At 59.2% G+C, this 57263-nt stretch carries 49 protein-coding genes and 5 tRNA genes; 34 read left to right on the forward strand and 20 right to left on the reverse strand.

All coding sequences use genetic code 11. The features are described 5' to 3' along the window. The first annotated feature begins 257 nt into the window (after positions 1-257). Positions 258-2150, forward strand: a complete 1893-nt coding sequence (mrdA, locus tag NTD87_RS25900; RefSeq protein WP_262117037.1) for a penicillin-binding protein 2 — start codon at positions 258-260, stop codon at positions 2148-2150. Positions 2151-2161: 11 nt separating this feature from the next. On the opposite strand, the gene NTD87_RS25905 is transcribed toward mrdA, so the two are convergent. Continuing rightward, entirely contained in the window at positions 2162-3118 is a 957-nt protein-coding gene (locus NTD87_RS25905) for a LysR family transcriptional regulator (RefSeq protein WP_262117038.1), read from the reverse strand. A 159-nt stretch (positions 3119-3277) separates the two neighbouring features. Between NTD87_RS25905 and NTD87_RS25910 the strand changes: the two genes are divergently transcribed. The 5 genes from NTD87_RS25910 to NTD87_RS25930 all read left to right on the forward strand — a co-directional run bounded on the left by NTD87_RS25910 (position 3278) and on the right by NTD87_RS25930 (position 9854). Further along, positions 3278-4033, forward strand: a complete 756-nt coding sequence (locus tag NTD87_RS25910) for a class II aldolase/adducin family protein (RefSeq protein ID WP_262117039.1) — start codon at positions 3278-3280, stop codon at positions 4031-4033. 239 nt (positions 4034-4272) lie between these two features. Continuing rightward, positions 4273-6177, forward strand: a complete 1905-nt coding sequence (locus NTD87_RS25915) for a sigma-54-dependent Fis family transcriptional regulator (protein WP_262117040.1) — start codon at positions 4273-4275, stop codon at positions 6175-6177. Next, the gene (locus tag NTD87_RS25920) at positions 6177-7895 is read left to right on the forward strand and encodes an ABC transporter ATP-binding protein (RefSeq protein WP_262117041.1); all 1719 of its coding nucleotides are present in this window, start codon (positions 6177-6179) and stop codon (positions 7893-7895) included. Before NTD87_RS25915 ends, NTD87_RS25920 begins: the two co-directional genes overlap by 1 nt. Continuing rightward, positions 7885-8562 carry a S8 family serine peptidase gene (locus NTD87_RS25925; RefSeq protein WP_262117042.1) on the forward strand — a complete coding sequence of 226 codons (678 nt, stop codon included), beginning with the start codon at positions 7885-7887 and terminating at the stop codon, positions 8560-8562. The genes NTD87_RS25920 and NTD87_RS25925 overlap by 11 nt, the downstream gene beginning before the upstream one ends. Further along, positions 8559-9854 (forward strand): NAD(P)/FAD-dependent oxidoreductase, encoded by a 1296-nt coding sequence (locus NTD87_RS25930; protein ID WP_262117043.1) that lies wholly within the window; start codon positions 8559-8561, stop codon positions 9852-9854. Before NTD87_RS25925 ends, NTD87_RS25930 begins: the two co-directional genes overlap by 4 nt. Before the next feature lie 123 nt (positions 9855-9977). Here NTD87_RS25930 and NTD87_RS25935 read toward each other — a convergent pair whose 3' ends face one another. Together NTD87_RS25935 and NTD87_RS25940 are read right to left on the reverse strand one after the other, a co-directional pair. Then, the gene (locus NTD87_RS25935; protein ID WP_262117044.1) at positions 9978-11468 is read right to left on the reverse strand and encodes an aldehyde dehydrogenase family protein; all 1491 of its coding nucleotides are present in this window, start codon (positions 11466-11468) and stop codon (positions 9978-9980) included. A gap of 154 nt (positions 11469-11622) precedes the next feature. Next, a complete protein-coding gene (locus NTD87_RS25940; RefSeq protein ID WP_262117045.1) occupies positions 11623-12285 on the reverse strand; it encodes an HAD family hydrolase in 663 nt (220 codons plus the stop codon). 314 nt (positions 12286-12599) lie between these two features. Here NTD87_RS25940 and peaA point away from each other — a divergent pair, with 314 nt between their 5' ends. The 4 genes from peaA to peaD all read left to right on the forward strand — a co-directional run bounded on the left by peaA (position 12600) and on the right by peaD (position 17158). After that, positions 12600-14180 (forward strand): quinohemoprotein amine dehydrogenase subunit alpha, encoded by a 1581-nt coding sequence (peaA, locus tag NTD87_RS25945; protein WP_262117046.1) that lies wholly within the window; start codon positions 12600-12602, stop codon positions 14178-14180. 80 nt (positions 14181-14260) lie between these two features. Further along, positions 14261-15691, forward strand: a complete 1431-nt coding sequence (gene peaB / locus NTD87_RS25950) for a quinohemoprotein amine dehydrogenase maturation protein (RefSeq protein ID WP_262117047.1) — start codon at positions 14261-14263, stop codon at positions 15689-15691. 1 nt (position 15692) lies between these two features. Then, on the forward strand, positions 15693-16016 hold the full coding sequence (qhpC, locus tag NTD87_RS25955) for a quinohemoprotein amine dehydrogenase subunit gamma (RefSeq protein WP_054596428.1): 324 nt from the start codon (positions 15693-15695) through the stop codon (positions 16014-16016). Positions 16017-16039: 23 nt separating this feature from the next. Next, a complete protein-coding gene (gene peaD / locus NTD87_RS25960) occupies positions 16040-17158 on the forward strand; it encodes a quinohemoprotein amine dehydrogenase subunit beta (RefSeq protein ID WP_262117048.1) in 1119 nt (372 codons plus the stop codon). A gap of 139 nt (positions 17159-17297) precedes the next feature. Here the strand turns inward: peaD and NTD87_RS25965 are convergent, their stop codons facing one another. The 3 genes from NTD87_RS25965 to NTD87_RS25975 are packed head-to-tail and all read right to left on the reverse strand — an operon-like array spanning position 17298 to position 19117. Then, entirely contained in the window at positions 17298-17699 is a 402-nt protein-coding gene (locus tag NTD87_RS25965) for a lysozyme inhibitor LprI family protein (RefSeq protein ID WP_262117049.1), read from the reverse strand. A 53-nt stretch (positions 17700-17752) separates the two neighbouring features. Further along, positions 17753-18172, reverse strand: coding sequence for a GFA family protein (locus NTD87_RS25970; RefSeq protein WP_262117050.1), 420 nt, complete (start codon positions 18170-18172; stop codon positions 17753-17755). A gap of 24 nt (positions 18173-18196) precedes the next feature. Further along, positions 18197-19117: an ADP-ribosylglycohydrolase family protein gene (locus NTD87_RS25975; protein WP_262117051.1), complete on the reverse strand. Its 921-nt coding sequence runs from the start codon at positions 19115-19117 to the stop codon at positions 18197-18199. A 150-nt stretch (positions 19118-19267) separates the two neighbouring features. Between NTD87_RS25975 and NTD87_RS25980 the strand changes: the two genes are divergently transcribed. Both NTD87_RS25980 and NTD87_RS25985 read left to right on the forward strand, forming a co-directional pair. Further along, positions 19268-19726, forward strand: coding sequence for an SRPBCC family protein (locus tag NTD87_RS25980; protein WP_262117052.1), 459 nt, complete (start codon positions 19268-19270; stop codon positions 19724-19726). Next, positions 19713-20075, forward strand: a complete 363-nt coding sequence (locus tag NTD87_RS25985) for an ArsR/SmtB family transcription factor (RefSeq protein ID WP_262117053.1) — start codon at positions 19713-19715, stop codon at positions 20073-20075. The genes NTD87_RS25980 and NTD87_RS25985 overlap by 14 nt, the downstream gene beginning before the upstream one ends. Before the next feature lie 332 nt (positions 20076-20407). Here the strand turns inward: NTD87_RS25985 and inhA are convergent, their stop codons facing one another. Next, a complete protein-coding gene (gene inhA, locus NTD87_RS25990) occupies positions 20408-21106 on the reverse strand; it encodes an isonitrile hydratase (RefSeq protein ID WP_262117054.1) in 699 nt (232 codons plus the stop codon). A 109-nt stretch (positions 21107-21215) separates the two neighbouring features. Here inhA and NTD87_RS25995 point away from each other — a divergent pair, with 109 nt between their 5' ends. After that, complete coding sequence (locus NTD87_RS25995) at positions 21216-22202, forward strand: GlxA family transcriptional regulator (RefSeq protein ID WP_262117055.1); 987 nt, start codon at positions 21216-21218, stop codon at positions 22200-22202. 1 nt (position 22203) lies between these two features. Here NTD87_RS25995 and NTD87_RS26000 read toward each other — a convergent pair whose 3' ends face one another. After that, positions 22204-22611 carry a hypothetical protein gene (locus NTD87_RS26000; protein ID WP_262117056.1) on the reverse strand — a complete coding sequence of 136 codons (408 nt, stop codon included), beginning with the start codon at positions 22609-22611 and terminating at the stop codon, positions 22204-22206. 572 nt (positions 22612-23183) lie between these two features. Between NTD87_RS26000 and NTD87_RS26005 the strand changes: the two genes are divergently transcribed. Both NTD87_RS26005 and NTD87_RS26010 read left to right on the forward strand, forming a co-directional pair. Next, positions 23184-23555, forward strand: coding sequence for a DUF6124 family protein (locus tag NTD87_RS26005; RefSeq protein WP_123426625.1), 372 nt, complete (start codon positions 23184-23186; stop codon positions 23553-23555). Between the two features lie 172 nt (positions 23556-23727). Further along, positions 23728-24900: an MFS transporter gene (locus NTD87_RS26010; protein WP_262117057.1), complete on the forward strand. Its 1173-nt coding sequence runs from the start codon at positions 23728-23730 to the stop codon at positions 24898-24900. A gap of 43 nt (positions 24901-24943) precedes the next feature. Here the strand turns inward: NTD87_RS26010 and NTD87_RS26015 are convergent, their stop codons facing one another. Beyond that, positions 24944-25432: a hypothetical protein gene (locus tag NTD87_RS26015; RefSeq protein ID WP_262117058.1), complete on the reverse strand. Its 489-nt coding sequence runs from the start codon at positions 25430-25432 to the stop codon at positions 24944-24946. Positions 25433-25577: 145 nt separating this feature from the next. Here NTD87_RS26015 and NTD87_RS26020 point away from each other — a divergent pair, with 145 nt between their 5' ends. Beyond that, positions 25578-26243 (forward strand): ribonuclease T2, encoded by a 666-nt coding sequence (locus NTD87_RS26020; protein WP_262117059.1) that lies wholly within the window; start codon positions 25578-25580, stop codon positions 26241-26243. Positions 26244-26339: 96 nt separating this feature from the next. Here the strand turns inward: NTD87_RS26020 and NTD87_RS26025 are convergent, their stop codons facing one another. Together NTD87_RS26025 and NTD87_RS26030 are read right to left on the reverse strand one after the other, a co-directional pair. Continuing rightward, positions 26340-26993, reverse strand: a complete 654-nt coding sequence (locus NTD87_RS26025) for an HAD family hydrolase (RefSeq protein ID WP_262117060.1) — start codon at positions 26991-26993, stop codon at positions 26340-26342. Positions 26994-27045: 52 nt separating this feature from the next. After that, positions 27046-27582 (reverse strand): demethoxyubiquinone hydroxylase family protein, encoded by a 537-nt coding sequence (locus NTD87_RS26030; protein ID WP_262117061.1) that lies wholly within the window; start codon positions 27580-27582, stop codon positions 27046-27048. A 206-nt stretch (positions 27583-27788) separates the two neighbouring features. Here NTD87_RS26030 and NTD87_RS26035 point away from each other — a divergent pair, with 206 nt between their 5' ends. The 3 genes from NTD87_RS26035 to NTD87_RS26045 all read left to right on the forward strand — a co-directional run bounded on the left by NTD87_RS26035 (position 27789) and on the right by NTD87_RS26045 (position 31380). Beyond that, complete coding sequence (locus NTD87_RS26035) at positions 27789-29363, forward strand: GGDEF domain-containing protein (RefSeq protein ID WP_262117062.1); 1575 nt, start codon at positions 27789-27791, stop codon at positions 29361-29363. A gap of 62 nt (positions 29364-29425) precedes the next feature. Next, the gene (gene bla, locus NTD87_RS26040; protein ID WP_262117063.1) at positions 29426-30325 is read left to right on the forward strand and encodes a class A beta-lactamase; all 900 of its coding nucleotides are present in this window, start codon (positions 29426-29428) and stop codon (positions 30323-30325) included. Between the two features lie 215 nt (positions 30326-30540). Then, positions 30541-31380: an arylamine N-acetyltransferase family protein gene (locus NTD87_RS26045; protein WP_262117064.1), complete on the forward strand. Its 840-nt coding sequence runs from the start codon at positions 30541-30543 to the stop codon at positions 31378-31380. Between the two features lie 15 nt (positions 31381-31395). On the opposite strand, the gene NTD87_RS26050 is transcribed toward NTD87_RS26045, so the two are convergent. Together NTD87_RS26050 and NTD87_RS26055 are read right to left on the reverse strand one after the other, a co-directional pair. Next, complete coding sequence (locus NTD87_RS26050) at positions 31396-31776, reverse strand: BrnA antitoxin family protein (protein ID WP_262117065.1); 381 nt, start codon at positions 31774-31776, stop codon at positions 31396-31398. Between the two features lie 3 nt (positions 31777-31779). Beyond that, positions 31780-32061, reverse strand: coding sequence for a BrnT family toxin (locus tag NTD87_RS26055; protein ID WP_262117066.1), 282 nt, complete (start codon positions 32059-32061; stop codon positions 31780-31782). 224 nt (positions 32062-32285) lie between these two features. Between NTD87_RS26055 and NTD87_RS26060 the strand changes: the two genes are divergently transcribed. From NTD87_RS26060 to NTD87_RS26075, 4 genes are all read left to right on the forward strand, one after another. Beyond that, entirely contained in the window at positions 32286-33806 is a 1521-nt protein-coding gene (locus NTD87_RS26060) for a nucleobase:cation symporter-2 family protein (protein ID WP_262117067.1), read from the forward strand. Positions 33807-34206: 400 nt separating this feature from the next. After that, positions 34207-35376, forward strand: coding sequence for an efflux RND transporter periplasmic adaptor subunit (locus NTD87_RS26065; protein WP_262117068.1), 1170 nt, complete (start codon positions 34207-34209; stop codon positions 35374-35376). Further along, positions 35373-38609: an efflux RND transporter permease subunit gene (locus tag NTD87_RS26070; RefSeq protein ID WP_262117069.1), complete on the forward strand. Its 3237-nt coding sequence runs from the start codon at positions 35373-35375 to the stop codon at positions 38607-38609. The genes NTD87_RS26065 and NTD87_RS26070 overlap by 4 nt, the downstream gene beginning before the upstream one ends. A gap of 1 nt (position 38610) precedes the next feature. Further along, a complete protein-coding gene (locus NTD87_RS26075) occupies positions 38611-40062 on the forward strand; it encodes an efflux transporter outer membrane subunit (protein WP_262117070.1) in 1452 nt (483 codons plus the stop codon). A 107-nt stretch (positions 40063-40169) separates the two neighbouring features. On the opposite strand, the gene NTD87_RS26080 is transcribed toward NTD87_RS26075, so the two are convergent. Continuing rightward, positions 40170-40245, reverse strand: a tRNA-Asn gene (locus NTD87_RS26080). Positions 40246-40497: 252 nt separating this feature from the next. Here NTD87_RS26080 and NTD87_RS26085 point away from each other — a divergent pair. After that, entirely contained in the window at positions 40498-40731 is a 234-nt protein-coding gene (locus NTD87_RS26085) for a hypothetical protein (RefSeq protein WP_262117071.1), read from the forward strand. 6 nt (positions 40732-40737) lie between these two features. On the opposite strand, the gene NTD87_RS26090 is transcribed toward NTD87_RS26085, so the two are convergent. Beyond that, positions 40738-40941, reverse strand: a complete 204-nt coding sequence (locus NTD87_RS26090) for a hypothetical protein (protein WP_262117072.1) — start codon at positions 40939-40941, stop codon at positions 40738-40740. A gap of 134 nt (positions 40942-41075) precedes the next feature. Then, positions 41076-42272, reverse strand: a complete 1197-nt coding sequence (locus NTD87_RS26095) for an amino acid aminotransferase (protein ID WP_262117073.1) — start codon at positions 42270-42272, stop codon at positions 41076-41078. Between the two features lie 363 nt (positions 42273-42635). Here NTD87_RS26095 and uvrB point away from each other — a divergent pair, with 363 nt between their 5' ends. Then, positions 42636-44651, forward strand: coding sequence for an excinuclease ABC subunit UvrB (uvrB, locus tag NTD87_RS26100; protein WP_262117074.1), 2016 nt, complete (start codon positions 42636-42638; stop codon positions 44649-44651). Positions 44652-44685: 34 nt separating this feature from the next. Here uvrB and NTD87_RS26105 read toward each other — a convergent pair whose 3' ends face one another. Both NTD87_RS26105 and NTD87_RS26110 read right to left on the reverse strand, forming a co-directional pair. After that, entirely contained in the window at positions 44686-46236 is a 1551-nt protein-coding gene (locus NTD87_RS26105; RefSeq protein ID WP_262117075.1) for an MDR family MFS transporter, read from the reverse strand. Further along, positions 46226-47272: an HlyD family secretion protein gene (locus tag NTD87_RS26110; protein WP_262117076.1), complete on the reverse strand. Its 1047-nt coding sequence runs from the start codon at positions 47270-47272 to the stop codon at positions 46226-46228. Before NTD87_RS26110 ends, NTD87_RS26105 begins: the two co-directional genes overlap by 11 nt. A 231-nt stretch (positions 47273-47503) precedes the next feature. On the opposite strand from NTD87_RS26110, the gene gltX reads away from it, so the two are divergent. The 9 genes from gltX (at position 47504) to NTD87_RS26155 (ending at position 52906) form a co-directional block, all read left to right on the forward strand. Further along, complete coding sequence (gltX, locus tag NTD87_RS26115) at positions 47504-48985, forward strand: glutamate--tRNA ligase (protein WP_262117077.1); 1482 nt, start codon at positions 47504-47506, stop codon at positions 48983-48985. A 169-nt stretch (positions 48986-49154) separates the two neighbouring features. Further along, positions 49155-49230, forward strand: a tRNA-Ala gene (locus tag NTD87_RS26120). A 78-nt stretch (positions 49231-49308) separates the two neighbouring features. Further along, positions 49309-49384: transfer RNA gene (locus NTD87_RS26125), tRNA-Glu, on the forward strand. Positions 49385-49437: 53 nt separating this feature from the next. After that, a tRNA-Ala gene (locus NTD87_RS26130) sits at positions 49438-49513 on the forward strand. Between the two features lie 80 nt (positions 49514-49593). Beyond that, positions 49594-49669, forward strand: a tRNA-Glu gene (locus NTD87_RS26135). 182 nt (positions 49670-49851) lie between these two features. Then, entirely contained in the window at positions 49852-50391 is a 540-nt protein-coding gene (locus tag NTD87_RS26140) for a TetR/AcrR family transcriptional regulator (protein ID WP_262117078.1), read from the forward strand. Between the two features lie 29 nt (positions 50392-50420). Then, positions 50421-51254 (forward strand): alpha/beta fold hydrolase, encoded by an 834-nt coding sequence (locus NTD87_RS26145; RefSeq protein WP_262117079.1) that lies wholly within the window; start codon positions 50421-50423, stop codon positions 51252-51254. A gap of 47 nt (positions 51255-51301) precedes the next feature. Continuing rightward, positions 51302-51739, forward strand: a complete 438-nt coding sequence (locus tag NTD87_RS26150; RefSeq protein ID WP_262117080.1) for an acyl-CoA thioesterase — start codon at positions 51302-51304, stop codon at positions 51737-51739. Between the two features lie 207 nt (positions 51740-51946). Next, a complete protein-coding gene (locus tag NTD87_RS26155; RefSeq protein WP_262117081.1) occupies positions 51947-52906 on the forward strand; it encodes a tRNA dihydrouridine synthase in 960 nt (319 codons plus the stop codon). A 70-nt stretch (positions 52907-52976) separates the two neighbouring features. Here the strand turns inward: NTD87_RS26155 and NTD87_RS26160 are convergent, their stop codons facing one another. Together NTD87_RS26160 and NTD87_RS26165 are read right to left on the reverse strand one after the other, a co-directional pair. Next, positions 52977-56267 carry an EAL domain-containing protein gene (locus NTD87_RS26160; RefSeq protein ID WP_262117082.1) on the reverse strand — a complete coding sequence of 1097 codons (3291 nt, stop codon included), beginning with the start codon at positions 56265-56267 and terminating at the stop codon, positions 52977-52979. Between the two features lie 69 nt (positions 56268-56336). Next, complete coding sequence (locus tag NTD87_RS26165) at positions 56337-57227, reverse strand: LysR family transcriptional regulator (RefSeq protein ID WP_262117083.1); 891 nt, start codon at positions 57225-57227, stop codon at positions 56337-56339. Positions 57228-57263 lie beyond the last annotated feature (36 nt).

Consider the following 57263-nt stretch of genomic DNA (forward strand, 5'->3'; position numbering starts at 1 on the left):
AAATTCCGAAACCCCTATCTGCGCATGCAGGTAGGGGTTTTGTTTTGCCTGCGAAAAAGTGGCCTTCGATCATGGCCGTGCTTTTTTCAGTGGGCCCGAAGCCGTCCGACCGTCGTTTTGGCCGTCAAGGACAGCCACTCAGGAAATTAGTCCTAAAGTGGCCGTGCAGTTTTTGGTATGGTGCAGCTCGTTTTTTTGATGGACTGATGTCACGCGCAAGGAATGGCGTTTAACCCAGTCAAAGAGTTGCTGCACAAATGCCCGAACCGATCCCGATCAAAGACCACGAAACAGAAACGCGTCTGGTCAACAAGCGGTTGTTGGCTTGCGCACTGTTCGTGATTGCCATCACCTGTGCGCTGGTTGTGCGCATGTACGTTCTGCAAGTGGTCGAGTTTGACTATCACTCGACGATCTCCGAAAACAACCGGGTGCACGTGTTGCCCATTACCCCGACTCGCGGCCTGATCTATGACCGTAACGGCGTGCTGCTGGCTGACAATCGGCCTAGCTACAACCTGACCATCACTCGCGAGCGCGCAACCGATGTGAAGGGCGAGCTGGACTCGGTGGTCAGCCTGCTGCATTTGCCCGCTGAAGATCGCACGCTGTTCGACAAGGCGATGAAACAGGCGCGCCACCCCTTTGTCCCGGTCACTTTGTTCTATGAACTGACCGAAGAACAGATCGCCGTGCTCGCAGTGAACGAGTTCCGTTTGCCGGGAATTGACGTCGAGCCGCAGTTCGTTCGCAACTACCCGCTGGGCGCACATTTCGCCCACTCTATCGGTTATGTCGGGCGCATCAACGAGAAAGAATCCAAGGCGCTGGATACAGTGGAGTACCGCGGTACCCAGTCGATCGGCAAGACTGGCATCGAAAAATTCTACGAATCCGAGCTGCATGGCCATGTTGGCTATGAAGAGGTTGAAACCAACGCCCAGGGGCGCGTGCTGCGTGTGCTCAAGCACACGGACCCGATTCCAGGGAAGAACATCGTCCTCAGCCTCGATGTGAGGCTTCAGGAGGCGGCAGAAGACGCGCTGGGCGACCGTCGTGGTTCAGTGGTTGCTCTCGATCCGGCAACGGGTGAAGTGCTGGCAATGGTCAGCAAACCGAGCTTCGACCCGAACCTGTTCGTCACGGGTATCAGCTTCAAGGAATACGCGGCGCTGCATGACTCCATTGACCGTCCGCTGTTCAACCGGGTATTGCGTGGGTTGTACGCGCCGGGCTCGACGATCAAGCCGGAAGTAGCGATTGCCGGGCTCGACACGGGCGTGGTCACGGCGTCCACTCGGGTCTTCGATCCGGGTTACTACCAACTGCCGGATTTCGACCACAAATACCGTAACTGGAATCACAGCGGCGATGGTTGGGTCGACATGGACGCAGCGATCATGCGTTCCAACGACACCTACTTCTACGACCTGGCACACAAGCTCGGCATCGATCGTCTGCACGATTACATGGCGATGTTCGGTCTCGGCGAGAAGGTCTCGCTGGACATGTTTGAAGAATCCGCCGGGTTGATGCCATCCCAGGCCTGGAAGCGCGCTACTCACCGCCAGCCGTGGTTCCCGGGTGAAACGGTGATCCTCGGGATCGGTCAGGGCTATATGCAAGTGACGCCGTTGCAACTGGCCCAGGCCACTGCACTGATCGCCAACAAAGGCGTGTGGAACCGACCGCACCTGGCCAAGACGATCGCTGGCGTGGCGCCGGTGGATGAGCATCCGATGCCCAACATCCTGTTGAAGAATCCCCATGATTGGGACCAGGTCAATCACGGCATGCAAATGGTCATGCACGATCCACGCGGTATCGCCCGAGCAGCCGCGGTGGGGGCGCAATACCGGATCGCCGGCAAGAGCGGTACCGCACAAGTGGTGGCGATCAAACAGGGCGAACGCTACGACCGTTTGAAGACCCGCGAACGTAACCGCGACAACGCCTTGTTCGTCGGATTCGCCCCGGCCGAACATCCGCAGATCGTGATTTCAGTGATGATCGAGAACGGCGAGGCCGGTGGTCGCGTTGCCGGACCCGTGGTGCGCCAAATCATGGATGCGTGGCTGCTGGACCATGACGGTCACTTGAAGCCGCAATACGCGAGCCCGAGCAAACCGCCAGCCGATCCTCACGTTTGAAGCACTGAAAGTTACAGCACCTGCTCATGCCTGCTGAGCAGGTGCTGGATGCTTTCCAGGAACACCGTTTCGGCCTGAGTCATTTTCTGCTCACGATTCCAGAGCAGCCGAATATCCAGATCCGCTACTCCTTCCTCAGGCGGCAGACGCCATAGCAGCCCCTGTTCGACATCTCGTCGTACCAGATGAACGGGCAAACAGCCGATACCAAACCCTGCGCAGATCAGCCGGTGAATCTCTTGGAAACTGGTCGATGAGGCGACTATCTTGCCGGTAAAGCCCTGCTGGTCGCGAAACAGCGTCAGCGGTGAAAGATTGCCGCCCAACTGGTCGCTGGTGAAGCTGACAAAGTGCTCGGTAGCGAGCTGTTCCAGCGTCAGATTCTCCTGCCCAAACAACCGATGTCGCGGCCCACAGAAGTACCCGTAACGCTCGCGAAACAACACGCGTTGCTCCAGCCGAGGCTGGCGCAGTCGGCATAAACCAACGCCTGCCGTCGCCGTTTTTTGCAGCAGGGAACTGATGATATCCGAGCTCCCCATCACCTCAACTTCCAGCTCGACGTTCGGATGACTTTCATGGAAGTCCGCCAGAAACTCATCGTAGTGCGCCGACTGGATGCCGCTGATGGTGAGGATGCGCACCTTGCCCACCATGTCATCGTGACGACTCTCCAGCACCGTCCCCAAACGTGAAATATCACCATAAATATCGGCCGCGATACGCAGCACTTCTTCACCGCTTTCGGTGAGATCGAAGCGCCGACCGCTGCGGGCAATCAGCACACAATCGAGCTGTTCCTCGAGACGTTTGAGCGCCTGGCTCACCGCCGATTGCGTGATGTGCAGGCGCGCGGCCGCGCGGCTCATGCTGCCTTCCTGGCCGATTACCAGATAAGTGCGCAGCAGGTTCCAGTCGAGCCGGTCATTGAGAAAGCGTCGACTGGCGTGCGAGAGCGCTGAGGGCATAGAGATTCCTGCTATTAGCAAGGCTAATAGTAAGCTTAAGAATTTGAAAATTGACTAATCCTAGCCCGGCCGCGATAAAGCCCACAAGCACACCGTGCTGTCGATAATCGGCGCCTGCGCTCTGTCCGGTCGCCATCACGTACAAGAAGAGGTGGATTTGTGAGTAAGCCTGAAGAGATGAACGCCGTTGAATGGCAGGCCCGTTGCGAACTGGCGGCCTTGTATCGGCTGGTCGCGCATTTTCGCATGACCGACCTGATCGACACTCACATCACGTTGCGAATTCCGGGGCCCGAGCATCATTTCCTGATCAACCGTTATGGGGTGATCTTTGATCGCATGCGCGCCTCTGATCTGGTGCGGATCGACCAGCAGGGCCGAATTGTCGACCCGGCGTACGCGGATCATCGGGTCAATACCGCAGGCTTCGTGATCCATTCGGCTATCCACATGGCGCGCGCCGACCTTAACTGCGTGATTCACACGCACACGGCGGCGGGCATGGCGGTGGCTGCGCAGAAGCAAGGCCTGCTACCGATCACTCAGCACGCGCTGAAGTTCTACGGCAAGCTGGCCTATCACATCTATGAAGGTATCGCTTTGTCGCTGGACGAGCGCGAGCGGTTGATTGCCGACCTGGGGCCACACAAGGCGATGATCCTGCGCAATCACGGGTTGTTGGTAGGCGGTGCCAGTGTGGCCCATGCGTTCCAGGAAATTTATTTCCTTGAACGCGCCTGCCAGGCGCAGGTCCAGGCGCTGGCGGGTGGTTGTGAGCTGAACTTCCCGTCGTCAGCGGTTTGCGCTCATACGGCTGAACAGTTCGAGCAGGACGATGCCGAGAACATCGTCGATCTGGCCTGGGCTGCGGCTTTGACACTGATCGAATCACAGCGCGAGTCCTATTGCTCATGAGCACCGAATCAGGCGCTCTGTGGCACTTGCCAGTCTCTTGACGTTAACGTAAACATAAGCGCTGGCGCCGATTTCCCATGGCGCAGGTTTTGCTTGAGGGAAGGGCTGTCCGAGGTATCGGGCAAACTTCCCTTTACTGCCATCTGAACCGGGTAGATATTTCCCCATGGCATGCGTGCTTCGTCACATGTCTGGGAGTGACCCGGCCAGAGACTGGGCGGACCGATCCGGAGCGCTTGATGACTCTTATAAAAACAATAACGCCAGAGCTGCAACATGAAGCCCGGTTGGCCCGGGAAAAACTTCACCTTGAAGGCGAAGTCCCCAACGGGGTGTTGCGCGCTGAAATCGATGCCTCATGGCGACGCAGCTTGAGCCATGGTGTGCACTTCAATGGCAAGCATGAGCTGGCGTTGGAATCGAGCGCCAGCCTTGAGGTGTTGCTGGCGAGCAATCGCTTGCTGATCGACGCCGCGATGCCGGCCATCGATTACCTGGCCGAGCGCCAGGGCAAGGAAGGGCTGATCATCCTCGCCAACTCCGACGCGACCATACTCTCGGTCGAAGGCCGCGCCGACCGGCTCAAGGGCAGTGGCCTGCAAGACATCACCCTGGGCGCCTGCTGGAGCGAAGCTGCACGCGGCACCAATGCCCTTGGCACGGCGCTGGTGGAAGCGCGGCCGACGCTGATCGACTGTGGCGAACATTACCTCGATCGTCTCAGTGATTTTTCCTGCTCCTCGGTGCCGATTCACTGCCCTCAGGGCGAGATCCTTGGCGTGCTCGACCTGACCCGCGAAGGCCCGTTAGGACGGGTGCATGACAGCACCGCGTTGCTGACGATGGCGGTCAGTCAGATTGAAAGCCGGGTGTTCAACGCAAGTTATCCCGAACAGATTGTGCTCGCCTTCCACAGTCGTCGACAGTACCTCGAATCGCCTTGGCAAGGGCTATTGGCGGTAAGCCTCGGCGGGCAGATTCTGGCCGTCAGCGCTCAGGCCTGTCAGTTGCTCAATGCCGAACGCTCAGCCCTGGTTGGCCGGCCGTGTGAAGACTTTCTCGGGGTCGATGGCCTGCAACTGCTGGCACGCCTGCAACAAGGCGGGATCGGCAGTCTGCAAACCGCCAAAGGCGAATTCTTTTACAAAACCCTGCGTGCACCGCAGCGCTCGATCAACGTCAGCAGCACCCCGCGCAGCGTTGCAAAGAGCACCAAACCCCAACCCGATCTCGAGTCCCTGGCCGGTAGCAATGTGCGTTATGCGCGTGCGTTGCGCATGGCCCGGCAAGGCCTGGCCAATGATTTGCCGGTATTACTGCTGGGAGAAACCGGCACCGGCAAGGAAGTCATCGCCCGGGCGCTGCACATGGCTGGCAGCCGTTGCGACAAACCCTTCGTCGCGGTCAATTGTGCGGCAATCCCCGAGGGCCTGATCGAGTCGGAACTGTTCGGCTACCGCGAAGGGGCGTTCACCGGCTCACGGCGGGGCGGGATGATCGGCCGACTGCAACAGGCCCATGGCGGCACGCTGTTCCTCGATGAAATAGGCGACATGCCGCTGGCGTTGCAAGCGCGCCTCTTGCGGGTGTTGCAGGACCGCAAGGTCGCACCGCTGGGGGCGGGCGAAGAGCAAGACATCGACGTCGCACTGATCTGTGCCACTCACCGCGACCTCAAACGTCTGGTGGAGGACCAGCACTTTCGCGAAGATCTGTTCTATCGTGTCAACGGCATCAGCGTGATGCTGCCGGCCTTGCGTGAGCGCGAAGACTTCAGTGAATTGGTGAACCGCTTGCTCGGCAAACTGGATGCACCAACGGTCAAACTGAAAGAGGAGCTGAGCAGCTTGCTCGCCGGTTACCACTGGCCGGGCAACATTCGCCAACTGGAGATGGTGCTGCGTACCGCACTGGCCATGCGCGAACCGGGTGAAAGCGTGCTGAGCCTGGATCATCTGCCCGACAGCATGCTCGACGAGTTGAATGCCAGCGAGCGCTTGCCCACCGGCAGCATTCGCGAGAATGAACTGGAGCTGATCCGCCAGTCCCTCGACAGTCATCATGGCAACGTTTCGGCCACCGCCGATGCATTGGGCATCAGCCGCGCGACGCTGTACCGCAAGCTCAAACAGTTGCGCAACTGATGCGCCGCTTGATCGTCAGGCTGGTCGACAGCCACAACCCTCAAGCGCTGGACGCCGCCTTGCAGTGGTTGTACGGCTTCGTGCGCCCGCATCGGCTGGCGATTGCCGGGCTGCTCGGGTTGTCGGTGTGCGCCTCGTTGCTGGTGCTGGTGCAGCCCTGGCTGACCAAGTTGCTGATTGACGATGGACTGCTGGCGCACAATTTTCCCATGCTGGTACTGATCGCCGGGTTGATGATTGTCGCCGGGCTGCTCGGCACTGCATTGTCGGGGATCAATCGCTACCTGCACACGCGGTTGTCGGGGCGCATTCTGTTTGCCCTGCGCGATGATCTGTATCGACACTTGCAGACCTTGTCGCCAGGCTTCTACGGGCAACGGCGGATCGGCGACCTGATGTCGCGCCTCGATGGTGATGTCGCAGAGATCCAGCGCTTTGCCGTCGACTCGCTGTTCTCGGCGGTTTCCAGCATTATTGGTCTGGTCTGCGCGCTGGCGATGTTGCTGACCCTGTCGTGGAAACTCTCGCTGTTGGCGTTGGTATTGATCCCGCTGGACGTGCTCTGGCTGCGCTGGATGCGGCGCAAGGTCGAGCGTGATGTGCGGCAGTTACGCGAGCGTTCGGCGGATATGTCCTCGTTCATGGTCGAAACCCTGCCGGTGATGAAATTCATCCAGTCCGCCGGCCAGCAACAACGCGAAGCACGGCGCCTCGAAACTTTGGGGCAGGGCTACATGAGCCAGCTGCTGCGCTTGCAAGTCACCGAGTTTTTTACCCAGGCAGTGCCTGGCACACTGACCTCGTTGTCGCGGGCCTGTGCATTTTTGATCGGCGGTTACTGGGTGGTGCAGGGTACCTGGCAGCTCGGCGCGCTGATCGCGTTTTCGACGTATTTGGGGATGGCGGTCGGGCCGGTGCAGAGTCTGCTCGGGTTGTACGTGGCGATTCAACGGATGACCGTCAGCCTTGGCCGGGTCATGGAGCTGCGCGGTGAACAGCCGAGCGTCGTCACGTCGCAAGCGCCGCTGCCAATGCCGAGCTCTGGCGAACTGTGTTTTGAGGCGGTGCACTTCAGCCACCCTGGGCGCCCGACGACCTTGCGCGGGATCGATGCGCGTATTCCTTACGGTTTGAAAGTCGCCTTGAGCGGCGGCTCCGGGGTGGGTAAATCGACGCTGATTGACCTGCTGCAACGGCACCACGACCCGCAGTCTGGCCGGGTGCTGCTGGACGGAATCGACCTGCGCGAGCTTGCGCTGTTCGAGTTGCGTCGGCGGATCGCCGTAGTCAGTCAGGACATCGTGCTGTTTCGCGGTAGCCTGGCGGATAACCTTGCCTACGCGGTGCCGGACGCCAGCCGCGAGGCGGTGGCCGAAGTGGCGCGACTGGCGCAGCTCGACAGCCTGATCGCGTCCCTGCCCGAAGGCCTCGACAGCCCGTTGGGCGAGCGCGGTCAGCAGTTATCCGGCGGGCAGAAACAGCGGATCGCCATCGCCCGTGCACTGTTGCAGGATCCACTGATTCTGGTGCTCGATGAAGCCACCTCGGCGGTCGATGAGGCCACTGAACGGGAAGTCATCGAGGCCATCGACCGATTGTTTGCCGGACGTACACGAATCCTGATCAGCCATCGCCCCTCAACCCTGGCTGATGCTGATTTACGCTTTGAATTGTTCGATGGCGTGCTGACGCAGGTAAGGGTGCTGGATGAAGCCTGAGCTACGGATTGGCGTGGTCGACAGTGGGCATTCCGTAGCCCAGCGCGGACAGGTGAGCGCCGGGCGACGGTTTTATCTGGTCGAGGACGGACTTGCCGAAGACGAGCTGCGTGACGATCCGATTGGCCACGGCAGCGCGGTGGTCGAAGCGATCAGCCAGCGTGCGGTATCGGCACGCTTTTGCGTGGCGCAGGTGTTCGACCGGCGTGGGGTGACCAGTGCCTTGCAAATCGCCACGGCGATCGATTGGCTGGTGGCGCAGGACGTGCGGGTGATCAACCTCAGCCTGGGCTTGCGCCAGGACCGCAGCCTGCTGCGTGAAGCCTGTTCGGCGGCAGTCGCCCGTGGTGTTCTGCTGTGCGCGTCGAGCCCGGCGCAAGGCGAGGGTGTGTACCCCGCGAGTTACCCGCAGGTGTTGCGAGTGACCGGTGATGCACGTTGTGGCGAACACGAGTGGTCGTGGCTCAACAGTCAGCAGGCCGACTTTGCCGCCTGCGTTCGGGGCACCTACCCTGGGCAATCCGGCGCCAGTCTCGGCTGCGCGGCGTTGACTGGGCATATCGCCAATTACCTTGCCGGGCATCTCGACTCAAGCAATGCGCAAGTCCTCGAATGGTTGCGGGATAACGCTCGTTATCGTGGCCCCGAGCAGCGAGTCTGGAAATGAGCGCCATCCTGATTCTCGGTGCCGGGCCTGCGGGCGCGGCGGTGGCGTTGGGCCTGCGCCGGCTGGGTTATGCGGTGACGCTGATCAGTGACTGGCGGCGCTTCGCGGCGCTCGAAGGTGTTTCACAGCGGGTGCTCGAAGCGCTACGAAGTACCGGTTTGCATCAGGCTCTGGCGGAGGCCGCCTTGCCGTCTCAGCGGCAGGTGTCGTGGAACGGTCGGCAGCATGCGCAAAACATCGAGTTTCTGCTGGATCGGCCGAGCTTCGATCGAGGCTTGCGCGAGGACTTGCGCCTGGCCGGTGTCGAGCTGATCGAAGGCCGGGTGCTGGCGGTTCATTCCCAGGCGTCGGGTCATCGGGTTGAGGTCGAAGGACGCGGCGAATTGTTCAGTGAGTTTCTGGTGGAGGCCCGTGGTCGGCAGGCGCCGGCGCTTGGCAAAGGGCAACGCGGACCGGAGACGGTCAGCTTGCTCAACCGTTGGCAGGGCGCGCCAAGCGTCACCGCCAGCGCGGTGGAGAGTCTACAGGACGGTTGGGCCTGGATGGCGCGGCGGGCCGATGGTCAATGTTATTGGCAGTTGACCGTGGACGTGACCAGCGCCGAGTTACCGGGCAAGGCGCAGTTGCTCGACTACTGTCGCCAGCGCCGTCAGGATTCGCCGTTGGCCGTTGAATTTTTTGGCGCGCAGCTTGAAGCCGATCTGCAACTGCACGCCCGCAGCAGCACGGCGATTCTCAATCCACAGGTGTGCGGCGATAACTGGATTCGGGTTGGCGACGCGGCCATGGCGGTCGATCCGCTGTCGGGCAACGGTATCTTTCAGTCATTGTCTTGCGCGTTGCAGGCACCGGTGGTCATCAACACGTTACTGCGTAAACCTGAGCGTGCGGCATTGGCTCAGCGTTTCCATCACCAGCGGGCCGAACAACTGTTTTTGCGGTTCGCACGTATTGGCCGGGACTTCTATGCCGATGAATTGCGCTGGTCGGAGCAACCGTTCTGGCGTGCGCGTCGGCACTGGCCGGACACGGCGCTTGCTCATGCGCCCGCAGACTTTGCGTCTCTGCGCATTGATCGCGCACCGGTGTTGCACGATGGCTTTGTCGATGAGGCCGAGGTGGTGATCACGGCGGACCAGCCGTTGGGGATCTGGCATGTGCAAGGGGTGGAGTTGGCGCCGCTGCTGCGTCGCCTGCAAACCCAGCCCGCCGAACAGGCGCTGCAAGGTTTGACGGTGGAGCAGGGGCGAGTGGTACGCGGGTGGTTGTTGGGGCAGGGGTTTAAACCCTGACAGTTGAGGTGAACGGTCTGGCGCCATCGCGAGCAGGCTCGCTCCCACATTGGATCTCCAGCGTTCACCAGATCCCTGAGGGAGCGAGCTTGCTCGCGATGGCAGTCTAGAGAGCGCCAGTGATTACAGCTTGATCAACACCGACTTCAACTCGGTGTAATGCTCGATTGCCGCATACCCCATCTCACGGCCCACGCCGGACATCTTGTAACCGCCAAACGGCAATGCCGGGTCGAGGGCGCTGTGGCAGTTGACCCAGACCGAGCCGGATTTGATCCGCGGAATCATCCGGTGCACCGCCGCCAGGTCGTTGGACCAGATACTCGCGCCCAGGCCATACGGACTGTCATTGGCCATGCGCAACGCATCGGCCTCGTCATCGAACGGAATCGCCACCAGCACCGGGCCGAAGATTTCTTCCTGAACCAGCGAGTGCTGCTGATCGACATCGACGATCACCGTCGGCTTGACGAAGAACCCAGGGCCGAATTGCTCACCGCCACAGGCGATGGTCGCACCACTTTCACGACCCATTTCGATGTAGTTGTACACCCGCGCTTGCTGGCGCGCCGAGATCAACGGGCCCATTTCAACGCTCGGGTCCAGGCCGTTACCCAGCTTCATGGCGTTGGCGATGCCGGCAATGTCGGCCACCACATTGTCAAAATGCTTGCGCTGTACATAGAGCCGCGAGCCTGCGCAGCAGACCTGACCCTGGTTGAAGAAGATCGCACTGGCCGCCCCGGCGGCGGCACTGCTGAGGTTGGCGTCGGCCATGACGATGGTCGGCGATTTACCGCCCAGCTCCAGGGTAACCCGGGTCATGGAGTCCATGGCGATCTTGCCGATCTGCTTGCCGACGGCGGTGGAGCCGGTGAAGGTCAGTTTGTCCACCAACGGGTTGTGGGTCAGCGCAGAACCGGCGGTGATGCCGGTACCGGTGACCACGTTGAACACCCCGCTCGGGTAGCCGGCTTCCAGCACCAGCTCGGCGAGCTTCAGCGCGGTCAGCGGCGTTTCATCCGCCGGTTTCAGCACCACGGTGCACCCGGTGGCCAGGGCCGGACCGAGTTTCCAGCAGGCCAGCAGCAACGGGAAGTTCCAGGCAACGATGGCGCCGACCACGCCCACCGCTTCACGGCGGATAAAACTGTGGAACTGATCGTCTGGCATCAACGGCAGCGAGACTTCGACGCTGGAACCTTCGATCTTGGTCGCCCAACCGGCCATGTAGCGCAGGAAGTCGATGGACAACTGCACGTCCATGACCTGTGCCACGGCCGCGCTTTTGCCGTTGTTCAGGCATTCCAGTTGCGCGAGCAACTCGGCGTCGCGCTCCATCAGGTCGGCGAGTTTCCACAACAGGTTTTGCCGCTCTCGAGGTCGGGTGCGGGTCCAGGCCGAATCGTCGAAGGCGTGACGTGCGGCGAGCACGGCGCGATCAACGTCGTCTGGAGTAGCCTTCGGTACAACGCACAGCACTTCGCCGGTCGCCGGGTTGTGCAAGGGCATGGTCTGGCCGTCGGCGGCCTCGACCCAGTCGGCGCCGATCAACATGCGCGGGGCGCGTTGGATGAACGCCGATGTGGCGGGAAGCAGGTAAGGAAGCGGCATGGTGAGACCTCGTCTTGTTCGTGTGGCGAGGTCTTTCGCAACGGTTGTGCCAGTTTGCCGAAGGGCTGTGTTTAGCGGGGTTCAGTGCCAAAAACAGCTGACTGAGCGCGCGGAGCTGTCGCAATCTGAGACGTGAGTGAGACAGCCAAAGCCGTTAACGGCTCAACATGCGATCAATCACCGCCCATAGCTGCGGATCGTTAAAGTCCTCGATCACCAGATGCGCACCCGCCGCCAGCAGCGTCTCGCGGCGTTGGCTGGTCACCAGGCCCACGGTGAAAATCCCGGCCTTCACCGCCGCCGTCAGGCCGGGGATCGAGTCTTCGAACGCCAGGGTCACCTCGGCGCTGGCCCGTAAACGCTCAAGGCCGGTGAGGTAGGGCAGGGGATCGGGCTTGGCACGGGGCAGTTCCTCGGCAACCACGATCTGTTCGAAACGCTCATGCAGGCCCAGCGCTTCAAGCATGTGATCGGCGTTGGCCCGTGGCGCATTGGTGACCACGGCAACGCCAATGTCCTGTTCCTTGGCGAAATCCAGCAAACGGACTAATCCGGCAATGGGCGTCAGTTGTGGAGACAGTTCACGAAAGCGCACTTCCTTGCGTTCGGCGAACGCTTCGCGCTCGACCACCGAGCGATCCGGGAACAGGTAGCGACACATGTTGGCGTTAGCCTGGCCGCTCACATGCGCTTCGAACTCGGCTTGGCTGAAGACCCGGCCATCCTCCTCCAGCAACAATTGTTGAAGCGCCAGCAGATGGAGCGCATCGGTGTCGGTCAGGGTGCCGTCGAGGTCGAAGAGCAAAGCAGTGAGCATGGCGCAGTTCCCGTAGCTGAAGCGGTTAAGCGGATAGGTAGCCATCGTATACACAGGGCGTCATCTATGCTCGTCTCAGAGTGCAACAGTTGTCGCGATATTAGACGCCACTCACGTTTTTCAGCCCTGGTAAAAAATCTATTTTTCTCGCCAATCATTTGATTTTAAAGACTATTCATAAGCTGGCACGCTCCGTGTATTGCTCCTTCGCAGACGTTTCTCTTGCCTCCGCCAGTGACCGGTTCGCCGGCGGCAGAAACCATAAAAACAACAGATCACAACAATAAGAAAGCACCGTGCGAGGTTCGACGTTGATGAAGAGAAAACTCCGATCAGGCATGAGCGCCAGTCTGCTGGCGCTCGCCGCGTGTGCCGCCCTGCATGCTCCGCAAAGCATGGCCGCGCGTGACGCCCAAACCATCCTCAAGGAAACCTGCCAGGGCTGTCATACCCCCGAGGCCGACAATGCCTTGAGCCGTATCAGCCACCAGCGCAAAACCCCCGAAGGCTGGCTGATGAGCATCGCCCGGATGCAGACCATGCACGGTTTGCAGATCAGTGATGAGGACCGCCGCACACTGGTCAAATACCTCGCCGATACCCAAGGCCTGGCGCCGAGCGAAACCGATGGCGTGCGTTATGCGCTGGAGCGCCGGCTCAATACCGTCGAGCATTTCGACGACCTGACGAGCCAGATGTGCGGCCGCTGCCACTCCGGTGCGCGGATTGCCCTGCAACGGCGGCCGGCCCAGGAGTGGGAACGTCTGGTGAACTTCCACCTCGGCCAATGGCCGTCCCTGGAATACCAGGCATTGGCCCGCGATCGCGACTGGTTCGACATTGCTCGCAAAGACATGGTGCCGCTGTTGGCCAAGCGCTATCCGCTGGACAACCCGGCCTGGAAAGCCTGGCAAAAAACGGCGCCAAAATCCGAAGCGCTGGTGGGTAACTGGAGCTTCAGCGGCCACTTGCCAGGCAAGGGTGAGCTGGCCGGTGTAATGAGTGTCAGCGCCTCGGGCCTTGATCAGTTCAAGGTCACGGTCAAAGGCCAATACGCCGATGGCAGCCCGTTCAATGGCGACGGCAGCGCGATCCTCTACAGCGGTTACGAATGGCGCGGCAACGTGACCATCGACGGTGTGGTCATGCGTCAGGTGTTCGCCGCCAAGGGCACTGAACTGCAAGGTCGAATGTTCGACGCCGAGCACGATGAACGCGGCCTCGACTTTATCGCCGCCAAACAAGGTTCCAGCCGTTTGCTGGCGGTGCAGCCGGGGTATCTGAAGGCCGGCAGCGAAACCGAGGTGACCCTGATCGGCAGCGGTCTGCAAGGCACGCCGAACTTTGGCAATGGCGTGGAAGTGGTGCAAGTGCTGGAGCAAAGTCCAGAGCGCATCAAGGTCAAAATCAAAGCGGCCGCCGACGCCAGACCCGGCGCGCACGAGGTCACGATTGGCAACTTGAAAGGCGCGACGCTGGCGGTCTACAGCCAGATTGCCGAGGTCAAGGTAGTGCCGGAATTCTCGGTGGCGCGGATCGGTGAGGGCGGCGGTTCGACGCCAAAAGTCCAGGGCCGTTTTGATGCCGAAGCCTGGGGCAAAGGCGCCGATGGCAAACCGTATCGCATTGGTGTGTTCCCGGCGCAGTGGAAAGTTGAAGCCTTCGACGACCGCGCCAAGGAAGACCAGGACGTCAAGTTTGCCGGCACCATGCAGGCCGACAGCGGCATATTCACCCCGGGCGATGCCGGGCCGAACCCGCAACGCAAGATGTCCACCAACAACGCCGGAAATCTCAAGGTGATCGCCGCAGTGGATGACGCTGGCAAGGCGTTGACCGGCGAAGGCCACATGATCGTCACCGTGCAACGCTGGAACAATCCACCCATTCCCTGATTTGACTGCGCGTGAACGTGACAGACACTTTTCAGGAATGACCGCAGGCCTCGAAAACGGGGTTTGCACAGGAGGTTGTAATGGGCGCCATTTTGAATCTGGTCGAGCGCAATCTGCACGAAGTGCACGTCGATGCCGACCGCATGTTGTTTCACATTCCCAGCAGTTCGCTGTTCGCCAGCGATGAGCTGACCGGCACCATCATCGATACCTTGCGCGGTCCCGGCTGTTCGTCGGAGGACTTGATCCAGCGCTTGGCCGCACGCTTCAACGGCGAAGAAATCACCGAAACCCTGCGTGAACTGATCTCCCTGGAACTGGTCAGTGACGGCTCGCCGCTGACCCCGGACATCGGCACCAAACGGGTCGAACGCACGGCGATCAACACCGTGGTGCTCAACGTCAACACCGGCTGCAACCTGAGCTGCACCTATTGCTACAAGGAAGACCTCGACAAGCCGTCGGCCGGCAAGAAGATGGACGTCGACACCGCCGTTGCGTCGGTGGAAATGCTGTTGCGTGAATCGCCTGACGAAGAGCGCTTCACCGTGGTGTTCTTCGGTGGTGAGCCGCTGAGCAATCGCAAGCTGATCGAGTACATGGTCGACTACTGTGAGAAGCGTTTTCGCGAAGCCGGCAAGTTCGTCGAATTCGTCATGACCACCAACGCCACGCTGCTCACCGAGGACACGGTCGACTACCTGAATGCCCACCGTTTTGGCTTGTCGGTGAGCATCGACGGACCGAAAACCGTGCACGACCGCAACCGCATCACCGTGGGCGGGCAGGGCACCTACGACGTGGTTCGGCGCAAGGCCGAGATGCTGTTGTCGCGCTACAACAGCCGCCCGGTCGGTGCACGTGTGACCCTGACCACCGGCGTCACTGATGTCGAAACCATCTGGGATCACCTGTTCAACGAGTTGGGTTTTGCCGAAGTCGGTTTCGCCCCGGTGACCTCGGGCGACATCAGCACTTTCAACCTGTCCAGTGACGAGTTGATCGAAGTGTTCGCCAACATGAAAAAGCTCGGCCGACGTTATCTGGAAGCGGCGCTGGAGCACCGCAACATCGGTTTCTCCAACCTGCACCAGTTGATCACCGACATCCACGAAGGCCACAAAAAAGCCCTGCCGTGCGGTGCCGGACTGAAGATGCTGGCGGTGGATCACAAGGGCGAACTCAACCTCTGCCACCGTTTCACCGGCTCGTCATTGCCAACCTTCGGCAATGTGCACAGCGGCGTGAAACAGGTCGAGTTGAACGACTTCCTGTCCCAACGCCTGGACCGAACCAACACCGGTTGCGAAGACTGCCAGATCCGCAACCTGTGTTCCGGCGGCTGCTACCACGAGAGCTACGCCCGCTACGGCGACCCGACGCACCCGACCTATCACTACTGCGAACTGATGCGTGACTGGGTCGACTTCGGTATCGAGGTCTACACCCGGATCATGGCTCACAACCCTGCGTTCATCAGCAGTTACATCACTCCGCGCAAGGCTCACTGATATGAAACATCTCAAGGCAATCAATAACAAAGCCCAGAAGCTCGATCAGGCCGCGGCCGAAAACCGTATCGAAGAAGTGGTGGCGATGAGTTCTGTCGCCGGTTGCGCCTCGACCACCGACCCCGGCTGGGAAATCGACGCCTTTGGCGGTGTGTCGTCGCTGTGCCAGCCGATGGAAGCGGACCTCTATGGTTGTTCCGACCCTTGCTGGTGGCCAGCCCAAGTGCCGGACATGATGAGCACCTACCCGGACTGGAACAAGGACGCCCAAGCTTCCAACGAGAGCTGGCGCAACCTGGGCACAGTGTTCCCAAAAGACAAATGATCGGACAGAAGAAGGATTCCTGCATGCGCCTTATCAATGCCTGCGGCCTGGCCGCTTCCGCCCTCCTGAGTGTCTGTTCACTCAGTGTTCTGGCCGATGAAAACACTGTGCTTCAAAGTGGTCACGAGTACATGTTGACCACCAATTACCCGAACAACCTGAACGTCATCGACCTTAAAACCGACAGCCTGTACAAGACCTGCAAGCTGCCGGATGCCTTTGGTCCCGGCACCATTCAGTTGTCGCCGGACCGCAAGACCGCTTACGTGCTGAACAACCACTATGCGGACATCTACGGTGTCGAACTCGACAGCTGCAAGCAGGTGTTCCACGCCAGCATCACCCAGCAACCGGGGGAGAAAGCGCGTTCGATGTTCGCGTTCACCCTCAGCCACGACGGCAAGGAGTTGTACACCGTCGCCAACCCGACCTTGATGCTCAACGACCACTATGAAGTGCAACCCCCACGGCTGGATGTGTACGCCACCGATGCCGGTATGAGCGCCAAACCGGTTCGCAGCTTCCCGGCGCCGCGTCAACTGACCATCATGCAAAGCGGGGATGACGGCACGCTGTATGTGGCCGGTGCGGACATCTACAAGGTCAATGTGAAGACCGGCAAGTTCGACGTGCTGATCCCCAGCCGTCACTGGAAACGCCCCAACTACAGCGCACCTGACGTGCTCTACGTGTGGAACCAGCAAACGTACCGGCATGACTTTTCGCTGCTCTACACCACGGCGAAATTCAAGGATAAAAAACAGGACCCGGCCACTGCCGAAAACCTCTACGGCTTGTTCAGCATCGACCTGAAAACCGGCAAGACCGAAACCACCGATTTCGGCCCGTTGATCGAAATCTACTTCAGCGGCATGCGTTCGCCGAAAGACCCGAACCTGATGTTTGGCGTGCTCAATCGTCTGGCCAAGTACGACATCAAACAGAAGAAGCTGATTCAGGCGACGAACCTGGACCACTCCTACTACTGCATTTCCTTCAACAAGGACGGCAGCAAGATCTACCTGGCCGGGACCTTCAACGACGTGGCGATCTTTGATGCTGACAGCCTGAAGCAGATCGGCAGCATCAAAATGCCGGGCGGCGACATGGCGATCACCACGGCGCAGGTGTTTGTCCGGTAATCGCGGTGCCTGCACGGACGCTTTCGCGAGCAGGCTCGCTCCCACACTGGATTTCGGTCGTACACCAAATATGTGCTCACCGAAGATCTACTGTGGGAGCGAGCCTGCTCGCGAAGAGGCCCCTACAGACACTAGAGCATCAAACCCCGGGCACCGGGCAACTCAGGTCACCTTCCTGGCACTTGAGGTAAGTCTTGAAGGCCTCGACACGTTTTAAAGTCAGCTCTGCCTCGCAGTTGCTGTAGATCATCGGGTAAACGCTGCCACCAGCGACCCCGGACGCCGAGAACGTGCACTCGGCATCACGGAACGCCACCCAGGCCCGCTGTGCGCCGACCAGCCGTTGTTTGCTCTCGGCGTTATCCTTCAAGCGTTCATTTATCTGTTTGTAGAGCGCGTTGAGTTGGGTATCGGCGTTCTTGAAGTCCTTGGCGGCGCACTCGTTCATCGTGCGTTGATCCGCTGCGTTGGCGCAGTCGTCGGCCTGGGCGAGGGGCGTCAGCAGCAGCGGCACAACGGCCAGTAAAAAGCGTGGAAGCATGGAAAGCTCGCTTGGGTCGTCGATGAGTTGAATGGGGGGTGATTGAAGAACAGTCACTCAGGGTGTACAACCCGTGGCGGTTGCCACTCAGCACACTCGGCAATCCCTTCATAGGCCAGCCACGGCACATCGTGAGACGTCCAGATGTGCACCTGCGGCGTCATCCCCGGATCATTATCGAGCGTCGCCACCCGCACAATCACATGGGGCTGAGCCAAACGCTCGGCCACCAGGTGCGAGCCACATTGGGAGCAGAAGTGTCGTAGCTTGCCGGGTGAAGACTCGAAGGATGACAATTTTTCCAAACCTTTGACCCAACGAAAATGCTCACGCATGACCCCGGCCGTCGAAGCAAACGCCGCCGCATGCGCCTTGCGGCAGGTGTGGCAATGGCAGTGGCTGATCGGCATGTCGAGGCTGTCGAGTTCATAGGCGATGGCTTTGCACAGGCAACTGCCGTGGAGTGTGGGCATTGAGGACTCCTCTTGTCGGTGTGTTCAGCCATTAAGGCGGGTGATTGATGCCAATAACAATGCGTCGGCTGTCGCTTCTATCTCATCGCGCATATGCAGCTTCGCAAGCCAACTCTTGGGGATCTTCTGCACACCGTAAAAGGCTCCGGCCAACTGCCCGACAATGGCAGCGGTCGTGTCAGCATCATCGCCCAGGTTGGCGGCTTGCAGAATGGCGTCTTCAAAGCTGTCTGTGTGATGAAAGCACCAAAGTGCCGCCTCTAACGAGGCAACACAATAACCTGTGCCCACGATCTCGGATTTTGGTTTGGCGAGGTAGTTGCCACCGGCAATCGCGGTGACTTTCGGCTCTGAAATATGTGAGTGACTCAGGTGCTGTAAGTCCAATTTCGTTGCACCTTGCAACGCTTTGCAAATCAATCCGGCGAACAACTGACAGCATTCGATGGCTTCCGGCGCAGCGTGAGTGGTTCGAGAACTGCTGCTGGAAAACGTCCTGACCTGATCGATATCCGGGAAGTAAAAAAGCACCACGGGTGCCAACCGCATCAACGAACCGTTACCTGCGGTGAATGGATCAGTCGATCCGGCAAATGGATTACCGGTCTCCTGATAACGAGTCAGGGCTTCGTGTACGGTCATACCAATATCAAAGCAGTCTCCAGTTGAACTCAGGTAACCCCAATGCCACCAATTGAGATAACGACCCATCTGGTCGGAGGCATCAAAACCGTTTTTTGTGAGCAGGCTTTCGGCCAGGCACAGCGCCATAGATGTGTCATCGGTCCACTGGCCCGGTTTCAGATTGAAGGGGCCGCCACCTACCATATTGGTGAGCGTTGGGAACGACCCGCGCGGCTTGAACTCTACGCTAGTACCGACAGCGTCACCGCAGGCCAGCCCCAGCAGGCTGCCACGGTAACGGTCCGAAAGAGAGGGCAACATAAAGCATCCTTGTTTTGGGGCAGAACGCTGCCGACGTTAGCATTTCCAAGGGCAATGGCAGGAAGGTAAAGCTTCTCTCAATGTTTTACGCAACCAAAAAGTTGCTCATTCAGCCGTCCGGGCCTAGTGTTCATTAAAAGGAGGTGACCTATGCATTCATCAGATCGCATCGAAAGAAAGATCCTGCTCAAGGCTCCACGCTCTACGGTCTGGCGCGCTTTGGCCAATGCCGAATACTTCGGCAAGTGGTTTGGCGTCGCGCTCGATGGCAAACGCTTTGTCGCCGGTGAGCGAACCCAGGGGCAAATCACTTATCCGGGCTATGAACATCTGGTTTGGGATGTGCAGGTGACTCGGGTCGAGCCCGAACGGGTGTTTGCGTTCCGTTGGCATCCGTATGCGGTGGAGCCGGACATGGACTATTCGTCGGAGCCCACCACCCTGGTGCTGTTCGAGCTCGAAGACATGGACGGCGGCACTTTGCTGACGGTCGTGGAGTCCGGTTTCGATAACATTCCGGCAGAGCGCCGTCTCAAAGCCTTCCGCATGAACAGTCGGGGCTGGGATGACCAAATGACCAACATCGAGACATACCTTGCCGCCCCCTGACTCTTTGACACTGGATGTACCGTCGGCCGCCACCGCGCTGGGCCGCTCGGCGCTGACCTTCGCCGCCCTCGGTGACGAAACCCGGTTGCGGCTGATCGACGTGTTGTGCGGCGGCGGGGCGATGTCGATCGCGCAATTGACCGCCGGTACCGACATCAGCCGCCAGGCCGTGACCAAGCACCTACGGGTGCTGGCGGACGCGGGTCTGGTGCGTGACACCAAACTGGGGCGTGAGCGCCGATGGGTCTTTGAGCCGACGCAACTGGACGAAGCACGCCGCTCGCTGGAGGGCATCAGCCAGCAGTGGGACCACGCGTTGACGAATCTGAAATCCTTTGTCGAGCCATGACCTTTTCAGGCATGTTTGAACCCTGTCTGACGCACTGAGTCCCGCCGAAGGTCAGCTGCAGGTCGCGAAACTCGCGGCTCAGATGTTTCAAGCCTGACGGTTCTAAGGGTTTTCGGAAGTGTTGCAATAGCGAATGTCTTACACGAGATGGTAACGATGTCGTCTATTGCACATTGGATCCGAAGTCTAATCTACACCCATCAACTGAAGCGCAGGACGCGCTCAGGGTCATGGATGATCGACCATTGCAAGGATCGCAGCGACAGGATGTCGTCATGGTCTTGAAAAACCCGCTTCGGCGGGTTTTTTTATGGGCGCTGTAAAAGTCTGTTTCAGACTTGGCGAAGCGCGTTATCGAGCCGTGCCGCTGCACGCTCGGTGATCTGCGTGCGTTGATAGAGCGTAGCGGCCGCACGCCGTTGAGCTTCTTCAAGCACGGCTTTGGGCGCGGTGTGCGGGTCGCCCGAGGTGAAGGGTGGGGCGGGCGCGTATTCGAGTTGCAACTGCACCAGCTGCGCGGCTTCATCGCCATACAACTCGGCCGCCAGGGTCAGGGCGAAGTCGATACCGGCGGTGATCCCGCCACCCGTCAGGAGATTGCCGTCGCGCACCACCCGATCACGAACCGGAATGGCGCCCAAAGGTGCCAGTAATTCGTGGTAAGCCCAGTGGGTCGTTGCGCGTTTACCTTTGAGCAAACCCGCGGCGCCGAGCACCAATGCGCCGGTGCACACCGAGGTCACGTAGCGTGCCTTGGCGGCTTGGGCCTGAATGAAGGCCAGGGTCTGCGGGTCTTCCATCAACGGCCCGACGCCACTGCCTCCGGGGATGCAAATCACATCCAGGTCCGGGCAGTCATCGAATGTGGTGGTCGGCTTCAGGACCAGGCCGGTGCTTGCCGTCACAGGGATCAGGTCCTTCCAGATCAAATGCACCTTCACGTCCGGCAGCGAGGCCAGCACCTCGTAAGGTCCGGTCAGGTCCAGTTGCTGCACCTGTGGAAACAACAGAAAACCGATCTGCAACGTCATGACGCTCTCTCCTGAGTCGAGTGGCTCGCACCCGGCATGGGTGGACGGTTTGACTCTAAGCTCGTAGGATTTGGCGTACACGCCAATAAACCCTCGAATTACGCCAATCATGCCGAACTCACCGAAAACCATTCATGTCCTGGCCTTCGCCAAGGTGCAACTGCTCGATGTCACCGGGCCGTTGCAGGTGTTTGCCACGGCCAATGACATCGCCGCTCAGCGAGGGCTGCCGCCGCCCTATGCACCCACGGTGATCGCTGATGGTGGCGGGGCGGTGATGTCATCGGCCGGGTTGGCATTGCTGGCCGAACCGTTGCCAGACGGGCCTTCCGACACCTTGATCATCGCTGGCGGCTGGGGTGTTTACGCGGCGGCTGAAGACGCTGTGCTGGTTGACTGGGTGCGCCAACAAGCGGCCAGTTCACGGCGCGTGGCGTCGGTGTGCACGGGCGCCTTTCTGCTGGCCGCCAGCGGCTGGCTCGACGGTCGTCGCGTGGTCACCCACTGGACCCGCTGTGATCAGCTGGCGCAAAAGCACCCGAAACTGCGGGTCGAGCCCAACCCGATCTTCATCAACGATGGCCCGGTCTGGACCTCCGCCGGTGTCACGGCCGGCATCGACCTGGCATTGGCGCTGGTAGAATCGGATCTGGGGCGCGCAATGGCGCTGGACGTCGCCCGGCAACTGGTGGTGTTCCTCAAGCGTCCGGGCGGCCAGTTGCAGTTCAGCGTGACCCTGGACCTGCAACAGCACGGCAACCGTTTTGATGAGCTGCACGCCTGGATCGCCGAAAACCTCACCCTGGACCTCGGCATCCCGGCGCTAGCCTTGCAAGCCGGTATGAGCGAACGCAGCTTCATCCGGCACTATCGTGCCGACACCGGCCAGACTCCGGCGCGGGCCATCGAACTGATCCGTGTTGAAACCGCACAACGATTACTGAGTGAGACCGGAGTGCCGATCAAGCGGGTCGCCGTGCAATGCGGCTTCGGCAGCGAAGAAACCCTGCGCCGCAGTTTCCTGCGGGCCATGGGCGTGACACCGCAGGCGTATCGCGAGCGGTTTTCGCGCGAAAGCGTGGTTGAAGACGCTTGAGTCAGCTGACCTCCTGCTCCTGGGCTTCCATTTCTGCCGGCTGGTTGAAGTATTTCGAGCTGTCCGGGGTGAAGGTCACCACCATGTTGGTACTGGAGCAGGTCATCACCCGCTCCTGAGTCAAGTCGATGTCCAGGTCCTCACCGCGCAGGCCTTGCCATTGCGCGAGGTATTTGAGAGAGCCGAATTTATCGCGCTTCTTAAGGCTGCGGCTGACGCCACCTTTCCAGCCGAGTACCGGGAGTTCACCGGCCAGGCAGCGTTCTGCAATACCGGGGAATTTGGCGGCGCGTTCGCGACCGATCTCCCAGCATTTGATCAGGCCCTTGTCTTCGGCTTCCCAGAGTTGATCCCGGGTCAGGCCTGAGCGGGGAGGTGCTGTGATGCTGCATTGGATGCGATGGTTCATTCTGGTTCCTTGAATGCGGGTTTTTGTTGAACAGCTCCGCTGTACCCGTTGAAGGGGCGATGTTATGAGGCCGGTGGCTGGCTTGCAACCGCATATTTCAGCGTGCGGGATCGCCAGGATCGCAGCCTGCGGCAGCTCCTACGCAAATCCGTAGGAGCTGCCGAAGGCTGCGATCTTTTGGGGCTTTCATCATTAAACGCGTTTCGTCAGGTGGACCGGGTCATCGTTCATCGCTAGCAAGCTAGGCTCCTACAGAAGTGGCGTTGGCCGGGGAAATATCCGACGGGGATTTAAGGTTGCGGTTAGGAAGGGCGCGGGACTAGCCTTTGTTGGTCGCTGCCAATTCAGCGGCCGGGTTTGGTCACCTGTTCAATGTCAGGCGCATGAGCGCCAACCTAAGCATGTCGGCGCTTTTTTTTGCACTTGCCGTTATGCTTCGCGGTGGGCTGTGCGCGGGGCACTTTCGAGTGCGCCGGGTGCCTGACTTCCCGGTTGACCAACCTGCGTACCGCCCACCACCCATCGTTTGGTCACGATGCTGGTGAGCTTCATGAATGTCAGGAGTTTCAACCATGGTCAAAATCACCCCCAATCCCCCCGAAAACCCTAGCGTTTCCCCTTACGACTCCCTCGATTCCAGCAAGCTGCATGACGCCGCCGAGCGCGCGTTGGATTACCACTTACCGCCGTTCACCCCGCCACCGAAACTCGATACCCGGCCGGGTAAAATGTTTGTGGTCATCCCCGATGCCGATAACGAAACCCTGCTGGCCCACGCCAGCGAAACCCTGGCATCGGTGAATGTGTTGGCCAGCGATCTGGCCTTCGAACTGGAAGGTTCACGGCGTCATGTGGCGCTGGCGATTCAACAGATGGTGGTGTTGAGCGAGTTATTGGTGAACCGGGCGCTGGATAATTTCGATCCATACGACACGGACGCGTAGCGGACAACCTGTGGCGAGGGAGCTTGCCCAAAAGATCGCAGCCTTCGGCAGCTCCTACGCGGAGGAGTCGAATCCGTACGCAAATCCGTAGGAGCTGCCGCAGGCTGCGATCTTTTTTCTCTGCAACGGCGAACTGTGGCAAGTTGCACACCCCAGCAGAGGATGGAACCCGATGGCAAACCCCTACCGCGAATTATTCAACGCCCCAGGCAGTCGCGCCTTTGTGCTGGCGGGGATGGTCGCGCGCATGCCGATTTCGATGACCGGCATTGGTCTGATCACCATGCTCTCGCAATTGCAGGGCGGTTACGGCTTGGCCGGGTCGGTGGCGGCGATCTTTGCCCTGGCCACGGCGTTTTGTGCACCGCAGGTGTCGCGCATGGTCGACCGTTTTGGTCAGGGCCGGGTGCTGCCGGTTTCTGCCGTGGTCGGCGGCGGGGCGCTGTTGCTGCTGTTGCTCTGTACACGATTACAAGCGCCGAACTGGACGCTGTTTGTGTTCGCCGCACTCGCCGGTTGCATGCCGAGCATGTCGGCGATGGTGCGGGCGCGCTGGACCGAGGTGTATCGCGGTCAGCCGCAGTTGCACACCGCGTATGCCCTGGAGTCGGTGCTGGACGAGGTGTGTTTTATCGTCGGCCCGCCGCTGTCGGTGGGGCTGTGTGTGGTGGCGTTTCCCGAAGCCGGGCCGTTGGCGGCGTTGCTGATGTTGGCGGTCGGGGTGACCGCGTTTGTGTTGCAGCGCAGCACCGAGCCGACGGTGCATCCCCATGACGAAGAGCAACCGGGTTCGGTCGTTGGTTCGGGGGATATACGGCTGTTGATGCTGTTAATGGGCGCCATGGGCACTATCGTCGGGGTGGTGGACGTGGTCAGCGTGGCCTTCGCCCAACAGCAAGGCCAACCGGCAGCGGCGAGCATCGTGCTCTCGGTGTATGCCATCGGTTCGTGCCTGGCTGGGATGGTGTTCGGGGCGTTGAAACTCAACGTGCCGTTGCCTCGGCTGTTTCTGTACGGCGGGGTGGCGACGGCGCTGACCACGCTGCCGTTGCTGTGGGCGGGGAATATTCTCGGGTTGTCGCTGGCGGTGTTTGTCGCCGGGCTGTTTTTTGCGCCGACGCTGATTGTCGCGATGGCGCTGGTAGAGCGCATCGTGCCGCCGGCCAAACTCACAGAGGGCCTGACCTGGCTGATCACCGGGCTGAGTATCGGCGTGGCCATCGGCGCGGCCGGTTCCGGCTGGTTGGTGGATGCCTTCGGTACGCGCAGCGGTTTCTGGTTGTCGATTGTGGCGGGGGCCGTGGTGCTGGGGTCGGCAGTTCAGAGTTATCGCCGGCTCAAGTGAGTGGCACGACCCGGCGATGAGCTGTGGCGAGGAGGCTTCGGCCTTAGAGCTCCAGGCCTTCTTGTATCACGCCGAGAAAGTTGTCCTCATTGAGTTCTACCGGATCCGGTCTTGGTTGTCCGGAACGGGGAATGGTCTGGATCTGCCACTGCGCTTCGCCGTGATCGGTCTCGGTCCGGAGCAAATACAGTTCTTTGCCGTTTGAGAGGATATCGACACGGCCCGTGCCGCCAATGATGAAGCGGGCAATGGGGTCGAGGGTGATGCTTGTGTGGTTGCCCTCGATCAGCAGTTTGTCGATGGCGTAGTTGAAGGTCTCGCCGGAGGGCAGGCTTTCGAACACTCGCGTGGGGACTCGGCGAATGTTCAAGCCGGCTTTAGTCAGTGGCTCCAGCCATGCCTCAAGCCGGTGGTACATGTCATAGACCTGTGTAGGCCAATGTTCTATCGCCATGTCTGCGCAGGCTTCAGCGTCAGCACGGGTTTGCTGTTTTTGCTTCAGTTTCGCGGCGAGCTCATCTGCCTTACTCATTCCGATTTCCTATCGTGCTGTGAGTGTGATCGTAGCGACTTCAAGGTACTTCACCTGGGCGGGTGATGGCCAGTTAGAATCCGCTGCAATGACAGGTTCACTACGCCGAGAAAGATCAACTGATCTGTTCCAAAGGAGAGGGTTAATGAAAAAACTGTATGCACTGGTCGCGCTCTTTGCGCTGACGCTTGGCAGCGTGGGCATGAGCGACGCTCGACAGTCCCGTCACGATAAGCAGCAGACCGAGTCGGTGGCGGGGGTGTTTGACTACTACCTGCTGACGCTGTCCTGGTCGCCGACGTTTTGCCTGACCCACCAGAACAATGCGCAATGCTCGGGCAAAGGCTACGGCTTTGTGCTCCACGGCCTCTGGCCGCAGTACGCCAAAGGCGGCTGGCCGGAGTCTTGTCCGCCGATGGTGCCGTTGTCGCCAGCGGAGCAGAAACAAGGGCTGACGCTGTTTGCAACGCCCAAGCTGCTTGCGCATGAATGGTCGAAGCACGGTACGTGCAGCGGTCTCGGTGCCTCGGGTTATCTGGAGGTGGCGGACAAAGCCGTTGGTGCGGTGAAGATCCCGGACAAGCTGAAACCCTTAAACACCGAGATCTACTTCCCGGCGCAGGAAATTGCGCAGATGTTCCGTCAGAGCAATCCCGGGATACCGGAAGATGGCATCGCAATTGTCTGCAAGGGGCCGGAGTTGTCTGAAGTGCGGGTGTGCCTGGGTAAGGACTTGTCGTTCGGTTCCTGCGGTAAAGGCGTCAAGAATCAGTGCCGGGCGGGGGATATTCGGGTTCCGCCATTGCGTTGATGGAGGACGTTGCGGATTTATTAGCATAAAAAATGGGCGACTTCGGTCGCCCATTTTTGCGTGTTCATAGCGTTTAGCGTGTTGCTTGTCGGTTCGTCATGCCGGCTCATTCAGGGCCTGCACGGGCAAACCCAGTACCGTCAGGTCTTTGCGCAGTTGCTCTGCACTGGTGAACAGCAACGCGTTGAAGCCTTCCCGACGTGCACCTTCGACGTTCGGTAGGTGATCGTCGATAAACACCGCATGGTTGCCCTCGAACCGGTAGCGCGATTTCAGCAGTTGGAAGATTGCCGGGGCGGGTTTGATGATGCCTTCGGCACCGGAGACGAGGATGCCCTCGAACGTGTGCAAGAAGGGAAAGCGCTGAAGGGCAATCGGGAAAGTTTCGGCGGACCAGTTGGTCAGGGCCAGCAAGCGGACACCTTTGGCGTGCAGTTCCTCGAGGATCAGCACGGTTTCTTCCAGCACGCCGCCGAGTGTCTCTTCCCAGCGCTCGCGGTACGCACGAATCAGCGCCTCTTGTGACGGGTGCCGTGCGATGGCTTCGTCGATCCCTTCCTGCCAGGAGCGGCCCGCGTCCTGGCGTTCGTTCCACTCGGGAGGGCACACCTCGGTAAGAAAGGTCTCCATGGCCTGTACGTCATCGCCGAAGATCTTGCGGTAGAGATTTCTTGGGTTCCAGCGAATCAGGACGTTGCCGAGGTCGAACACAACGGTGTCGATGGTTGTCGGGTGGTTCAGAGTGCTCATGCTTTTCCTCCTTGGATTGGCGGGTGTGGGCGGTTTTAGGGTAACCCTGTTTTTACCGCATCCCAAACCGAATAACACCCTCCGTAAACAAACTGATCATCCACCTGAACGGTCCATACAGCAGCGCGCTGCCGCCTTCGATTCGACCGGTATCGCGGTGGTTTTCCTCATCTTCCAGGATCGACTGGATCGTTTCATAGGCCGCCGAATCGTTCCGGCTTTCAAGGTAGTAGAGCTGATTTTTCAGATGGCTCACCACGACCGATTCCACGGCCAAGGTGCAGGCCATGACGCCGCTTTTCCCCAGTAACGCCGAGATGAAACCCATGAACCAGCCCCCGGCGCCGCAGAGCCAGTAGCTCTTGCACTTGATGCCGTTGCGGCGCTGGATCTCCTCCCAGAATCGGTTCATGTGACGTTTTTCGTCTTCCATGAAGCTTTCCAGAAGAGGCACGTAGTCCCTGCGCAGCAGCCGGGAGACAAAAATCTGCGATCGGTAAATGTTGATAGCGCCGAATTCCCCGGCGTGGTTCACCTTGAGAATCTTTTTGGCGGTGTCCAGCGATGTGGCGCTGTCTTTGTAGTTCATTGGACGTGGACGTTCACAAGGCTGTATCGGTGGGGGCATTGATGTTTGAAATGAGCATCAACGATGCGCGTTGAACAATACAGGAGAAAGGTGTGCGAATTTATCACTCGCGTCACTATTTGCCCCCCATCACCCCGTAAGCTAAGCTCCCCGGCACTAAGGGAATTGGGCTTTTGCTCATGCCTTACCCTTCAAGGATGACGCGTTTGCCTACCCCCATTCACGACCCTCACTACGCCCCCGGCGGCCCTCTGAAACGCTTGCCTCTGCGCAAAGCGGCGGTGATGTTTGTTGCCGCGGTTTGCCTGTGTTTGTGTGGCTTGCTTTACCTGCAACTGGAACAGTCCCGGCGCCACGATTTGTCGTTGGCTGAAGTGGCGTCGGCGAACTTGACGCGGGCGATGGCGCAGCAGGCGCAGGACACGTTTTTGAGCGCGGATCTGGTGATGAGCAGCCTGGTCGACTGGATTCAGGCAGAGGGTTTTGGCGTCTTGCAGAACCCACGGTTACAGCGGACCTTTGCGCGCAGGGTGCAGGTGCTTGAGCCGCTGCACGGGCTGTTTCTGTTCGATAAAAACGGCCAGTGGGTGGTGACGTCGTTTACCGATTTGCCGCGTGGTGAGGGTGTGGCTGATCGCGAGTATTTCACGTTCCATCAGCACAATCCTTCGTTGCTCGCGCACATCGGGCCGGCGATACGTAGCCGGCAGAACGGCGAGTGGATCATTCCGATTTCACGGCGGGTGAACGACCAGAACGGCGAGTTCCAGGGCGTGCTGATGGCCGGGATCAAGCTGGCATACTTCGATCGGTTCTTCAAAAGCTTCAGCCTCGATGACAACGGCGTGATGTCTCTGCTGTTGTCGGACGGGACGCTGCTGGCCCGACGGCCGTTTGAGGAGGCGCGAATAGGCGAGTCGGTGGCGCATGGGGAAATCTTCCAGCAGTACCTGCCCCATGCCACCTCCGGCAATGTGATGATCCGTTCGGTGCTGGACGGTGTGGTTCGGCTGTATGGCTATCGTCAGCTGGACGCCTACCCGCTGGTGGTTGCGGCGGCGACCCCCGAAGAGGTGATTCTTCGGGGCTGGTACGCCAACGCCTATCAATCCAGTGTCATCGTCGCCCTGGTGGTGCTCGGCGTTGGTTTGTTCGGCTGGGTGTTTGTGCTGCAGGTCCGCAATGGTGAACGCATCGAGACGGACTTGCGTACCGTGCAAGAGCGCCTGGAAGTGATCGCGACTCACGACAGCCTGACCGGGTTGGCCAATCGTCGACTGTTCGAACGGGCGCTGGACATCGAGTTCGCACGCGGTGCCCGTCAACAGAGTTCGTTGAGCCTGATCATGCTCGATATCGATTTCTTCAAACGTTACAACGACACCTACGGTCACGTGGCGGGGGATCAGCGTCTGGCAGAAGTGGCGCGAGCGGTAAAACGCTGTTGTCAGCGCAAATCCGATCTGGCGGTGCGTTACGGCGGTGAAGAGTTCGCGGTGTTGTTGCCCGATACCGACATTCATGGGGCCTTTACGATTGCCGAACAGATCCGCCATAGCATCAAGGACAAGCACATCATCCATTCCGGCGCGCCGTCGGGATACCTGACGGTGAGCCTGGGCTGTTATGCATTTGTACCCAAAGACGGGGACAGCATCGAAGTGTTCATTGAGCGGGCAGATGCGGCGCTGTATCAGGCAAAGAACTTTGGTCGAAACCGCACGGCGGTGTTGTCAATGGAAGGAAGTCCCGAGGCGGTTGTGCCGTCAGAAGTTTGCTAAGGGGGCAGGGCGCGGTTACAGATCGAGTCCGCCTGTCGTTTTGATTTTTTACGAGGTACCGCATGAAATATTCACCTTCGCGACGTTCATTGTTGAAGGCGGGTCTGACACTGCCGTTGATCACACTGGTGTGCCCGGCATGGGCAACCTCAACCTCTTCGGATAAACAACTGGCCGGGCTGTACAAGAAACTCGCCGAGTTGGAAAAAAGTGCAAAAGGTCGACTGGGCGTTGCATTGATCAACACGGCCACTGGTCACGACATTCAGTATCGGGGCGGCGAGCGTTTTCCGTTTTGCAGTACCTTCAAGTTGATGCTGGCCGCAGCGGTGCTGCACAAAAGCATGGCCGAACCTGGGTTGCTTGACAAACATATCGCCTATGGCGAAGCCGACTTGCTGTCTTACGCGCCTGTTGCCAAACAAAATCTGAAACAGGGCATGAGCGTCGCGCAGTTGTGTGCGGCCACTCTGCAATACAGCGATAACACCGCCGCCAACTTGTTGATCAAGGTGTTGGGTGGCGTGGCAGCGGTCAACCAGTTTGCCAAGACGTTGGGTGACCCGGCGTTCCGACTGGATCGCTGGGAGCCGGAGTTGAACACGGCCATTCCGGATGATCCCCGTGACACCACGACACCCGCCGCGATGGCCGCCAGTGTGCAGAAAGTGGTGGTGGGTGATGCATTGGCAGCGCCGCAGCGCGAACAGCTGGCGACCTGGCTCAAGGGCAATACCACCGGCGATGCAAGCATTCGGGGCGGCACGCCGGCAGGTTGGGTCGTGGGCGATAAGACCGGCAGTGGCGACTATGGCACCACGAACGATGTGGCGGTGCTTTGGCCACAGACGGGCGCACCTGTGGTGCTCGCGGTCTACTTCACTCAACATCAAAAAGACGCTGAAGCGCGTCGTGATGTGCTGGCTGCTGCCACCCGTTTGGTGATGGCGCATTTGTCCTGATCGATGCTGAGGGGGGCGCTAGCGTTGCAGTTGGCAACAGTAAACCAATGCCCGGGATTATTTTTGTGTCAGGGTCATTGGGGAAATCAATTTTGGTCGGGAAGGGGTTATGGCTTATACCTGTTTCCGGTCAAAAGCAGCGCGCTGTTCCTTCTTCTGAGTTGATCCAGTGCAGACGAGGGGTTACGCGAAATCTCATGCACAAGGAGTCCTTCATGACCCAGTCTGAACTGACGAATTTCGATCTCTATCTGAAACGCCTGGGTTACGACGCGCCGCCACCACCCACGCTCGACACCCTTCGTGACCTGCAGTCACGGCATACCGCGGTTTTCCCCTTTGAAAACCTCTCGACGATTCTGCGGGTCCCGGTGCCCATCGACCTGCCTTCGGTAGAACACAAAGTTCTGCACGAGGGCCGTGGTGGTTACTGCTACGAGCTCAACAACATGTTCCTGGTCTTGCTTCAGCAACTGGGGTTTGAAGCACGAGGGATCACTGGGCGGGTGGTGATGGGCGGCCCCGAGGACGCGTTGACCGCACGCACTCACCGCTTGAGCCTGGTGACCCTGGACGGGGTTCGTTATATCTCGGATGTCGGCTTCGGCGGCATGGTGCCCACGGCGCCGCTGCGCCTCGATACGGAAGAAGAGCAGCCGACCGGTCACGAGCCGTATCGCATTGTTCGCAAGGACAGCAGCTACGTGCTGCGTGCGAAAGTCGCGGGTGAGTGGCGGCCAATGTATGTATTTGATCTGCAGCTTCAGTCGGACATCGATTACCAGATCGGCAATTGGTACGTCTCGACCCATCCCGATTCGTTGTTCCGGGGGCAGTTGAAGGTGGCGCGCACAGGCCCGAGGATGCGCCGCACGCTCAACAACGGCAGCTACGCCATTCACCGGATGGGGCAGGAGAGTGAGCGCCGGCAGCTCGCGGACGCTGATGAAGTCATTGAGTTGCTGGAGCGCGAGTTCGACATTCGCGTGCCGCAGCATCCACAGTTGAAGCAGGTGTTGACACAATTGATCAGCTCGAAAGAAAGGCCCGACTGAGTGCTAGAACGTGCGTCAGGCATGGGTCAGTGTTCGAGCCGCTTTGTTTTTTGCCTTCGGGCTGTGTTCATCTTCCAGCATTCGATTGATTTCACTGGCCGCTGCACGCAACGTCTGCTCCAGTGATTTCATCTCGGAAACGGTAATTCCCTTCTTGAGGTGTTTGATGCCCGTGTCGATGGCAGAGGCAGGCGTTGGACTCTGACCTTTTGCGATCAGCAATGCTTGGCGCAAGGTGTTGTTGATCACGGTCTGATAACCGTATCCCGCACTTTCTGCGAGTTCGCGTGCCGCCTCTATCACGGCGTCGTCAAGCATGATGGTGATGCGGGTCTTGCCTTTGCTGGCGGCAACCGGCCCGCGTTTGGCAGTGCTGAAATCGTATTCTTCTTTCATGGTTCAAACCTCCAGGTAGTGGTGGCGCTCATTCTTGATGGCCAGGCGAGCGGAAATGATTCGAACGAAATTCGGATCACGGTAGGTATAGACAACCACCAGTACTCGACCCAAGGCATCCGTACCCATGACGATCCACCGATGCTCATCATGGTCGCTGTCCAGGAGCGTCAGGGCCTTGTCGTCGTAGAACACTGGTTCTGTGTCGGCAAGGCTGATGCCCTTGTGCTTCCTTTTGTTTGCAGCGTTTTTGACCTCGTCATACTGAATTTCAAACGTTTTCATTATGCATACGTTATATGTATATAGAAGGCAGCGAGTGAACCGTTGATCGCTGGAGAGACTTGAAGGTTAGTCGCGGACGAGAGGGGGCTGAGGGAAGAACTATTTCAAGGTTTTGATGTGGAACTGAAGTTTTTGGTTGGAAAACTGTATACAACTCTATAGACATTTGTCTTGAGTCTTGCATACAGTGTGCGCATAACAAAAAACCAGGGAACCCCCCCACGATGAAAACGCCCTCTGTTTCACACCAACGGCCTGAGGATGAAAACCTCGGGGTCGGCGCGAATATGGCTTACGGCCTGCAACACGTTCTGACCATGTATGGCGGTATCGTTGCGGTACCACTGATCATCGGCCAGGCGGCCGGGCTTTCTCCGGCAGACATCGGTCTGTTGATCGCCGCGTCACTGTTTGCGGGGGGCTTGGCGACATTACTGCAAACCCTCGGATTGCCGTTTTTTGGCTGTCAGTTGCCGCTGGTACAGGGCGTTTCGTTCTCGGGTGTCGCCACCATGGTGGCGATTGTCAGCAGCGGTGGTGAGGGCGGTTTTCAGTCGATTCTGGGAGCGGTGATCGCCGCTTCGTTGATCGGCTTGTTGATTACGCCGGTGTTCTCTCGAATTACCAAGTTCTTCCCCCCCTTAGTCACCGGTATCGTGATCACCACCATCGGCCTGACGCTGATGCCGGTGGCCGCGCGCTGGGCCATGGGTGGTAACAGCCACGCCGAGAGCTTTGGCAGTATGTCGAACATCGGTCTGGCGGGATTGACACTGGTGCTGGTACTGATGCTGAGCAAGATCGGCAGCGCAACGATCTCTCGCCTGTCGATCCTGTTGGCCATGGTGATCGGTACAGTGATCGCGGTATTCCTCGGTATGGCAGACTTTTCGACGGTCACTCAAGGGCCGATGTTTGGCTTCCCGACGCCGTTCCATTTCGGCATGCCGACCTTTCACTTCGCCGCGATCCTGTCGATGTGCATCGTGATCATGGTGACGCTGGTGGAAACTTCGGCGGATATCCTGGCGGTCGGTGAAATCATCGGCACCAAGGTTGACTCCAAGCGTCTGGGCAATGGTCTGCGGGCCGACATGTTGTCGAGCATGATCGCACCGATCTTCGGTTCCTTCACTCAAAGTGCCTTCGCGCAGAACGTCGGGCTGGTGGCGGTAACCGGGATCAAGAGCCGCTACGTGGTGGCCACGGGCGGGGTGTTCCTGGTGGTGCTCGGCTTGTTGCCGGTGATGGGGCGAATCATCGCTGCAGTACCGACTTCCGTCCTCGGCGGCGCTGGTATCGTGCTGTTTGGCACAGTGGCAGCGAGTGGTATTCGCACACTGTCCAAGGTCGATTACCGCAACAACGTGAACCTGATTATCGTCGCAACTTCCATCGGTTTCGGCATGATTCCCATCGCTGCCCCCAACTTCTACGATCACTTCCCAAGCTGGTTCGCCACCATTTTCCATTCCGGTATCAGCTCGTCGGCCATCATGGCGATCGTGCTCAACCTGACCTTCAACCATTTCACTGCCGGCAACTCGGACCAGCAGTCGGTATTTGCCGCCGGCACTGAGCGGACCCTGCGCTATCAGGATCTGGCGTCGTTGCGCGAAGGGGATTACTTCAGCGACGGCAAACTGCATGACTGTGACGGGAAGGAAGTCCCGGTGGTAGTGGATTCCTCCCACGGTCCGGCGGAGCATCATTCGGCGCAGTTGAAAAGCAGTGAGCATGTCTGACGACACTGCGCAGAGTGGTGCCTGACCGACGTTACGGTCACAGGCGATAAACAAAAGGGCAGAGGGGATCGAATCCCCTCTGCCCTTTTTGCATTGAGACACGAGGCATCTGCCACCTGAGCATGAAACCGGTGGAAATGGAGCGTCTGGCTGCCGCCGCACTACCGCCCTGGACGGGGCCGGATGGACGTTGAGATGACCACTGCAAATGCAGTCACGCATGTTGCCATCCGCTCGTGAAATCCTTGTCTATAGTCTCTTGAGCTTTCGGAGCGTTTGGTACAGAACGCTCTTTCGGTGCCGAGCCCTGTTACAGCCATTGACGGCTGGTGTGTTGAGAAAGCCCTTTGTTTGACGCAGGGCTGTCGCATTGACTTGCAATGGAGGCGTCACAATCATCATGGTTATACCCCACGTCAATGTACCCTTGTTGCGGCTTGTATGGATTGTCACGGTGCTTTCAATATTGGCAGGCTGCGGAAAGTCTCCCAGCCCGCCTCCGTATGGCGAGGTCGAGGTGACCGTTGTGACGGTCGCTCAGCAAGATACGCCGGTTGACTTCGAATTTACCGCTCAAAGCCAGAGTTCGCATGAAGTAGAGATTCGCGCGCGCGTTGACGGTTTTCTCAACAAGCGGGTCTATACCGAAGGTCAGCCGGTTCAGGCAGGGCAAGTTCTTTTTCTGATGGACCCCAAGCCATTCGAGGCCGCGCTTCAGACGGCCAACGGTGAACTGGCACAGCAGCAGGCCCGGTACACCGTGGCCAAAGCGAACCTCGCCCGCGTCGTTCCTCTCGCGGCTCAAAATGCATTGAGCAAAAAGGATCTGGATGATGCGATTGGCAGCGAGCAACAGGCCAAGGCAGCTGTCATCGCCGCCCAAGGCCAGGTGCAGACTGCGCAATTGAATCTCAGCTATACAACCATCAAGTCCCCGATCAGCGGCGTGTCGAGTTTCGCCAGGTTGCAGGATGGCAGCTACGTGGCGGCGACCTCGGCAGGGCCGCTAACCTATGTGTACCAACTTGATCCGATGTGGGTCAATTTCAGCGTTTCTGAAAATGAGCTGCTGGGGTATCACAACCAAATCATCAATGGGCAACTGCGATTCCCGGCGAACCAGGATTTTGAAGTCTCGCTGGAGCTTGCCGACGGCAGCTTGTTTCCTGCGCGCGGTCGCATCAACTTCAGCAACCCGGCGTTCAGTTCACAGACCGGCACCTTTCTTGTACGAGCGGTGTTTGACAACCCCAAGGGCAGTCTTCGTCCAGGGCAGTTCGTGCGGGCACGGGTCTCTGGGGCCGTGCGGCCCAAGGCCATTCTGGTGCCGCAGCGCTCGGTGCAGCAGGGGGCGAAAGGGCATTTTGTCTGGGTCGTCGACAACGAGTCCAAGGCGCATCCACGAATGGTCGAGGTCGGCGCCTGGCATGGCGATGACTGGTTCATTACGGCGGGTCTTCAGCAGGGTGAGCGCGTGGTCGTCGATGGTGCAATTCGAGTTGCCGCCAATGCGCAGGTGAAAATCATCACGGCCTCCGCTGAGGCAAAACCGACGGCGTCCGCTCAATGAGCATCTCTCATTTCTGTATAGACCGACCCATTTTCGCGGCTGTCATCTCGATCGTCATCACCCTCGGCGGCGCGGTGGCGATGTTCAATTTGCCCATCTCGCAATACCCCGACATTACGCCGCCGCAGATCACCATTTCTACCAACTATCCAGGCGCCAGTGCGGATGTGGTGGCGGATAACGTGGCCGCACCAATCGAGCAGCAGGTGAATGGCGCCGACAACATGATCTACATGAGCTCGTCGAGCTCATCGACAGGTAATTTGACGATCAATGCCTACTTCAAGATTGGCACCGACCCGCAACTGGCACAGGTGGACGTACAGAACAGGGTGAACCTGGCGCTGCCGCAGCTACCTGCCTCGGTGCAGTCACAAGGTATCCAGGTACAAAAGAAATCGTCGGCATTCATGATGGTCGTGGCGATTTACTCGCCCACCAACCGATACGAATCAAACTACATCGCCAATTACGCCAATATTTATGTGCTCGATGCGTTGAAACGCATACCGGGCGCCAATCAGTCGAGCATCTTCGGGGCTCCTGACGCTGCCATGCGCATCTGGTTGAGGCCGGATCGTATGGCACAACTGGGTATCACGGCAGCGGACGTCCAGAGGGCGATTGCCAATCAAAACCAGCAGTTTGCAGTTGGACGTATCGGTCAGTCTCCTACGGGTTCGCCGGTCGAGCAGTCATTTGCCGTGACGACCACAGGCAGGCTGAGCACGCCGACCGAGTTTGACTCAATCATCCTTCGCGCGGCGAACGGCGATGCGGCGACCGTACGGCTCAAGGACGTCGGACGGGCTGAGCTCGGACAAAAGGACTACTCGATTCGCAGTAAATTCCAAGGGTTGCCGGCGACGGTCATGGCCGTTTACCAGCAACCGGGTGCCAATGCCCTGGATGTATCGAAACAGGTGCGCGCAACGCTGGAAGAGATGAAAAAGTCCTTTCCGGAAGGCCTGGATTACAGCATCGCAATGGACACGACCGATTTCACCCGAGCGTCCATCTCCGACGTTATCAAGACATTTTTTGAAGCGCTTGTGCTGGTTGTCATCGTTGTTTACGTGTTCCTGCAGAGCCTGCGTGCCACGTTGATTCCGGTTCTTGCTGTACCGGTGTCGATCATCGGCACGTTCATGGGCATGCTTGCTTTGGGTTTCTCGATCAACATGCTGACGCTGTTCGGCATGGTGCTTGCCATTGGCATTGTGGTGGATGACGCGATCGTCGTGATCGAAAACGTCGAGCGCAATATGAATGTCCATAAGCTGAGCCCGAAAGAGGCCGCAAAGAGAGCGATGGACGAAGTCTCGGGGCCGGTCGTAGCCATTGTGCTTGTGCTGTGCGCGGTGTTTGTGCCGGTTGCGTTCCTCGGCGGTATCACCGGACAACTCTACAAGCAGTTCGCGATCACCATTGCGATTTCGGTGGTGCTCTCCGGGATTGTTGCGCTCACGCTTTCACCAGCGCTGGCAGCCTTGCTGTTAAAGCCAGGGCATGCTGAAAAGCGCGGTTTCTTCAAATGGTTCGATAGTGTTTTTGAGCGCGGGACCGCGGGTTATACGCGCATGGTCAAGCTTGTGATCAAACGCTTCGCAATGGCGTTGTTGTTGTTCGTCGCGATGATCGTACTGGCCGTGATTATGATGAGGTCGATCCCGACCTCGTTCCTGCCGCCGGAGGATCAAGGTTACCTGCTTGGCGCTGTCATCATGCCGGATGCGGCAAGCCTGGACCGCACCGGTGAAGTCAGCCAGCATGTCACCGATTTTTTCATGAAGCAGGATGCCGTCAGCAGCATCACGGTGGTCGACGGCTATAGCCTGCTCGATAGCCAGAACAAGAACAACGCGTCGACATTCTTTGTGGGGCTGAAAAGTTTCGACGAACGCTACACGGCCGCGAACGCCAGAGCGCAGAATGCCCGCGCCGTGATGCTTGAAACCTATCGGGAACTGTCCAGGGTGAAGGAAGGGGTCATTATTCCCGTAAACCCTCCATCGATTCCAGGACTCGGCACCACGGGAGGCACGGAAATCTGGATTCAGGGCAGTGGTGACGGGACCATTGCGCAACTGGCCGCTGTGGTGACGGACTTCGTTGCCAGGGCGAAACAACGGCCGGAGCTCTCGGGTGTCACCTCTACGTTCAATGCGTCGGCCCAGCAACTGCTGGTCACGGTGGACCGTGACAAGTCGCAAGCACTGGGTGTCCCGGTCGAGGATGTGTACAGCGCCATGCAGATGATGTTCGGCTCGATGTATGTCTCGCAGTTCAGCCAATCGAGTCGACTGTGGGAGGTCATTGTCCAGGCGGAGCCTTCGTATCGCCTCAACCCCGAGAGTTTGAATCAGATATTCGTGCGTAGCACGTCCGGCAGTATGGTTCCACTCAAGGCGATTGCATCCTACAAATTTGTCACGGGTCCTGATCTGGTCACGCGCTTCAACAACTTTCCTGCGGTCAAGGTCACAGCGAACGCAGCGCCAGGCTACAGCTCGGGCCAAGTCATCAGCGCCCTCGAAGAGGCGGCTCAACAGGTGATACCGCCCGGCTATGCCATTGGCTGGAGCGGTGAGGCCTATGAAGCACGGCAATCAGGAGGAACTTCAGGCCTGGTGTTCGTCTTCGGCATCGTCATGGTGTTCCTGATTCTGGCGGCGCAGTACGAGAAGTGGAGTTTGCCCGTCGGCGTGTTGATGGCCGTGCCTTTCGCGCTGTTTGGGGCATTGCTCGCCATTCTTCTGCGCGGTCTTGAGAACGATGTCTACTTCCAGATCGGCCTGACGATGCTGGTTGCGCTAGCGGCAAAGAATGCGATTTTGATCTTCGAGTTTGCGGTGTTGAACCGGGAACAGGGCTTGTCACCCTACGATGCAGCCGTCATGGCGGCGACCGAACGCCTTCGCCCCATCGTGATGACGTCATTGGCCTTTATCCTCGGTTGTGTGCCACTCGCCATTGCGGTGGGGGCATCGGCAAACAGCAGGCACTCCATTGGCACGGGCGTCATCGGCGGGATGCTCGGTGCGACGGTCATCGCGGTGTTCTTCATCCCCATGTTCTTCTATGTGCTTGAGTCAATGTCAGAGCGTAGGGCCGGAGCCAAAAAACAGCCCGACCCGCACGATGGTACGCCGGACGTTGAGCATTCGCCTTTGTCTGCTTCAGAGGCAAGTATCACGGCATCTCCACTGTCGACCAAACCAAGGGGTGAATGACGTGCGCACGCCTTGGTCTTTACTCTCACTGGTTCTTGCCCTTGGATTGAGCGGCTGTGTCCTGGGGCCCGACTATGCGCGACCCAAAATAGATTCACCGCAGTCGTTTCGCTTTGAGCAGAAGGATGCCTCAAGCCTGGCCAACAATGCCTGGTGGGAACAGTTTCATGACCCGGTGCTGAATAAATTGATCGCCGTGGCGCTCCAGGAAAACAAGGATGTGAGGATTGCCGCGGCACGTGTGGACCAGTTTCGTGGCCAGTTCGAAACCACTCGATCCCAGTTGTTTCCACAAGTGAGCGCAGGAGCCAGCGCAGAGCGACAACGTGCCTCGCAGGCGGGGCCGCAACCGCTGCCATCGGGTGTTGGTCCGACCTTCAACCAGTACCAGGCCAGTTTGTCGGTCGCCTGGGAACTCGATCTTTTTGGCCGGCTACGGCGGCAGACGGAGGCGGCCAATGCAAACCTGTTGGCGAGTGAAGCGGGGCGCCGTGGGACCATTCTGGCGCTGGTGGCATCCGTTGCGTCTTCATACATCAACTTGCGTGATCTCGACCGGCAGCTCGCAATCATCGATGCAACGGTTGCAAGCCGCGCTGATGCCGTAAAGGTCTTTACACAGCGTTTTTCAGGAGGCGCCGTGTCTCAGATGGAACTGGCACAAAGTCAGTCTGAGTACGAGGCCGCGCTGGCGACGAAACCGCAGATCCAGATTCAGATTGCGCTACAGGAAAGCGCGCTATCGGTGTTGCTCGGTCGCAATCCTGGTCCCATTCTACGCGGTCGTGAACTGGCTGAATTGTCCCCTCCGGTGGTGCCGGGAGGGCTGCCTTCCGACCTGCTTGAGCGTCGCCCTGATCTGGTAGCGGCCGAGCAGAATCTTGTTGCCGCGAACGCACTGATTGGTGCCGCACGCGCAGAATACTTCCCATCGATATCACTCACGGGACTGTTGGGTTCATTGAGTGGGGAGTCTTCGAAGCTGTTCACGGGGCCGGCGCGTGTCTGGTCATATGCGGCGAATTTAGGGGTGCCGATCTTTACCGCAGGAGGTATCGCTGGTCAGGTGAAACAAGCAGAAGCACAGCAGCAGCAAGCATTATTTGAGTACCAGAAAGCGATTCAGGTCGCGTTTCAGGAAGTCGACGACACGCTCATTACGCTGCAGAAGTCCCGCGAGCAACTCGTCACGCAGAACCGTCAGGTCGACGCATTAGGCACTTACGCGCGGCTTGCGCGTTTACGTTTTGATGGGGGGTATACAAGTTACATCGAAGTGCTTGATGCCGAGCGCAGTTTGTTTAGCGCGCAATTGAGTTACACCCAGACCCAGGGTGCCGTATTCGTGTCACTCGTCAATCTCTATAAGGCCATGGGGGGCGGGTGGGTCGTCGAAGCGGAGCGCATGACCTACAACGATTTGCAGCAAGGTGGGAGTAATAGTCTTCCATGATGAGCTACCAGGCTTCACCGCATGGAGCGAGCAGATTCGGAGCTTCGCGACCCTGACAGCAGAAACAAAAAAGGCCAGCTAAGCGCTGGCCTTTTTTGTTCATTTTCTGGCTCCACGACCTGGACTCGAACCAGGGACCCAGTGATTAACAGTCACTTGCTCTACCAACTGAGCTATCGCGGAATGCGACGTATGTTACTGATTAAGAAGGACAAGTCAAGCGTGGATTGCTCGAATGGCACATTTTTAGCTGAGCGGTGAAGATTCCTGGGTGAGAAGGGCGCTGTCAGCCATTGGCGGTTACCAGAATCGTGGCAGAGGTCTACCATGGCCCCCCGGAAGTGGTTTCACGCGCTACCGGCCCTCAGCCGAAAAGGTACGCGTCATGACTCACCCATCACTGTTCACTGCTTCCCTGCTGCGCGAGGTGTTCGTATGAGCATCGCGCAGATCAGCCTGCCCAAAGGTGTCGGGCCGCATGCGGAGAAACTCTTCGACGCGATTACTCAGGCGAGCACCGCGGATGAACTGAATCGCGCTGGCGGCAAGGCCGAAGGGTTTGTGCTGGGGCTGGAAAGCACCAAGGCGATTAAAAGCCAGGTTGCCGAATCGCTGTATGTGGCTTATGACGACGCCGCCAGTCAGCGCTCGGCTGAGCTGGTGGGCTGATCGACCTTAACCGCCGAAGGTAAAGGTGCCGAGCAAGAACTTGGCATACAGTGCCGTGGCGGCCAGTTGCACCAGCCACAGGGCCAGGCCGCCGAGAAACACGCCCAAGGCAACCTGCCAGACCAGCCCGCTGCTGCGTTTGGCCTGGTTGCGTGGTACGAAGTGGTCCAGCTCTTCATCGCGGTCAGCGCGTAAATCATCGTTTTTCATATCGGTTCTCTGAAGTATCGGAAATACGCAGTATGTGTGCAGTCTAGAGTGCTCGTTCGCAGTGTTGATTATTATCTGCTCGCCAACGAAAAGGGGAAGCCAATCGGCTTCCCCTTTTCTGTCGCGCGTGTGGCTTAGATCACCTGAACGATGGCCTTGGTCACTGCGTCGATGTTGTTCTGGTTCAGCGCGGCCACGCAGATGCGGCCGGTGTCCAGGGCGTAGATGCCGAACTCGTTGCGCAGACGGGTCACTTGCTCAACCGTCAGGCCGGAGTACGAGAACATGCCGCGTTGACGACCGACGAAGCTGAAGTCGCGCTCAGGCGCGTTTTTCGCCAGCAGATCGACCATCTGCGTGCGCATGCCGCGAATGCGCAGACGCATTTCGGCCAGTTCCTGTTCCCACTGGGCGCGCAGCTCAGGGCTGTTCAGCACGGCGGCAACGATGGCTGCGCCGTGGGTCGGCGGGTTGGAGTAGTTGGTGCGGATTACGCGTTTGACTTGCGACAGTACGCGAGCGCTTTCTTCTTTCGATTCGCTGACGATCGACAGCGCGCCAACACGTTCGCCGTACAGCGAGAACGATTTGGAGAACGAGCTGGATACAAAGAAGTCCAGGCCCGACTCGGCGAACAGGCGCACAGCGGCGGCGTCTTCGTCGATGCCGTCGCCAAAGCCCTGGTAGGCCATGTCGAGGAACGGTACGAGGTTTTTCGCCTTGACCACGTCCAGCACGTTGTTCCAGTCCGCCGGGCTGAGGTCGACACCCGTCGGGTTGTGGCAGCACGCGTGCAGCACAACGATCGAGCCGGCCGGCAGGGCGTTCAGGTCTTCCAGCAGGCCAGCGCGGTTCACGTCGTGAGTTGCGGCGTCGTAGTAGCGGTAGTTCTGCACCGGGAAACCGGCGGTTTCGAACAGTGCGCGGTGGTTTTCCCAGCTCGGGTCGCTGATCGCAACGACGGCGTTTGGCAGCAGTTGCTTGAGGAAGTCAGCGCCGATTTTCAGAGCGCCAGTACCGCCGACGGACTGAGTCGTGACAACCCGGCCAGCGGCGAGCAGTGGCGAGTCTTTACCGAACAGCAGCTTTTGCACGGCCTGGTCGTAGGCCGCAATGCCGTCGATCGGCAGGTAGCCACGGGAAGCATGTTGAGCAGCGCGAATTGTCTCGGCTTCGACAACGGCTCGCAGGAGTGGAATTCGCCCCTCCTCGTTGCAATAAACACCGACCCCCAGGTTGACCTTGTCGGTACGGGTATCGGCGTTGAATGCTTCGTTGAGGCCCAGGATTGGATCGCGTGGTGCCATTTCGACAGCGGAGAACAGGCTCATTATTGCGGCGGCTCTGAATGGAATGTGGAGGGACGTGTGGCGCTCCAGCCGAATGCACTAGAGCGGTGCACAAACGGGGAGCTAGTATAGAGGCCATCATCGGGCACGGCGACAGGCGTTTCGGCTTTTCGGGCAAGTTTTTCGGATTATTTTTCGGCTGTTAGTCTTATTGTCACGTCTATGGCTTAGGGGCATGTAGGACGTTTGCCTTGAAACTAGAGGTATTCGGCACCACATCAACGGTTATCATGATTTTTCCCAGCGACATTTGTCGTGAGCGGTCTTCACCGTTCTGGCGCGTCTGCCCGCGCCAGAGTGACCCCCTCCGAGGAAACTCCCTCCTTGGAAACCAAGAGGTACGTTATGTCTGAATTCCAGCTAGTCACCCGCTTCGAGCCCGCCGGCGATCAGCCGGAAGCCATCCGTTTGATGGTCGAGGGCATCGAGGCCGGGCTGGCGCACCAGACGTTGCTCGGTGTGACCGGTTCGGGCAAGACTTTCAGCATTGCCAACGTGATCGCCCAGGTGCAGCGGCCGACGCTGGTGCTGGCGCCGAACAAGACCCTGGCCGCGCAGTTGTACGGCGAGTTCAAGGCGTTCTTCCCGAACAACGCGGTGGAGTACTTCGTTTCTTACTACGACTACTACCAGCCCGAAGCCTATGTGCCGTCGTCCGACACCTTCATCGAGAAGGACGCCTCGATCAACGACCACATCGAGCAGATGCGCCTGTCGGCGACCAAAGCGCTGCTGGAGCGCAAGGATGCGATCATCGTCACCACCGTGTCGTGTATCTACGGCCTGGGCAGCCCGGAAACCTATCTGAAAATGGTGCTGCACGTGGATCGCGGCGACAAGCTCGATCAGCGCGCCTTGCTGCGCCGTTTGGCCGACCTGCAATACACTCGCAACGACATGGATTTTGCCCGCGCGACCTTCCGCGTGCGTGGCGATGTGATTGATATCCACCCGGCGGAATCCGACTTTGAAGCGATCCGTATTGAGCTCTTCGATGATGAAGTGGAGAAGATTTCTGCCTTCGATCCGTTGACCGGCGAAGTGATTCGCCAACTGCCGCGTTTCACCTTCTATCCGAAAAGCCACTATGTAACACCGCGAGAAACCCTGCTGGGGGCCATCGAAGGGATCAAGGTTGAGCTGCAGGAGCGCCTGGAATACCTGCGCTCCAACAATAAACTGGTGGAAGCCCAAAGGCTGGAGCAACGCACCCGTTTTGATCTGGAAATGATTCTGGAGCTGGGTTACTGCAACGGCATCGAAAACTACTCGCGCTACCTGTCGGGCCGTGAATCCGGTGAGCCGCCGCCCACCTTGTTTGACTATCTGCCAGCCGATGCCTTGTTGGTGATCGACGAATCCCACGTCAGCGTGCCGCAGGTCGGTGCGATGTATAAGGGCGACCGTTCGCGTAAAGAGACGCTGGTTGAATACGGCTTCCGTCTGCCGTCGGCGCTGGACAACCGGCCAATGCGCTTTGACGAATGGGAAAGCATCAGTCCGCAGACGATTTTCGTCTCGGCGACCCCCGGCAACTATGAGGCCGAGCACGCCGGTCGAGTGATCGAGCAACTGGTGCGGCCGACCGGCCTGGTCGATCCACAAATCGAAATCCGCCCGGCGCTGACCCAGGTCGACGACTTGCTCTCGGAAATCACCAAGCGTGTGGCGCTGGAAGAGCGGGTGTTGGTTACTACGCTGACCAAGCGCATGTCCGAGGACTTGACCGACTACCTGGCCGACCACGGTGTGCGCGTGCGCTATCTGCACTCGGATATTGATACTGTGGAGCGGGTCGAGATTATCCGCGACTTGCGTCTGGGTACCTTCGATGTGCTGGTGGGGATCAACCTGCTGCGTGAAGGTCTGGACATGCCGGAAGTGTCGCTGGTGGCGATTCTCGATGCGGACAAGGAAGGCTTCCTGCGTTCCGAGCGCTCGCTGATCCAGACCATCGGCCGCGCAGCGCGTAACCTCAACGGCCGGGCGATTCTGTATGCGGACCGGATCACCGGCTCCATGGAGCGGGCGATTGGCGAGACCGAGCGTCGTCGCGACAAACAAATCGCCTTCAACCTGGCCAACGGCATTACCCCCAAAGGGGTGTTCAAGGACGTTGCCGACATCATGGAAGGCGCCGTCGTGCCGGGCTCGCGCAGCAAGAAGCGCAAGGGCATGGCCAAGGCTGCCGAAGAGAGTGCCCGCTACGAAAACGAATTGCGTTCGCCGAGCGAAATCTCCAAGCGCATTCGTCAGCTGGAAGAGAAGATGTACCAACTCGCCCGCGACCTGGAGTTCGAAGCGGCCGCACAGACACGCGACGAAATTGCCAAGATGCGCGAGCGGTTGTTGACCGTCTGAGTTTTGCGGTGGCTGACAGGCCCCCATCGCGGTCTCAGTGTGCTTCCCCAGCCTTCAACCCGGCCGGCAACGCCTTGGTCAGAAAAATCGCCAGCATGCTCACTCCCAGCGCAATCCCGACAAAGTGAAACGCATCGTTGTAGGCCATGATCGAGGCCTGCTGATGGGCAATCTCGCTGAGCTTGCCCAGTGCGGCTGTTTCGCTGCCAAATCGATCAGTCATGCTGGCCATGCGTTCGGCCACCTGCGGGTTGCTCGGGACGATCGACTCACGCAAATAATCAAAGTAGGTCTTGGTCCGCGCATCCAGCAACGTGGCGAGCAGGGCGATGCCAATCGCGCCGCCGAGGTTACGCAGGATGTTGAACAGGCTCGAAGCGGAGCCTGCATCCTGCGGCAGGATGTACGCGGTGGCGATCAGCGAGATGGTCACCATGATCAGCGGCTGGCCCAGCGCCCTGATGAGCTGGATCTGGTTGAACTGTGGTCCGGCGAAATCCGGGTTGAGTGCGCCTGAAAGAAAACTCGCCAAGCCAAACAGGCCAAAACCGAGGGTGCACAGCCACTTTGGCGAAACGAACTTCATCAGTTTCGGTACCAGCGGAATCAGGAACAGCTGCGGCACGCCCATCCACATGATCACTTCGCCGATCTGCAAGGCGTTGTAGTTCTGGATCTGCGCCAGATACAGCGGTAACAGATAGATCGAGCCGTACAGCCCGACGCCCATGCCCAGGCTGGATATGCTCGACAAGCCAAAATTGCGGTTACGCAGGATGCCCAGGTTGATCAGCGGATTGGGCTTGGACACCTGCACGATCACAAAGGTGATCAGGCTCAGCAGCGCGATGCTGCCCAGCGTCACGATCAGGTTCGATTCCAGCCAGTCCTTGCGATGGCCTTCCTCAAGAAACACCTGCAAGCAACCGAGGCCAACCGCCAGTGTGAGAATGCCCATGTAGTCGGTGCTTTTCAGCAGCTCCCAGTGTGACTCTTTCTTCTCCAGGCCATAAAGCAGGCCGGCGATCATGATTATCCCGGGCGGCACGTTGATATAGAAAATGTACTTCCAGCCCCAGTTCTCCGTCAGCCAGCCGCCAATGGTCGGGCCGATGGACGGGGCGAAGGTCGCGGTCATGGCGAACATTGCCATGCCTTTGGCGCGATGGTGCTCGGGGAGTTTGATCAGTGTCAGGGTGAACGCCAGCGGGATCAGCGCGCCGCCGGTAAAGCCCTGCAAGGCGCGGAACACGATCATGCTCTCCAGGCTCCAGGCCATGGAGCAGAGCAGGGAGGCTGCGAGAAAACCCAGCGAAACCCACACTGCCAGGCGTCGTGCCGAGAGCAGCTGCACCAGCCACGCGGTGAGCGGGATCATGATGATTTCCGCCACCAGGTACGAGGTGGAAATCCACGAGCCTTCTTCCAGGGTGGCTGACAGCGCACCCTGAATGTCCTTGAGCGAGGAGTTGGTGATCTGGATGTCGAGCACCGCCATGAAGGCGCCGAGCATCGCGCTCATAACCGCAATCCAGTCCCGCCGGGTCGGCTCGCCGACCGGGCGGATCAGTTGATCACCGGCCATCGACAGGGTCTTTGATGTTTACTTTGACGGTGACCGACATGCCTGGACGGATCTTGCCGTGCAGCGGATTGTCAGCGGCAAAGGTCAGTTTCACCGGAATCCGTTGTACGACTTTGGTGAAGTTACCGGTGGCATTGTCGGGGGGCAGCAGGCTGAACTGTGCTCCCGAAGCCGCGAACAGGCTCTCGACCCGGGCTTCGATCGGCGTGTCGCTGTATGCGTCGAACGTCAGCTCGGCTTTTTGCCCAGGCTGCATGTGGCCAATCTGGGTTTCCTTGAAGTTGGCCTGAATCCAGATGTCCTGATCCGGGACGATCGACAGCAGGTAAGCGCCGGCCTGTACGTATTGGCCGTTGCGGGCAGCGCGCTGGCCGATCAGGCCGCTGATGGGGGCGTGGATTTCGCTGCGGGTCAGGTTTAGTCGGGCCTGGGCCAGATCGGTTTTGGCGTTGGCGATCTGCGCGTCAAGACGTTTGATCTCGGCCGCCAAGGCATTGACCTGCTGGTGCTGGGCCTGGGCGTCGGCCTGGGCCTTGGCCACTTGCGAGCGGGCGATGTGGTTGTCGGCGGAGAGGGTGGTCACTCGCTCTTCCGAGACGTAACCCGGTTTACGCAGGGTTTGCGCGCGGGACAGATCGATTTGCGAGCGGCCGAGGGTGGCCTGGCTGGCAGCGACCTGAGCTTCGCTGGCGGCAATCAGGCTGCCCTGCTGGGTCAGTTTGCTCTGGGCTTGCAGGCGCTCGGCTTCGCGAGTGGCGAGGGTCGCGTTAGCGCGGTCGACGGCGAGATGAAAGTCATCGCCTTCAAGTCGGATCAGCAACTGGCCTTTTTCGACGTGCTGGTTGTCCTGCACCAGCACTTCCTCAATGCGCGCACCCAACTGGCTGGAGACCCGGGTGATTTCACCCTGGACATAAGCGTTATCGGTGCTTTCATAAAACCGTCCCTTGAAGAACCATTGAGCAAAGAAGCTCCCGGCAATCAGCAGGACGATAAACAGGAAAGTAAACAGGCGACGCTTGAGTTGGGCAGGCATGGGCAGACTGTAGTCGAGAAAGTGTAAGGAGATTTATCAGGACTTGAATCTGTCACATAGCCGATAAGCGGTAAATGCCACTTCTGGATAATCCGGCATTCAGCGGCGTTAGAGCCTTTTGTAGCCTCAACGTTGGCTTAAATGCCCTGCTCACTGGAGCCGGGCGGGCAACGCCTGTTACCATTCGCCCCCTGTTTCATCTCCGCTTTTTATATTCTTTCGAGACATGCCATGACCACCGTCCGCACTCGCATCGCGCCATCGCCTACCGGCGATCCCCATGTCGGCACCGCTTACATCGCTTTGTTCAACTACTGCTTTGCCAAGCAGCATGGCGGTGAGTTCATCCTGCGGATTGAAGACACCGACCAATTGCGTTCGACCCGCGAGTCCGAGCAGCAGATTTTCGATGCCTTGCGCTGGTTGGGCATCAACTGGAGCGAAGGCCCGGACGTTGGCGGCCCGCACGGTCCGTATCGCCAGAGCGAGCGCGGTGACATTTATCAGAAGTACTGCCAGCAGTTGGTTGATCTGGGTCACGCCTTCCCGTGCTTCTGCACGGCTGAAGAACTGGACCAGATGCGTGCCGAGCAAATGGCCCGCGGCGAAACTCCGCGTTATGACGGCCGTGCGCTGTTGCTCTCCAAGGAAGAAGTCGCGCGCCGCCTGGCCGCTGGCGAGCCGCACGTGATCCGTATGAAAGTGCCGACCGAAGGCGTCTGCGTGGTGCCGGACATGCTGCGTGGCGACGTCGAGATCCCGTGGGATCGCATGGACATGCAAGTGTTGATGAAGACCGATGGTCTGCCGACTTACTTCCTGGCCAACGTGGTCGACGACCATCTGATGGGCATCACCCACGTATTGCGCGGTGAAGAGTGGCTGCCGTCGGCACCGAAGCTGATCCTGCTTTACGAGTACTTCGGCTGGGAACAACCGGCGCTGTGCTACATGCCGCTGCTGCGTAACCCGGACAAGAGCAAGCTGTCCAAGCGCAAGAACCCGACCTCGGTGACGTTCTACGAGCGCATGGGCTTCATGCCGGAAGCGATGCTCAACTATCTGGGTCGCATGGGCTGGTCGATGCCGGACGAGCGCGAGAAGTTCTCGTTGCAGGAAATGGTCGACAACTTCGACCTCTCGCGCGTTTCCCTGGGCGGGCCGATTTTCGACGTCGAGAAACTGTCGTGGCTCAACGGTCAATGGCTGCGTGATCTGCCGGTGGAAGAGTTCGCCAGCCGTGTGCAGACCTGGGCGCTGAACCCCGAGTACATGATGAAGATCGCGCCGCACGTGCAGGGTCGGGTTGAAACGTTCAGCCAGATCGCACCGTTGGCCGGGTTCTTCTTCGCCGGTGGCGTGACTCCGGATGCCAAATTGTTCGAATCCAAGAAACTGTCCGGCGATCAGGTTCGCCAGCTGATGCAGTTGATTCTGTGGAAGCTCGAAAGCCTGCGTCAGTGGGAGAAGGACAGCATCACCGCGACCATTCAGGCGGTGGTCGAATCCCTGGAGTTGAAGCTGCGTGACGCGATGCCGCTGATGTTCGCGGCCATCACCGGTCAGGCCAGTTCGGTCTCGGTGCTGGATGCGATGGAAATCCTCGGTCCGGACCTTACGCGTTTCCGTCTGCGCCAGGCCATCGACTTGCTCGGCGGCGTGTCCAAGAAAGAAAACAAAGAGTGGGAAAAGCTTCTGGGCGCTATCGCGTAGGAGCTGCAGAAGGCTCGGGCCGCGTTCGGGCGATCTTTCCAAAAGCCCCGGATTCTCGGGGGAGGGCGGTAAGTGATTGTTATGGCGGCAAAAAACTTTGGAAATTGTTAAAAATAAGTTTGACAGCTTTCCGATGCGCCATTAAGATTCGCCCCGTCCTCAGCGATGAGGGGCTATAGCTCAGCTGGGAGAGCGCTTGCATGGCATGCAAGAGGTCGACGGTTCGATCCCGTCTAGCTCCACCAATTTACACTTCAAGGCTTGGCCACACGGGTCTTGAAGCGATCAGCACTCAGCGTTGATCAGTGTATAGAAGGGTTTGCGTCCCCTTCGTCTAGTGGCCTAGGACACCGCCCTTTCACGGCGGTAACAGGGGTTCGAGTCCCCTAGGGGACGCCAGTTTTACAGAAGTGATGTTGCAAAACATCGCTCCGCCGCGAGGCGAAAAATCCGGGGCTATAGCTCAGCTGGGAGAGCGCTTGCATGGCATGCAAGAGGTCGACGGTTCGATCCCGTCTAGCTCCACCAATTTTACAGTTCAAGGCCTGGCCACACCGGCCTTGAATCGATCAGTACTCAGCACTGATCAGTTGTATAGAAGGGTTTGTGTCCCCTTCGTCTAGTGGCCTAGGACACCGCCCTTTCACGGCGGTAACAGGGGTTCGAGTCCCCTAGGGGACGCCACGATTACCCGCTCTGCGGGATTTATAAGGGTCATTCAATTATTGAATGGCCCTTTTGTTTGTCTGGCGTTTGGCCAATCTCCTCATTCTCCCAACACTGTTCTTCTGACCAACGGTCACATCAACGACTTGCGAAAAATTATTATGAGAATAATATTTTAATCGTAATATTCGGAGGCAACGATGAACGACAAAAAAGCTCAAACCCGTGAACGCATTCTCCAGGCCGCCAGCTCTGCGCTGATTCAGCGTGGTCCGGCAGAGCCCAGCGTGGGTGAAGTGATGGGGGCTGCCGGCCTTACTGTCGGTGGCTTCTATGCGCACTTCGAAAGCAAGGACGCAATGATGCTGGAGGCTTTCACTCAATTGCTCGGCCAGCGTCGGGCGCTGATCGCCGAAATGGACGCCGAGCTGACGGGCGAGGAGCGCAGGGCGTTGGTTGCTGCGTTTTACCTGTCACGCAAACACCGCGATTCCACTGAGCACGCCTGCCCGATTCCGGCATCGGTCGGGGAGTTGGGGCGTCTGCCGGATGAGTTTCGGCTGGCCTTGAATGAGCACGTCGAGCTGATGGTCGCGCAGTTGGCCGCCAGCCCGGAAGACATCGACAAAGCGTTGGCTGACTTGGCGCTGATGGTCGGTGGTTTGGCCCTGGCGCGGGCGCTGGGTGCCGGTGAGTTGTCCGATCGATTACTGCGTGCCGCCAAGTCGGCGGTGCTATGACCTGAAGCACAAGCCTTTGGAGATGAGCGATGAGCACGTTAAGTTGGGTTCGTGGCGTTAATGGCACCTTGGGCTGGGTTGCACCACAGCTGGTGGCAAGCAAGATGCGTTTGGCGTTCATGACGCCGCGCGAGTTGCCACCACGGGATTGGGAAATGCCGCTGCTGGCGAATTCCGAGCGGATCACATTGCGCTTCGGTCTTTCAGCGTTGCGCTGGGGGCAGGGCCCGACGGTGCTGCTGATGCACGGTTGGGAAGGTCGGCCGACGCAATTCGCCAGCCTGATCACGGCACTGGTAGACGCTGGCTACACCGTGGTCGCGCTGGATGGCCCGGCTCATGGTCGCTCTCCTGGTCGCGAGGCCAACGTCGTGCTGTTTGCTCGCGCCATGCTCGAAGCGGCGGCGGAGCTGCCACCCTTGCAAGCCGTCATCGGTCACTCCATGGGCGGTGCCAGTGCGATGCTCGCCGTTCAACTGGGGCTGCGCACTGAAACTCTGGTCAGCATCGCCGCGCCGGCGCGGATTCTCGCTGTGTTGCGCGGCTTTGCCCGTCACGTTCGCATGCCGCCCAAGGCGCGCTCGGCGTTTATCCGCAAGGTCGAGCAGGATGTGGGCATCCAGGCCTCACGACTCGACGTCGCCCATTATCAGTTGGATATGCCAGGGCTGATCGTACACGCCGAAGACGACTGCTTTGTCTCGGTCAAGGAGTCGCAGCTGATTCACGATGCCTGGTTCGACAGTCGCCTATTGCGCCTGGAAGAGGGTGGTCATCAACGAGTATTGGCTGATCCGCGATTGATCGAAGGTGTGCTGTCGCTGTTGTCCGGTCGTAGCTTGCAGGCGCGCCAATCTGCCTGATCATCCGTTACACTGCCCCGGTCGAATAATCTGACCGGGAGTGGGGCATGGGCTGGGATCGGGCAACGCCATTTATCATTGACCTGCAGGTGGCTGCCGAGGACATCGATGGGCTGGGGCACGCCAATAATGCGGTGTATGTCACCTGGCTCGAACGCTGCGCCTGGCGTCATTCGCAGCGCCTTGGGCTGGACCTGACCGAATATCGGCGGCTGGACCGGGCGATGGCCGTGGTACGCCACGAAATCGATTATCTGGCCGCCGCCTATGAGGACGATGAATTGCAGTTGGCGACCTGGATCGTCGACTGGGATCAGCGCCTGAAGATGACCCGGCACTTCCAGCTGATCCGCCCCAGCGACAATGCCACGTTGCTGCGGGCGCAAACCACGTTTGTCTGCATCGAGCTGTCTAGCGGCAAGCCCAAACGCATGCCGGCGGAGTTCATCGAAGGCTACGGCCCGGCGTTGCACATCAGCGCCTGATTACCCTGTGGCGAGGGAGCTTGCTCCCGCTCGGCTGCGAAGCAGCCGTAAAGCCAGTCAATGCAGTGTGCCTGAAGATATGCGATTGCATGTTTTGGGGCCGCTCTGCGCCCCAGCGGGAGCAAGCTCCCTCGCCACAGGAGCGGGCGCAAGTCTTTCGATTGATAATCCAGTAAACTGCCGCACGTTTTTCGTTGAGTGTTTTCCATGCAAATTGCTTTGGCGCCCATGGAGGGGTTGGTCGACAACATCCTGCGGGACGTGCTGACCCGTGTCGGCGGTATCGATTGGTGCGTGACCGAGTTCATTCGGATCAACGATCAACTGCTCACACCTGCCTATTTCCACAAGTTCGGCCCTGAACTGCTGAACGGCGCCAGGACCGCTGCCGGCGTGCCGTTGCGTGTTCAACTGCTCGGTTCCGATCCGGTGTGCCTGGCGGAAAACGCCGCGCTGGCCTGTGAGCTTGGGTCCGAGGTCATCGACCTGAATTTTGGTTGCCCGGCCAAGACCGTCAACAAATCGCGGGGCGGGGCGGTGCTGCTCAAAGAGCCGGAGCTGCTCAACGAAATCGTCGAGCACGTACGCCGAGCGGTGCCAGCGCACATTCCGGTGACCGCCAAAATGCGTCTGGGTTTCGACAGCCCTGACGGCGCACTGGTGTGTGCCACTGCCTTGGCCGAAGGCGGCGCTGAGCACATCGTGGTGCACGCACGAACCAAGACTGACGGCTACAAACCGCCAGCGCATTGGGAGTGGATCCCGCGGGTGCAGGAAGTGGTCAAGGTGCCGGTGTTCGCCAATGGTGATATCTGGAGCGTTGAAGACTGGCGCCGTTGCCGCGAGATCAGCGGTGTGGAAGACATCATGCTCGGTCGCGGCCTGGTCTCGCGCCCAGACCTGGCGCGGCAAATCGCTGCCGCACGGGCGGGTGAGGAAGTGGTCGAGATGACCTGGGCTGAGTTACTGCCCCTGCTTCAGGACTTCTGGCTTCAAGCCAAGGCGCAGATGACGCCGCGCCAGTCGCCGGGTCGCTTGAAGCAGTGGCTGGCGATGCTGACCCGCAACTATCCCGAAGCGGTGGAGCTGTTCACCGTCCTGCGTCGCGAGACCGAACTGGATCAGGTGTCGCGTTTGCTGGGTGTTCCGGTCACCGAAGCGGCCTGAAAAGAATCCGCAAAATTTCTCTTGAAAAGCAATATGAAAAGGGTGCCATCGGCGCCCTTTTTTGTGCCCGTCATTTGAGCAGTTTGAGGAAACCCTCCAGCGGCAGTGGTCGGCTGTGCAGGTAGCCTTGATACAAGTGGCAGCCCAACCCCTGCAAAAACTCAAGCTGTTCGGGGGTTTCGACGCCTTCGGCAATCACTGTCAGTTCAAGGCTGCGTGCCATGGCGACAATGGCGCGGATGATTTCCGCGTCGTTCGGATCGCTGGTCGCATCGCGGATAAAGGACTGGTCGATTTTCAGCGTATCCACCGGCAGGCGTTTGAGATAAGTCAGCGAGGAGTAGCCGGTGCCAAAATCGTCCATGGCAAAGCTGACGCCGAGTTTCTTCAAGCGGCGCATTTTGCTGATGGTGTCGTCCAGGTTCTGGATCACGATGCCTTCGGTGATCTCCAGCTTGAGCAGCGACCACGGCAGTTCGTGACTGCTCAGGCTGTGTTCGATTCGTTCGACGAAGTCGTTCTGGCGAAATTGCCGTGGGCTGATGTTCACGCAGAGACTGAAGTTCAGCGGGTCGATCAGGCCTCGATCGATCAGTTGCCTGAAAGCCTTGCAGGCTTCATCGAGGATCCAGGTGCCGACTTCCAGGATCAGTCCGCTGTCCTCCAGCACCTTGATGAATTCGGTGGGCGATTGCTCACCTAGTTGCGGGTGGTGCCAGCGCACCAAGGCTTCGGCGCCGATAATGCGATCGTCCTGGGCATCTACCTGAGGCTGGTAGTGCACGCTGAACTCGCCCCGCGAAAGGGCCAGGCGCAGGTCGGTTTCCATACGCAGGCGCTCACTGGCGGCTTTTTGCATGGTGTTGTGGAACATCTGCGTGGTGTTGCGCCCCGAGTCCTTGGCCCGGTAAAGGGCGATGTCGGCACGCTTGAGCAGGTCGGTCGGGGTTGAACCGTGATCGGGAATCAAGGCCACGCCGATGCTCGGTGTAACTTGCAGGCGCTGACCGTCGAGGAACATCGGCTCCGACAGCAGTTCGCGCAAGGTGTCGGCCAGCTCGCGAACCTGTTCGCTGACCTCGCTGCGTGTACCTTCCAGGCCGCTCAACAGCACCACGAATTCATCGCCACCCAGCCGCGCCACGGTGTCTTCCATGCGCACGCTGGCTTCGAGCCGCGCGGTGATGATTTTCAGCACCGTGTCGCCCACCGGGTGCCCCAGCGAGTCATTGATGTGCTTGAAGTGGTCGAGATCGAGGAACAGCAGGGCGCCGCGCAGGTTGTGGCGTTTGAGCAGGGCGATCTGCTGGCTCAGGCGATCCATCAGCAATGCACGATTGGGCAGGTTGGTCAGCGGGTCGTGGTAGGCCAGGTGACGGATCTGCGCTTCGGCATTTTTCAGCAGGCTGACGTCCCGGGCGGTCAGCAGCAGGCAGGCGGTTTCGTTCAGGGTGATGGGCTCGACCGACACCTCGACCGTGAGAATCTCGCCGCGCTTGTTGCGTCCGAGCATTTCCTGGTGATGCACCCGGCCTTTGATCCGCAATTCGGCCAGCAGGGCCGAGCGTTGTTTTTCTTCGGCCCAGATGCCGACCTGATACACCGTTTTGCCAATCACTTCATCGGCGCGGTAGCCGGTCAAACGGCAGAATCCGTCGTTGACCTCCAGGTAACGTCCGCTGTCGCGCTCGGTGATGGTGATGGCGTCGGGGCTGGAGTGAAACGCCTTGGCGAATTTTTCTTCACTGGCCTTGAGCGCTGCCTCGGAGCGTTGTTGCTGGGTGATGTCACGCAGGGTGGTGACGATGCACGGCTCGTTGCCGACGCTGATCTGTCGGCTGGAAATCACGCAGGTCAGGGATTGCCCATCCTTGTGGTGAACGATGATCGCGACGTTGTTCAGCGCTTGTTCGCGAATCACCTGTTCAATGCGTTGCTGGCGCTTCACCGAGGCGTCCCAGAGGCCTATTTCGTCGGCGCTGCGGTCGATGACGTCACTGGCAGTCCAGCCGAAGGTCTGAGTGAAGGCGGAGTTGATCTCGATGAACTGGCCGGTGTCCTGACGCGTGACGCAGATCGGGTCCGGGCTGACCTGGAACAGGCTGGCGAATTTTTCTTCGGAGGTGATCAGGCGTTGCTCGCGCTCCACTTGATCGGTGATGTCGAGCAGGGTGCCGGCCATGCGCAATGGTGCGCCGGACTCATCGCGATAGAGCCGTGCGCGGCTTTCCAGATAGCGCGAACTGCCGTCGGGCAATTGCACGTGGTAGGTCAGTTGATAATTGCCGGCCGGGCCTTCGCGCAAGCTGCGGTAAGCATCGCGCATGCTGTCGCGCTCACTGTCGGGCACGCCTTCGAAAAACGCATCGAAGGGCTCGTGAAAGGGCACCGGGTCCAGGCCATGCAACTGCGCGGCACGGGCTGAGCCGTAGAGCATGCCACTGGGAATGTGCCAGTCCCAGGTGCCGAGTTGCGCGGAATCGAGGGCTAGGTCGAGGCGCTCCTGGCTGTCCTTGAGCGCTTGCTCGGCGAGTTTGCTTTCGCTGGTGTCCAGGAACGTGCTGAGCAGGTAGGCCTGGCCTTCGAGCTCAACTTTTTGCGCGCTGAGAATACCATCGTGGACCTGGCCGTTACTGGCGCGAAACTGCACTTCCCGGCTGACCAGCTCGCCTTTGGCCTTGGTTGCCTTGATCAGTTCGGCGCGTTGCTCCGGGTGCACCCAGAGGCCCAGTTCCAGCGTCGTGCGGCCGATCACGCTTTGCACGGGCCAGCCGAACAGGCTTTCGAAGTATTGATTGGCTTCGCTGATCAGGCCGTCTTCCTGACGGGTCAGCAGTACCATGTTCGGGCATAGATGAAACAGTGTTGCGAAGCGTTTCTCCGAGCTGCTCAGGGCCTGTTCACGCTGGCGTTGATGGGTGATCTCGCGGATCACCCCGATCATCCGTGGTCGACCGTGTTTGTCCGGCAGCAGGCTGCCGTTGATCTCCAGCCAGTGCAGGCTGCCGTCGGGCCAGCGGATCCGGTGATGCATTGCCTGTTCCAATGGCGCGCCGGCCACCACGGCATTAAAGGCGCGCAGCGCTTTCGCGCGATCCTCCACCGGTAATAAATCCAGGTATTCCAGATCGGCCGGCAGCGGCTGCTTGGGGTCAAACCCGAACAAGGCCTGGGTCCCCCGTGACCAACTGATCAGCCCGCGTTCAATGTCCCAGTACCAAGCGCCCAGATGTGCGCCGTTCAAGGCAGCGAGCAATTGTGGCGCGCTCTCCCAACTTTGCTCCGAGGCACGCGGGTCGAGCGCCTGAATGCGTGGCATTGGGGGCGTACGTGGGCGAGAGCGGTCAACAGATTTGGGCATTGGCAACAGGCCTTGGGCTGAGTTTGGCGTTTGGCACTGGGGTTTGCTGCCTTACAGGATTAGCACAACTTAGCCTTTACTCCCTGGCAAATCGATTTGTGCGTCCAGCAAGGCCATGAAAGCCCGTGCAGCATTCGACAGCGTCCGTTCGGTGTGCACGATATAGCCTAGCTGGCGAGTGAGCTGTATGCCCGGTAAAGGAATACTTGCCACTTGATCATCGAGCATGGTGCGCGGCAAAACGCTCCAGGCCAGGCCAATGGAAACCATCATCTTGATAGTTTCCAGGTAGTTAGTGCTCATCGCGATGTTCGGCGTCAGCCCCTGGGCTTCGAAAAGCCGTTGCACGATATGGTGGGTAAAAGTGTTGCCACCGGGAAAAACCGCCGGGTGGCGAGCAATATCGGCCAGGCTGACCGCGCCGTTGCTGATCAGCGAGTGTTCCGGGGCCACGACGAAGTCCAGCGGGTCGTCCCACACCGGCGTGGCTTTCACCAGTGTGTGAGGTTCGGGTGCCAGGGTGATGACCGCCAGTTCAGCGCGGCCGTGAAGAATTTCCTCGTAGGCGACTTCCGAATCGAGGAACTGAATATCCAGCGCAACCTCGGGATAACGCCGGGTGAACGCCCGCAGCAAGGGTGGCAGGCGGTGCAGGCCGATGTGATGACTGGTCGCCAGCGTCAGACGGCCGGTTACTTCGCCGGTCAGGTTGGTCAGCGCCCGGCGTGTGTCATCCAGCACATTGAGAATCTGATAAGCCCGCGGCAGCAGGGCGCGCCCGGCCTCGGTCAGGCTGACTTCCCGGCCCAGTCGATCAAACAGTCGCACATTAAGTTGCTGCTCCAGCCCGGCGATGCGTTTGCTGATGGCTGGCTGGGTCAGATGCAGGCGTTCACCCGCGCCGGAGAAGCTGCCGGTCTCGGCGATGGCGATAAAGGCATTGAGGTTGGCCAGGTCCATGGTTGTATTCCAGTTGGTTATCCAAAGCATGAAAAT

Source organism: Pseudomonas sp. 6D_7.1_Bac1 (assembly GCF_025465945.1).
Classification (GTDB): domain Bacteria; phylum Pseudomonadota; class Gammaproteobacteria; order Pseudomonadales; family Pseudomonadaceae; genus Aquipseudomonas.

Excerpts from the sequence above, each read along its gene's own strand:
- mrdA (WP_262117037.1), top strand. The coding sequence starts at position 258 with ATGCCCGAACCGATCCCGATCAAAGACCACGAAACAGAAACGCGTCTG.
- NTD87_RS25905 (WP_262117038.1), bottom strand. The coding sequence starts at position 3,118 with ATGCCCTCAGCGCTCTCGCACGCCAGTCGACGCTTTCTCAATGACCGG.
- NTD87_RS25915 (WP_262117040.1), top strand. The coding sequence starts at position 4,273 with ATGACTCTTATAAAAACAATAACGCCAGAGCTGCAACATGAAGCCCGG.
- NTD87_RS25920 (WP_262117041.1), top strand. The coding sequence starts at position 6,177 with ATGCGCCGCTTGATCGTCAGGCTGGTCGACAGCCACAACCCTCAAGCG.
- NTD87_RS25925 (WP_262117042.1), top strand. The coding sequence starts at position 7,885 with ATGAAGCCTGAGCTACGGATTGGCGTGGTCGACAGTGGGCATTCCGTA.
- NTD87_RS25930 (WP_262117043.1), top strand. The coding sequence starts at position 8,559 with ATGAGCGCCATCCTGATTCTCGGTGCCGGGCCTGCGGGCGCGGCGGTG.
- NTD87_RS25935 (WP_262117044.1), bottom strand. The coding sequence starts at position 11,468 with ATGCCGCTTCCTTACCTGCTTCCCGCCACATCGGCGTTCATCCAACGC.
- NTD87_RS25940 (WP_262117045.1), bottom strand. The coding sequence starts at position 12,285 with ATGCTCACTGCTTTGCTCTTCGACCTCGACGGCACCCTGACCGACACC.
- peaA (WP_262117046.1), top strand. The coding sequence starts at position 12,600 with ATGAAGAGAAAACTCCGATCAGGCATGAGCGCCAGTCTGCTGGCGCTC.
- peaB (WP_262117047.1), top strand. The coding sequence starts at position 14,261 with ATGGGCGCCATTTTGAATCTGGTCGAGCGCAATCTGCACGAAGTGCAC.
- qhpC (WP_054596428.1), top strand. The coding sequence starts at position 15,693 with ATGAAACATCTCAAGGCAATCAATAACAAAGCCCAGAAGCTCGATCAG.
- peaD (WP_262117048.1), top strand. The coding sequence starts at position 16,040 with ATGCGCCTTATCAATGCCTGCGGCCTGGCCGCTTCCGCCCTCCTGAGT.
- NTD87_RS25965 (WP_262117049.1), bottom strand. The coding sequence starts at position 17,699 with ATGCTTCCACGCTTTTTACTGGCCGTTGTGCCGCTGCTGCTGACGCCC.
- NTD87_RS25970 (WP_262117050.1), bottom strand. The coding sequence starts at position 18,172 with ATGCCCACACTCCACGGCAGTTGCCTGTGCAAAGCCATCGCCTATGAA.
- NTD87_RS25975 (WP_262117051.1), bottom strand. The coding sequence starts at position 19,117 with ATGTTGCCCTCTCTTTCGGACCGTTACCGTGGCAGCCTGCTGGGGCTG.
- NTD87_RS25980 (WP_262117052.1), top strand. The coding sequence starts at position 19,268 with ATGCATTCATCAGATCGCATCGAAAGAAAGATCCTGCTCAAGGCTCCA.
- inhA (WP_262117054.1), bottom strand. The coding sequence starts at position 21,106 with ATGACGTTGCAGATCGGTTTTCTGTTGTTTCCACAGGTGCAGCAACTG.
- NTD87_RS25995 (WP_262117055.1), top strand. The coding sequence starts at position 21,216 with ATGCCGAACTCACCGAAAACCATTCATGTCCTGGCCTTCGCCAAGGTG.
- NTD87_RS26000 (WP_262117056.1), bottom strand. The coding sequence starts at position 22,611 with ATGAACCATCGCATCCAATGCAGCATCACAGCACCTCCCCGCTCAGGC.
- NTD87_RS26005 (WP_123426625.1), top strand. The coding sequence starts at position 23,184 with ATGGTCAAAATCACCCCCAATCCCCCCGAAAACCCTAGCGTTTCCCCT.
- NTD87_RS26010 (WP_262117057.1), top strand. The coding sequence starts at position 23,728 with ATGGCAAACCCCTACCGCGAATTATTCAACGCCCCAGGCAGTCGCGCC.
- NTD87_RS26015 (WP_262117058.1), bottom strand. The coding sequence starts at position 25,432 with ATGAGTAAGGCAGATGAGCTCGCCGCGAAACTGAAGCAAAAACAGCAA.
- NTD87_RS26020 (WP_262117059.1), top strand. The coding sequence starts at position 25,578 with ATGAAAAAACTGTATGCACTGGTCGCGCTCTTTGCGCTGACGCTTGGC.
- NTD87_RS26025 (WP_262117060.1), bottom strand. The coding sequence starts at position 26,993 with ATGAGCACTCTGAACCACCCGACAACCATCGACACCGTTGTGTTCGAC.
- NTD87_RS26030 (WP_262117061.1), bottom strand. The coding sequence starts at position 27,582 with ATGAACTACAAAGACAGCGCCACATCGCTGGACACCGCCAAAAAGATT.
- bla (WP_262117063.1), top strand. The coding sequence starts at position 29,426 with ATGAAATATTCACCTTCGCGACGTTCATTGTTGAAGGCGGGTCTGACA.
- NTD87_RS26045 (WP_262117064.1), top strand. The coding sequence starts at position 30,541 with ATGACCCAGTCTGAACTGACGAATTTCGATCTCTATCTGAAACGCCTG.
- NTD87_RS26050 (WP_262117065.1), bottom strand. The coding sequence starts at position 31,776 with ATGAAAGAAGAATACGATTTCAGCACTGCCAAACGCGGGCCGGTTGCC.
- NTD87_RS26055 (WP_262117066.1), bottom strand. The coding sequence starts at position 32,061 with ATGAAAACGTTTGAAATTCAGTATGACGAGGTCAAAAACGCTGCAAAC.
- NTD87_RS26060 (WP_262117067.1), top strand. The coding sequence starts at position 32,286 with ATGAAAACGCCCTCTGTTTCACACCAACGGCCTGAGGATGAAAACCTC.
- NTD87_RS26065 (WP_262117068.1), top strand. The coding sequence starts at position 34,207 with ATGGTTATACCCCACGTCAATGTACCCTTGTTGCGGCTTGTATGGATT.
- NTD87_RS26070 (WP_262117069.1), top strand. The coding sequence starts at position 35,373 with ATGAGCATCTCTCATTTCTGTATAGACCGACCCATTTTCGCGGCTGTC.
- NTD87_RS26085 (WP_262117071.1), top strand. The coding sequence starts at position 40,498 with ATGAGCATCGCGCAGATCAGCCTGCCCAAAGGTGTCGGGCCGCATGCG.
- NTD87_RS26090 (WP_262117072.1), bottom strand. The coding sequence starts at position 40,941 with ATGAAAAACGATGATTTACGCGCTGACCGCGATGAAGAGCTGGACCAC.
- NTD87_RS26095 (WP_262117073.1), bottom strand. The coding sequence starts at position 42,272 with ATGAGCCTGTTCTCCGCTGTCGAAATGGCACCACGCGATCCAATCCTG.
- uvrB (WP_262117074.1), top strand. The coding sequence starts at position 42,636 with ATGTCTGAATTCCAGCTAGTCACCCGCTTCGAGCCCGCCGGCGATCAG.
- NTD87_RS26105 (WP_262117075.1), bottom strand. The coding sequence starts at position 46,236 with ATGGCCGGTGATCAACTGATCCGCCCGGTCGGCGAGCCGACCCGGCGG.
- NTD87_RS26110 (WP_262117076.1), bottom strand. The coding sequence starts at position 47,272 with ATGCCTGCCCAACTCAAGCGTCGCCTGTTTACTTTCCTGTTTATCGTC.
- gltX (WP_262117077.1), top strand. The coding sequence starts at position 47,504 with ATGACCACCGTCCGCACTCGCATCGCGCCATCGCCTACCGGCGATCCC.
- NTD87_RS26140 (WP_262117078.1), top strand. The coding sequence starts at position 49,852 with ATGAACGACAAAAAAGCTCAAACCCGTGAACGCATTCTCCAGGCCGCC.
- NTD87_RS26145 (WP_262117079.1), top strand. The coding sequence starts at position 50,421 with ATGAGCACGTTAAGTTGGGTTCGTGGCGTTAATGGCACCTTGGGCTGG.
- NTD87_RS26150 (WP_262117080.1), top strand. The coding sequence starts at position 51,302 with ATGGGCTGGGATCGGGCAACGCCATTTATCATTGACCTGCAGGTGGCT.
- NTD87_RS26155 (WP_262117081.1), top strand. The coding sequence starts at position 51,947 with ATGCAAATTGCTTTGGCGCCCATGGAGGGGTTGGTCGACAACATCCTG.
- NTD87_RS26160 (WP_262117082.1), bottom strand. The coding sequence starts at position 56,267 with ATGCCCAAATCTGTTGACCGCTCTCGCCCACGTACGCCCCCAATGCCA.
- NTD87_RS26165 (WP_262117083.1), bottom strand. The coding sequence starts at position 57,227 with ATGGACCTGGCCAACCTCAATGCCTTTATCGCCATCGCCGAGACCGGC.